This window comes from Marinobacter azerbaijanicus (assembly GCF_030250645.1).
GTDB lineage: Bacteria > Pseudomonadota > Gammaproteobacteria > Pseudomonadales > Oleiphilaceae > Marinobacter > Marinobacter azerbaijanicus.
The window spans coordinates 113,171-168,324 of sequence record NZ_JASSVS010000010.1 but is presented as its reverse complement, the minus strand read 5'-3'; the positions used below and the strand labels follow the sequence as shown (position 1 = coordinate 168,324).

Sequence of the window (55,154 nt, the reverse complement as noted above, 5' to 3'; positions counted from 1 at the left end):
TGGTTGTGGGGTGGGTTGGGGGGGGTTGGTTGGGATGGCGTTGCGTGGGTTGGCGGCCCCCCCCCCCCACCCCCCCCCCCCCCCCCCCCCCCCCCCCCCCCCCCCCCCCACTCCTGCACCGACACCATCAGTCCTGGATCAGGACCGCGAAGCCCGAGGATGGTTGGCGCGGGTCCACTCGTAGATCTCGCGGTAGGCCTCCACCAGCTCTTCCGGATTATGAGGTGGCTGTAGCACAGCGGTCATTTCGCCTTCCGGGTTTATCAGGGCAAAGTGGCCACTGTGGTTTACCATCAACTCACCCTCCACTTCCTGGTGACTGAAGGCAGCATTGAGGCTTTTTGCCAGCTGTCTCAGGGTTTCCAGATCACCCGTGTAGCCATGGAAGTTTTCGCCAAAGAAGCCCACATAATCCCGCAGCCGCTCGGGCGTATCGTGCTCGGGGTCAGCGGTAATAAGCAGGAATTCGGGCTGGGGCAGGTCTTCCGACAGCAGGTTGTCAGTCCGGCGCAGGTTCGCCATGGCGGCAGGGCAGATATCCGGGCAGTTGGTGTAGCCCACAAAGGCGAAGGTCCATTTTCCCTTCAGACTTTCCCGGGTAACGGTTTCGCCCTCTTCGTTGACCAGTTCGAACTCGGCAAGCTCACGGCCCTGGTCATACACGTAGACATTGATTTCACTGAGCTCCGGGGCCGGAGAGGGTTCTTCGTTTCCCACCAGCAAAACCTGTCGTCCGACCACCAGACCGAAGATCAGCACTACCACCAGCAGCAGGATGATCAGCGTCAGGCGAATCGAACGGTCCATGAAGTCTCCGGTTAATCAGCAATCAGAAAAAGACAAAATGATCGACAAGCAACACCACAAAGAGCGCCATCAGGTACGTGATGGAATATTTGAAGGTATTCAGTGCTACCCGGCGATCGTCACCCCTGAGGAGGCGCACGGCATATTGCAGGAAGCGCAGGCCAAGCACCAGTGCACCCACCAGATAGATCAGCCCGGACATCCCGGTAACGAATGGCAGCAGGCTGACCGCCAGCAACATCAGGGTATACAGCAGGATATGCAGTTCGGTGTACTTGTTGCCGTGGGTGACCGGCAGCATTGGTATCCCCGCCTTGGCGTATTCTTCCTTGCGGTGAATGGCCAGGGCCCAGAAATGCGGTGGTGTCCAGGCGAAAATGATCAGCACCAGCAGGAGGCCGTGTCCTTCAACCTGCCCGGTAACCGCTGTCCAGCCAAGTAGCGGGGGCATGGCGCCAGCCAGGCCGCCAATGACGATATTCTGGGGCGTCATGCGCTTGAGAAACAGAGTGTAGACGCCGGCATAGCCGACCAGTGACGCCAACGTTAGCCAGGCTGTAAGAGCATTTACCTGCCATACCAGAACGACCATGCCCGACGTCGCCAGCACAGTCGCAAACATCAACGCATCAAGGGGAGAAATTTTACCGGTGGCAACAGGCCGCTTGCGGGTACGGGCCATGACGGTATCAATCTTCTGGTCAACCACATGATTGACCACGGCAGCAGCACCCGCCAGCAGGGCAATACCGACGTTGCCATAGAGAAGAACCTCCCAGCCCGGCACGCCGGGGGTGGCCAGCAACATGCCGATGACCGAGGTGAGGATCATCATCGCCACTACCTTGGGCTTGGTCAGCTCCAGGAAGTCCTGCCAGGAAATACTTGCGGACTCGGGTCCGCTGGTCGTGCCCTGCGCCGGCAGTGCCTCAACACGCTCGCTCATGCCGTCACCTCTCGTTCAATTGTTGTTGTATGTGTTGCGTCCGCTGGCTGCGGTAAGTCCTGCTGGTGGAAGCGCCAGAGCAGGTTAATCACGGTCAGCAGTAACCCGGCACCCATGGCATTGTGCGCCACTGCCACCGACAGCGGAATATGAAAAATCACGTTCGCCAGACCCAGCGCAATCTGTGCCGCCAGGACTATCGCAACAAGCTGCACGTGCCGCGCCATGGGCGAGTGCTTTGTTCTGCGCCACAGTAATGCCAGAAATACCGTGAAATACGCAAGTAATATCATGGCGCCCAGGCGATGGGTAACGTGGATGGCAACCCGACCATCCGCGGTCAGCTGTCCCCCCAGGTAATTAGGGCCCACGTGCTGGGTTACGTCAAAACCGTGTGCAAAATCCATATCGGCGGGCCACCATTCGCCCTGACAGGTGGGCAGGTCAGTGCAGGCAACCGCCGCGTAATTGGCTGCCGTCCAGGCACCCAGCGCTATCTGCATCACAACCAGCACGAGCCCCCCGTATAGCCAGGGCCGGAAACGGTTCTTTCCCTCAGGCGCTGCCTGTGGACGCCCAGCTGCATCCCGTTGTTGCTTACCCCGTAATCGCAGTGTCAGCAGGGCCAGCAGACTCAGTGTTGTAAAACCTCCCAACAGGTGCAGCGCAACCACCTGTGGCCAGAGCTTCAGGGTCACCGTCCACATACCGAACGCACCCTGCAGCATAATGAAGACTGCGATGAAAAGAGACAACCGAAAAGGCAGTCCTTCCCTGCGATGGCGGAAGGCGAACGCCGCCAGGCCAAAGACAACCAGGCCCAGTATCCCGGCAGCGTAACGATGAATCATCTCCGGCCAGCCCTTCTCGACATCCACGGGAGTCTCAGGAAACCGGGCATTGGCAATGGCCATCCGGGCCTCGTCCTGGGGTACGGTCAGAAACCCATAACAGCCGGGCCAGTCGGGGCAACCCAGGCCAGCATCCACCAGCCGGGTCCACGCGCCCAGCATAATAACCACGACTGCCAACAGGCTTGCCAACAGAGACCAGCGCGCCATAGTGCGGGCGTGCCGGGATGAATTGGTATGGACGTCATTCAACGCGGGATCTCCCGGCAAAAACGATTAACCGATCTGCGACAGTTTCAGCAGGTGTTTGAGGTCTTTCAGCATATCCTTGCCACTATGCTCGATGCCATAGTGCAGGATGACGTTGCCAAAAGGGTCTACCAGCAGAATTCGGGGCTCCTGGTCGGGATTGATGCCCGCTGGCCATTGTGGGGATTCACCACCGGAAATACTCAGACGCTCCATAGAGCGGTATTCGTCATTCCAGCGCGCAGACAGATCCTCTGAAACAGAGCCCAGCCACGCCGACCGATTGACCCGGTTGGCATTCTTGCCAAGGGCGATATTGACCTGGCGGGCGCGGTACAGGAGCTCTTCACAACTGGCCCCACAGTCGCCGGACACCACCATCATCATCCATTCCGGATCGGTGGCCTCGGGGCCAAAACGATCAGCAAGGGGTTTGCCGTTGGCCCCTTCCAGCTGCATCTGGCCCAGGGGTGCCGGCGGCTGTATCAGTTCGCCATTATTGCTGTGGCCGCTCGGGTTCAGCCAACCGGTGTAGTACATGATCGTGGCAAATATCATCGGGCCAAAGCCGATGGCAAAGAGCAACACTGCCGTTCGCCTGCCGCGACGGACCTGCTCGGGAGAAACTGCATCTTCTTCCTGGTTGTTCTGGTCCATTTTCTCAGCCGTTGTCATTGTCATCGTTGGCTCCTGTCTTGCGATAGCTCGCTACCACCGTCAATATAACCAGTGCTGCGGCCAGTGAAAACCATTGCAGGGCATATCCGTAATGGGTTTGTGGACCCATCCTGTCCGGAGCCCAGTCAGCACGGTAGGCGCCGGGTTGCTCGGGACCCGAAAGCCTGATTACCAAGCCGGCTACGTTTTCCTGAACCTTCTGCGCCTGCGAGTGCGACAGGGACTGCATCCGTTTGGGCCACCCTCCCTTCTCAGGCGCCACGCTCTTGAGTACCGGAGGTTCGGGGAACTCATTCAGTCGGCCTTCAATACGGAGCCTGCCGTCAGGCCTGCTGATATCAGGCAATTCGTCCCGCCGCCGGGGGGCCTGAAGCCAGCCACGGTTCACAACCACGGGGCTGCCCCGCTCGGGAAGAAATACGGTGAGCACCTCGTAGCCAGGCACGCCGTCACGTGTACGGTTGTCGAGAAGCCACGAAACATCGGTGTACCGGCCTGTCACTGTTACCGGCTGGCCCGCCGCGAGCCCTGCAACCTGCTGCTCTGCCCAGCTCAGATCATTCGCCTGCTGTTGCCACTGCTCAAGCTGTGCCTGCTTCTCCCCGGCGCGCTCCAGCTGCCATAGCCCCAGCCCAATGAGAACGGGCAGGAAGAAGCCGGCAAAGACTGCCAGGCGCCAGTCGAGGTGCCAGTGGCGGCGTGAATGACCAGCCGGATCAGACATGCTCTGCTATAGTGGGCCCTGAACAAACATTCCCGTTTACAGGATTTCTCATGCTGAAGATTCTCATCGTTGTACTCATGCTGGCGGTTCTGGTAAGCCTGTTCAGCGGACTGTTCTTCCTGATCCGGGATGGCGGGAAAACGAACCGAGCCCTGAATTCCCTGGCACTGCGGGTTGCGCTGAGCGTTTTGCTTCTGGCTGTCATCCTGATTTCGCTGTGGCAAGGGGGCCTGACACTGAACCCGACCCCCTGACAGGTTTCGTCAGATTACATAGACGAAGACGAACAGCCCGAGCCAGACCACATCCACAAAGTGCCAATACCACGCCGAGGCTTCAAACCCGAAGTGGTTGTCCCCCGTGAAGTGCCCCTTATGTATGCGAATCAGCATGATCGTAAGCATCAGGGTACCCAATATCACGTGGGCACCGTGGAAGCCCGTCAGCATAAAGAAAGTACTGCCGTAGATGCCTGACTCAAGGGTCAGATTCAGATCCTGGTAGGCATGAACGTATTCGTACCCCTGAACGCAGACGAAAATCAGCGCCAGTGCAATGGTGGCAGTAAGCCAGGTCTTGACCTTTTTGCGGTTATCTTCCTTCAACGCATGATGGGCAACGGTGACGGTGAACGATGAGGTAACCAGCAGAATGGTGTTGATCAGCGGCAGGCCCCAGGGGCCGATAGTTCCTTCCGGTGGCGGGTAGGCCTCAGGGTTGGGCGTATTAATTAGCGGCCAGGTGGCCTGAAAGCCTTCCCACAACATATTGGAACTGCCACGATCGCCCTCACCCCCAAGCCAGGGCAGTGCAAAGACCCGGGTATAGAACAGGGCACCGAAAAAGGCGGCGAAAAACATCACTTCCGAAAAGATGAACCAGCTCATCCCCCAGCGAAAAGAGCGATCCATCTGTGGGCTGTAGAGTCCCGACCGACTCTCCTTGATAACAGCACCGAACCAACCGAACAGCATATAGGTCATTATCACGGCGCCAATGATGAACATCACCCAGGAGGCGGTGGTGCTTTCACCCTGATTGCTGTTCACCATGATAGAGGCAGTACCGTATAGGGTGACCCCCAGGCCGACAGTGGCCACAATCGGCCACTTGCTCTGTTCTGGAACGTAATACGTCTGGTTTTCCGCCATGACAGTCTCCGATGGCTTATCCGTTATCGTTTGTTGTTGTGGTTGCCATTCAGCCCCGGTTTACTTCACCTCCGGTGGCGTGGCGAAAGTGTGATAGGGCGCTGGAGAAGGCACTGTCCACTCAAGGCCCTCGGCACCGTCCCATGGCTTGGCAGACGCCTTTTCACCGCCCCTCACGCACTTGACCACAATCACCAGGAACAGGATCTGGGTGGCGCCGAACATGAAGGCACCAATGCTGGACACCATGTTGAAGTCTGCAAACTGCAGTGCGTAGTCCGGAATACGTCTCGGCATACCCGCCAGCCCAAGGAAGTGCATCGGGAAAAATGCCAGGTTCATACCGACAAACGACAGCCAGAAATGGGTCTTGGCCAGGGTTTCGTCATACATGTGGCCAGTCCACTTGGGCAACCAGAAGTAGGCCGAAGCAAAGATGCCGAAGATGGCTCCCGGTACCAGTACATAGTGGAAGTGGGCAACCACGAAGTAGGTGTCATGGTACTGGAAGTCAGCCGGCGCAATAGCCAGCATCAGGCCGGAGAAGCCGCCGATGGTGAACAGGATGACGAAGGCCACCGCGAACAGCATCGGCGCCTCGAACGTCAGTGAGCCACGGAACATGGTGGCTACCCAGTTGAACACCTTCACCCCGGTGGGGACCGCAATCAGCATGGTGGCATACATGAAGAACAGCTGGCCGGCGATGGGAATACCAACGGTAAACATGTGGTGGGCCCAGACCACGAACGACAGCAGGGCAATGGCGCCCACCGCGTAAACCATGGAGGCATAGCCAAACAGCCGCTTGCGGGAGAACGCCGGAATGATATGGGAGACCGCGCCAAAGGCCGGCAGGATCATGATGTACACCTCGGGGTGTCCGAAGAACCAGAACACATGCTGGAACAGTACCGGGTCACCGCCGCCGGAGGCATCGAAGAAGCTGGTGCCGAAGTTGATGTCCATCAGCATCATGGTGACCACGCCCGCGAGAACCGGCATAACCGCAATCAGCAGGAAAGCGGTGATCAGCCAGGTCCAGACGAACAGGGGCATTTTCATCAGGGTCATACCCGGCGCCCGCATATTGAGGATGGTGGCAATGACGTTGATGGCACCCATGATCGACGACACACCCATGATGTGAACGGCAAAGATGAAGAAGGTGGTGCTTGGCGGGCCGTAAGTGGTCGACAGCGGCGCGTAGAAGGTCCAGCCGAAGTTTGGCGCACCGCCCTCCATGAACAGGGTGGACACCAGGATCAGGAAAGCGCAGGGCAGGAGCCAGAAACTCCAGTTATTCATCCGCGGCAACGCCATGTCCGGGGCGCCCACCATCAGCGGTATCATCCAGTTGGCGAGGCCGACAAACGCCGGCATAACCGCACCGAACACCATGATCAGACCATGCATGGTGGTCATCTGGTTAAAGAATTCCGGCTCTACAATCTGCAGGCCGGGCTGAAACAGCTCGGCCCGGATAACCATGGCCATGGCCCCGCCAAGCAGGAACATGGTGAAGCTGAATATCAGGTACATGGACCCGATATCCTTGTGATTGGTCGTCAACAACCACCGTGTAATGCCCTTGGCAGGGCCGTGGTGATGATCGTCCTGGGCGTGGGTACCTGCAACCGCACTCATGAAAAACCCCCGTTACCGCCTTGTTGTTCTGGCTGGTGATGTCATTAATCTGGCGAAAGTTGACGGGGCGGCATGAAAACATGCGTTCTTTGCCGCCCGGTTAATCATTCCTGGTTCTTGTACTCGAACACTTCCTTCGGCGTAATCATCTCACCGGTATTGTTACCCCAGGCGTTCCGCTCATAGGTAATAACAGCAGCCAGATCCACCTCACTGAGCTGGTCGCCGAAGGCCTGCATCGCGGTTCCGGAGACACCGTTCACAACCACGTCCAGGTGAGCGTCCATATCTTCCAGGGCAATCTGGCTTCCCTTGAGTGCCGGGAATGCTGGTGGCGCACCGCTACCATCTGCCTGGTGACAGGAAGCGCAAGCAGTGGCGTAGGCCTTCTCGCCACGCTCCATCAACTCTTCCATCGTCCAGTCTTTCTGGGTCAGTTCCCGCTCACGCTGGGCCGCTTCCTTCTGCTCGGCCACCCAGGCATCGTATTCGTCCTGCGGTACGGCCTTGACCACCACGGGCATGAAGCCATGGTCCTTGCCGCACAGCTCTGTGCACTGACCGCGGTAGATGCCCGGCTCATCGACACGGGTCCAGGTTTCGTTAATAAATCCGGGGATCGCATCTTTCTTGATGCCGAAGGCCGGCACCCACCAGGAGTGGATAACGTCATTGGCTGTCAGCAACAGGCGGACCTTGGCACCGACCGGAACAACCATCGGGTTGTCCACATCCAGCAGGTAGTTTTCACTCTTGCGGGTCCGGTTGTAGATCTCGTCCTTGCTGGTGGACATGGTGGAGAAATAGCCGAACTCTTCATCAATGTAGTCGTATTTCCAGCGCCACTGGTACCCGGTGACCTTGATATCGATATCGGCTTCGGTGGTGTCGTACATGTCAACAAGAGTGGCCGTGGCCGGAATGGCCATCACCACCAGGATAATCAGGGGAATGATGGTCCACAGAATCTCGACCAGCGTATTCTCGTGGAAATTAGCCGGTTTTCGGCCGGGAGATTTGCGGTGAGCAAATATTGACCAGAACATAACCCCAAAGACCACAATGCCGATGACGACACAGATCCAGAGAATGGTCATGTGAAGGCTGAAAATATCGTTACTGGTACCGGTGACCCCGGGACTCATGTTCAGCGTCCAGTCCGCCATGGACAGCGCTGGCGCCATAAGTCCGCCCAACAGGACACCTGCCCGCTTAGCGTGCACGCGCATAATACTGTGTCTCCACAGAGTGTTATTCTTGTCGGATTTTGCGTCCAATCCCTCTGTTCCGGACAGTGCTCGCACACACTATTCGAGTCAGAGTGGAAGTCTGCTATGGATATTTCACGAACAAGTATAGACACAGATCAAAAAAATGCGAAAGTCCGAGTAGGCATTAATCAAGGAAAAAGGGAACTTTTTAATCTCAGTGAAATCATCCCCGCAACTCGCCACCATCGATCGCCGGCTCTGGGCACTGGCATGGCCGCTGATGCTCACAAACCTCACCGTCCCGCTTCTTGGACTGGTGGACACCGCCGTGCTTGGTCATCTCGACACGCCGGAATACCTGGGCGCCGTCGCCATAGGCGCAAACCTGTTCAGCATCCTGTACTGGACCTTCGGATTCATGCGCATGGGTACCACCGGCCTCGCCGCCCAGGCCTGGGGAAAGCGGGATGAATTCGCGCAGATCGCGCTGTTGTTGCGCTCCGTCCTTCTGGCCTCCGGAATCGGCCTGTTACTGATCCTGTTCCACCAGCCCCTGATCAGGCTGGGGCTACACCTGATGAACCCCAGCGAACGTGTTGCCGCCCTGGCAGCGGAATATGCCAGCATCCGTATCTGGAGCGCTCCCGCCGTGCTCTGCCAGTATACCCTGGTGGGATGGCTGATCGGCACCCAGTTGCCCAAGGGACCGATGGTCATGCTGATCGTGGCGAACGGGCTCAATATCGTTCTGGACATATTTTTTGTCACCGGTCTTGGCTGGAACAGTCGTGGCGTAGCCATGGCCACCGTGCTGGCGGAATATTCCGCAGCAGCCATAGGTTTCCGCATGGTGCTGGCGCGTATGCCGGCCGGCCAGGGCTTCACCCGGGCATTATTCGGCCAGCTTGAGGACTACCTGAAAATACTGCGGGTAAACCGATACATCATGGTGCGCACCATTGCCCTGCTTCTGGTGCTGGCCTTCTTCACGGCCCAGGGAGCCCGACAGGGCGACACCATCCTGGCCGCCAACGCGGTTCTGATAACCTTCCTGCTGGTAATATCCAACGGGCTCGACGGCTTCGCCAATGCCGCTGAGGCGCTCATCGGCGAAGCGGTGGGAAAAAAAAGCCGGAGCCAGTTCCGCAATGTATTCCGGGTGGCCTTCCGATGGTCACTTTGGGGCTCCATGTTGTTCACGATCGCGTTCGTCCTCGGCGGGCGGTTCCTCATCAGCCTGCTGACGAGCATCGATGAAGTACGCACGACCGCCTGGATCTATCTGCCCTGGCTTTGGATGCTCCCGCTGGCTTCGGTGTGGGGTTTTCTGCTGGACGGGGTGTTTATTGGCGCCACCCGCACCCGGGACATGCAGAACACCATGCTGTTCTCGGCGCTGGCGGTATTTCTACCGGTCTGGTGGCTTACCACGGAATGGGGTAACCACGGGCTGTGGTTTTCGCTGATCTGTCTGATGCTGTCGCGGGCGGCCTCCATGGGCTGGCTGTTCATGAATCATTCGCGGCATGATCGCTGGTTTTCGGAACAATAACCCTTTGTTGGCCGCTGACCGCATCAAACTGCGTCAGCTTTTAATGTGGACACCATCGCAGCCCTCCAAATCTCGTCTACACTTGTGAAAAAGGCAGGCATGTTGCGGTAGCCAGCCGCTTCCCAATGCCTCTGATGACCCCATGCGTACAACGGGAGGCGCCTTGCGACCCCATTCCGTTCAGAAACCGGCAACTCCTGAAATGACACCAAAGGTAGTTCTCGACATCATTGACCAGGCACGCAGGCAGGAAGCCCGTTCCGGCACCTTTCTCGAGCAGATGCGGGAAAGGGCGTCGTGCTTGCCTGCGACCATCACAATTGATGGTTACCAGCCGGCAACCTGCCTGTTCCAGTTTGCCATTGAGTACATCGAAATGGCGCCCAGACTGATCGAGTGTGTCGAAGCCTGCGCCAGAGAAGCCGGCAAGGCCGAGCTGTTCGAACCCTTCGTGGCGGCGGCCATTGGCTATTTCACCCGGCCATCGATTCTTCTGGTCCGTTACGATGGCCTGGACGGTCTGCTTATCCGGGCCTACCTCTGCCATCGTCTGCTGGAGGAGATGTGTGAGAACAACCGCTCCACCCGGGCCAGCGAACTGGTGGATGTGGAGGCAACACGAGCCAACCTGCTGGCACACCAGCTGATCGGTGAACCTTTCGCCAATGAACTGGACCATTCCATTACCGTAACCATGTTGCAGATTGCGGGCACACCGGATTACTACGAACTGAATCTCGATCCGTTCGTGGAACAGACCAGGAACGCTGCCTGGGACTGGATGAAACACTATTGGGAAAATCTGCTGGTGCGCAATCACATACGCCTGTCCCTGGGCGCTGGCCTGTAACTTCCTGCCCGGCCAAAAAACGTTTAGGCTTGCCCGCTGATTCACAATCCTTACCAGACGGGAGATAGACGTTGCTCGAGAACGCGGACCTTGGAAAGCTGATTGTTCGACTGGCCCTTGGCGGCCTGCTGCTGTTTCACGGCATTGCCAAGCTGTTCCATGGCATTGGCTTTATCGAGGGCCAACTGGCCAGCCATGGTATTCCCGCGTTTTTTGCCTGGGGGGTGTTCATTGGCGAGTTACTGGCGCCGCTGATGGTGATCCTGGGCTACCAGACCCGTATTGGCGCCCTGCTGATTGCCTTCAACATGCTGGTGGCCATTGCCCTGGTGCATAGTCACGAGCTGATGGCCCTGGGTAACAATGGTGGATGGGCACTGGAACTGCAGGGCTTCTTCCTGTTTATTGCAATCGCCGTTATTTTTCTCGGGCCGGGCCGCTACAAGCTGAAGAACTGACATCAGGTACCGGTAATCCCCCGGCTTCCGCTGCCTCTGTACACCATCACCTGATTACGGCCGGCGTCTTTCGCCGCGTAGAGGGCCTCATCAGCCTGACCTATGAGTTCTGCAGGGCGGCTCCCGGGGGCCGGAATAATCGTCGCGACACCGACGCTGACGGACAGGGGCACCGGGCTGCTGGGGTCACCCACATGAACCGGCGTTGCAGCGACCGCCACACGCAGTCGTTCTGCCACACTGACGGCCCCATGCTCCGGCGTGGCCGGCAGCAGCACGCTGAACTCCTCGCCACCGTATCGCGCCAGCAAATCCCCTGATCGCTGTATTTCATCGGCGCAGACCCGAGCAATGCTGACCAGGCAATCGTCGCCTGCCAGGTGGCCAAGCTCATCGTTGACTCGCTTGAAATGATCAATATCCATCAGTATCAGACTGAGAGGGTGGCCCTGTCTCAGGGCACGGTTCCACTCGGTTTCCAGTTTCTCGTCGAACCGACGACGGTTGGCCACCTGGGTCAGTCCGTCAGTGATGGAGACAGCCTTTAGCTGTTCATTAACCTGTTCCAGCTCTTCCGTACGCTCCTGAACCCGCACCTCCAGGGTCTGGTTGGCCTGGCGCTGGACTTCCAGGGCATGCTCCTGGGCCTCAATCCGGCGTTGTCGCTCAAGATTCATGCGATAGGCGAGGGCGAAAGACAACAGGACAACTTCCAGTGCAACACCGATCTGGGGCGCCACCTCGGTCAGACTGTTGGTGGGAATCAGGCCCATTTTGCTGAGAGCCATTACCAGGTGGCCCAGCAGCAGTGGCGTCCATGCGACAACGTAGAAGCCGGCCAGCACCTGCCCCCGATACCAGACCACAAGGCCTATCAACCAGGTAAGCGGGGTAACGACGGCCGCGACCACACTGATGACCGCCGTGGCGCTCTGATAACTGCCAAACAGGCCATAGATAAAACAGCCAGCGCTGAGCACCACGACCAGCTGCAGCAGCCGGTGGGAGACCGGGCTGTATCGTCGTACCGCCAGAAAGCTCAGCGTGAACATGGCAGCGAAAAAGATATTGGCAGAGATGGCCGGTGCCGTGAAATAGCGGTTCAGGATCGGGATGTCCGGCCACAACCACTGGAACACCAGGCCGCTGAAATTGAGCAACACCAGCGCCGAGGCAACAACGGTGAGCACATACCACAGGTAGGCCGGATGGCGGACCATCACGAAAAGAAACAGGTTGTACAGGGCCATGGAGATCATGATCCCGAGGAACAGCGCCTGCCAGCCGTAATCAAGCTGTTCGCCCGCGAGGAAGTCCGCCGACGCAATGACCCGCACCGGTATCTGCACTGAACCCTCGCTGCGAACGCGGATATAGGCGGTGGCGGGCTCGGTATTGGAGGGCACCAGGAAGACAAAATTACGGTGGTGGATCGGGCGTGAACTGAACACACGGCGGTCACCGGTGGCGTAATCTTCTACCCGCTCTCCACCCACAAACCAGTAGAGCCGGACGTCGTCCAGCAGGGGATAGCCAATCTCCAGCACTCGGTTGAAAGGATCTGGAGGCACCTCTACCCGGAGCCAGAAACTGCTGTCGCTGAAGCCAAAGTTAAGGGTTTCATCGCTGGCCTTCCGCTGCCATTGCGATTCAGGCAATGCCCGGATATCCTCGATTCCCGCCTCCGATTCCGGGGCTTCGAGCCAGGCAACAGCAGTACTTTGCGCAAGTGTCTGGGCAGGCAGCAGTAGCAGCGCCAGCAGCAGTAACCGCACAAATTGGCAGGCAACAGTAGATCTCATAGTGGCCGTTTTACCCGGAACCGAAGAATTAAACTAAACTGACGAAGCCAGTAGTCAGACCTGGTGCTTCCGTGCGGTCAATCACTACAAGTCTAGTCCTTTGCACGGACGGCGTCCGCCCTGCAGCCCTGCACAAACACGTAGCCATGCACTACGTGCGGAGAAGCATACAATGACCGACAAGAAACCGGAAATCCGCCCCGGACGTTATCGCCACTACAAAGGCATGGATTACGACGTCCTCGGGGTGGCCCGCCACAGCGAAACCGAAGAGCAGATGGTGGTCTATCGCTGCCTCTATGGCGACTACAGCCTGTGGGTCAGACCCCTGGCCATGTTCCGCGAAACCGTGGAAGTAGCCGGCGAACAGGTACCCCGCTTTGTTTACGTGGGTAACGAATAACGGTAATCACGGTTTTGACTGCAGCGACTGTTTCCTGCACATTAGCGCGCTTTCCTGAACCGCACCCTGCCTCAGGGCGCTGAAAGCCATTGCTGACATCCCGGAGTTTGCCATGAATGCCGTTGTTGCTGCGGTAGGTATCATGCTCGTCCTGAGTTTATGCCGTATCCATGTTGTAGTTGCCCTTATCATCGGCGCCGTTGCCGGCGGCCTGATCAGCGGCCTGTCCCTGGACGCCACCATCGCCGCGTTTAACGAAGGCCTTGGGGGCGGCGCCACCGTCGCCCTGTCCTACGCCACGCTTGGCGCGTTCGCCGTTGCCATTGGCAAATCCGGCCTCGCCCATGCCCTGGCCGACAAGGCCCTGGGCCTGGTAGGCAGGCAGGATGAAGGCAAGGCGGCCGGCGGCATCCGCCTGCTGATTGTCGGCCTGCTGCTGGCCATCGCCATGTCGTCCCAGAACATCCTGCCGATCCACATCGCCTTCATCCCGCTGGTGGTGCCGCCGTTACTGTATGTGATGGCAAAACTGAATATGGACCGCCGTCTGGTGGCCTGTGTGCTGACCTTTGGTCTGATCACCCCCTATATGTTCCTGCCCGTGGGCTTTGGCGCCATCTACCTGAATGAAATCCTGCTGGCGAATGTAGGGGAGAACGGAATCGACGCCACCGGCCTCAACGTCATGTCCGCCATGGCGCTGCCAGCCCTGGGCATGCTCTGCGGCCTGCTGGTGGCGGTCTTCTTCAGCTATCGCGGCGAGCGCCACTACAAACTGGATGCCATTGCCCGCACCGAACGGGTGGATGTGAAATACAACGGCGGCACCTTATTCATGGCCCTGATCGCCATTGTGACGGCGTTTGTGGTCCAGCTGTGGCTGGGCTCGATGATTCTGGGCGCGCTGGCGGGGTTCGTATTGTTCAACCTGTCTGGCGTGGTGAAATGGAAAGAGGCCGATGACCTGTTCACCGAAGGCATGAAAATGCTGGCGATGATCGGCTTCATCATGATCGCCGCCTCCGGCTTTGCGGAAGTGATGCGCGAAACCGGCGAAATCGCCACCCTGGTGGAAAGCTCCGTCGGAACCATCGGCGACAACAAGGCCCTGGCAGCGTTACTGATGCTGGTCGTGGGCCTGCTGATCACCATGGGTATCGGCTCGTCGTTCTCCACCATCCCCATCATCGCTGCCCTGTACGTGCCCCTGGCCCTGGAGTTGGGCTTCAGCCCACTGGCCATCGTGGCCCTGGTGGGTACCGCCGGCGCCCTGGGCGACGCCGGCTCCCCGGCCTCCGACTCCACCCTCGGCCCCACCGCCGGCCTCAACGTCGATGGCCAGCACAATCACATCTGGGATACGGTGGTGCCTACGTTCCTGCACTACAACCTTCCCCTGTTGGGCTTTGGCTGGGTGGCGGCTATGGTTCTTTAAGCTTGGGAGTTGGCCTTCTTGTAGCCTGACTGTTGTGGGGCTGGGAGGTCGCAGGGGTACCCTTTCTTCTGGGAAAAAGAACTCGCTTCGCTCAAACACCTTTTTCCCGCCATAAAGGGTACCCCCACACCCTCCCGGCTGGACTGAACAGTTATCGCCCCGTGACAGGTTATCTGGCACGTGGCATTGCTATAGAGTTCTTTGTTTGCGAATCGCTCCAAAGCGATATTGCCCTGGTGCTGTCGTGAGGGGGTAGGGGGATTTTTCCCGCCAGAAATGGGTGTCTGAGCGAAGCGAGTTCCATTTCCAAGGGAAAAACTCCCCCTGCCCCCTCGCAGCCCTCAAACAATCAGGCTACGGACACAAAGCACAGGACCCTCAGTCCTCCTCGCCAGACTTGAAAAACACCACCTGTTTGACCGTATGGTCATCCTCGTTGCTGCGTTTATTGACGCGGGTTTCCAGCTCAGGGTTGGCCGGGGGCTCCGGGGTATCAGACATCGCGTCCGTGAAACCGCAGGCCACGCATTCGCGGACCTGTTCATCTTCATCAGTGGTGAACATCATAATTTTGTCCATCTCCGCACAGCGGGGGCAGACAGCACCGGCGATGAAGCGTTTTGGGGTTGGCATGAAATGCTCCGAATTCTGTTGCGGTTGTCGGATTACGGCTTCGCCTAATCCGACCTACGAAAGGCTCAAGTTCACAGTAGGTCGGATTAATTAGGCCGCAGGCCGTAATCCGACAAATCCTGTTCCGGTTCTAATCACGCAGCCTCATCCGTAATACCGCTCTGTTTCAACAACGCATTCACCTCTGGCTCACGACCACGGAATGCCTTGAAAAGTTCCATCGGTTCCTGGGAGCCGCCTTTTTCAAGGATGTTGTGCAGGAACGCCTTGCCGGTTTCCGGATCGAAAATGCCCCTTTCCTCAAACAGTGAGAAGGCATCCGCTGCCAGTACCTCCGCCCACTTGTAGCTGTAATAGCCTGCCGCATAGCCGCCCGAGAAGATGTGGGAAAAGCTGTTCGGGAAACGGTTGAATTCCGGTGCTTCCACCACGGCAATTTCGCTGCGTACCTTGCGATGCATGTCCAGCGGGTTCGTGGGCGCTTCCGGGGTAAATTCAGCGTGCAGGCGGAAGTCGAACAGGGAGAACTCCAGTTGCCTGACCATGGCCATGCCGGACTGGAAATTTTTGGCCGCCAACATTTTCTGCAGCAGATCCTCTGGCAACGGCTCGCCGGTTTCATAGTGAGAGGCGATCAGCGCCAATGACTCCGGGTTCCAGCACCAGTTTTCCAGGAACTGGGACGGCAGTTCCACGGCATCCCACGCGACACCATTGATTCCGGATACGTCCAGCACGTCTACCTGCGTCAGCATGTGATGCAGGCCATGACCGAACTCATGGAACAGGGTGGTGACTTCGTCGTGGGTCAGCAGTGACGGTTTGCCGTTTACCGGAGGCGTGAAGTTACAGGTCAGGAAGGCCACCGGCAGCTGTAGCTCGCCGCGCAGGTTGCGCCAGCGTACCCGGCAATCGGCCATCCAGGCGCCACCGCGTTTACCCTGACGCGCATACAGGTCGAAATAGAACCAGGCCAGGGGGTCGCCGTTACGGCTGATGCAATAGGCCGTGACATCCGGGTGCCAGGTTTCCACGTCGGGTTTGGCTTCAATCTGCACGTCGAACAGTTTCTCGGCAACGGCAAACAGGCCGGGCACCACCTTGTTGACGGGGAACCAGGGGCGCAGGGTTTCTGGTGAGATATCGTAGCGCTGCTGACGCAATTTTTCGCTGAAGTAACCGACGTCCCAGGCTTGCAGGTCTTCAACACCATGGATGTCTTTGGCGAACGCTTTCAGATCGGCAAATTCCCGCTCGGCCATGGGTTTGGACTTGGCCGCCAGCTGATTCAGAAAATCCAGAACCTCATCGACGCTGCGGGCCATCTTGGTGGCAAGGGAACGCTCGGCGTAATTGTTGAAACCGAGCAACTGCGCCATGGCATGGCGGCGTTTGAGAATTTCCGCCATTACCGGTGTATTGTCCCAGGTTCCTGCATCCGGGCCCATGTCCGAAGCCCGGGTGACAAACGCCTCGTAGACTTCCCGGCGCAGGTCACGGTTATCGCAGTAGGTCATCACCGGGTAGAAGCTGGGGAAATCCAGGGTGATCACGTAGCCATCAAGATCCTTCTGCTGCGCTGCCTGCTTCGCGCCCTCCAGGGCAGTTTCCGGAACACCCGCCAGCTCTTCCACGTTGGTGATGTGCTTGAACCAGTGCTGGGTGGCATCCAGAACATTATCACTGAAGCGGTTGGACAGCTCCGATAGCTCCATGGACAGATTGGCGTACTGCTCTTTTTTCTCCTGGGGCAGGTCGACACCCCCAAGGTGGAAATCACGCAGAGTATTGTCCACCGACTTGCGCTGGGCTTCGCTCAGCTCCTTGTATTCATCGCTTGCTGCCAGCTTCTTGTAGGCTTCGCAGAGCTCCGAATTCTGGCTCAGCTCGGTGCTGTATTCGGTGAGCTTTTCCAGGCAGCTCTTGTACACCTTGCGCAGCTCATCATTGTTCATCACACCGTTGAGATGGGAAATAACGGACCAGGCTCTTTCCAGGCGATCTTCGGTTGCCTGCATCGGTTGCGCAAGGGTTTCCCAGGTGGGCTCGTCCTGCTGCGCTATTTGCGAGATTTTCACGCGGTTTTCGCTGAGAATCTGGTCAATTGCCGGTTCCATGTGCTCGGTGCGAACATGGTCAAACTTGGGCAACAGGTCGTCGGTCAGTAACGGGTTGTTCATAAGTCCCCTTCTCAGCCATTAATTTGTCAGGTAGCTTCGAGTGCTACACTTCGGGGTTAGGCACCTGTGGGGAGGCCTTTCCAAAACACGCTCAAGCACATCCATGTGACGCTTGAGCTCCGCCATCCATGGCTCCGCACAGTTTTGGAAAGGCCTCCCCACAGGTGCCCCGAGCCTCCGGGTAAACGCTACACAGGTATATGTAATGTCGAATGTACGAACACACAAGGGTAACACGCCACAATTTGGAGAACGCGCCTGGATTGATCCTACGGCACTGGTGATCGGGGATGTCCGGACAGGTAACGACGTTTCTATCTGGCCAATGACCGTGGTGCGAGGGGACATGCACAAGATCCGCATCGGCGACCGCTGCAGTGTCCAGGACGGGTCTGTGTTGCACATCACCCACGCCAGCGATTTCAACCCCGGAGGCTGGCCACTGATTATTGGCGATGATGTCACCATTGGCCACAAGGCGCTGCTGCATGGCTGCACGGTAGGCAACCGTGTTCTGGTGGGCATGGGCTGCATCATCATGGATGGCGCTGTGGTGGAAGACGAAGTCATCGTCGCCGCCGGGTGCCTGGTACCGCCGGGCAAGACACTGGAATCCGGATACCTGTATGTTGGCTCTCCCTGCCGCCAGGCGAGGGCACTGACGGACGAGGAGAAGAGCTTCTTTCGTTATACGGCGTCCAACTACGTCAAGCTCAAGGACGAGTACCTGAAAGAACATTGACCCGAGTCAACATTTCTGGCAGAGCACCCATTGAAAACTGAACACTCGATACTACATTCTGGAATAGTAGAAGTTCACGGATAACCATCCGGGTGGCGCCACCGGTATGGAGCTGTTCCGCGAGCGAAGTTGACATCAATGTGTAATTTCAGATTCGTAGGAGGAGTTTCGTATGGCTAACATAACCCGCTGGAATCCAGTCAGTGAATTTGATGACCTGATGAACCGTTACAACCGGCTGTTCGGCCTGACCCGCGGCAATGGTGAACGGGAAGGAAAAGACCTGTTCAGCCGCAGCGACTGGGCCCCCGCAGTGGACATCAAGGAAACCCCGGAGGCCTACAACATCGAGGCAGAACTGCCGGGCATGTCAAAGGATGACGTGAAAGTCACTGTCCAGGATGGCGTGCTGAGCATTCAGGGTGAACGCAAGCACGAGGAAGAAACCGATGACAAGAAGCATCACCGCATTGAGCGGGTCTACGGTAGCTTCCTGCGCCGGTTTACCCTGCCAGAGAACGTGGACGAAAACAGCATCAAGGCCAACTTCAAGGATGGTGTTCTGTCCTTGACACTGACCAAGGCCGAACCGGCTGTGCCCAAGGCTATCGAGGTAGACGTTCAGTAATTCGGCAGTCCATAGAAGGTAGAAGCCGGGCCTCAGGTCCCGGCGTCTGCCGTTGTTTTTGCTCCCGCCTTTTTCAGAATATCCGCATAGGCCGTACTGCGCCGATGCCGGGACACCACATCCAGAATGGTGTCACCGTGTTCGTCCACGGCATTCAGATCCCGCCCGGCTTCCACGAAGAACCCAACGAAACGCTCGAAGTCTTCAGCAATCATTGCCTGGTACGCCTTGATCAGGGCATTGAAGTCGGCGTTGATGCGGCTATCGTAAGGCGTAATCGCCAGAAAACTCTTTACCCGCTCGTCACTCCATTCCTCGCCAATCACTTTTGGCTTGTCTGGTCCGCTCATAGTCTCTCTCTGACTTCGTTGTATCGGCAAATGTATTCACTTCGGGCCGCACAGTATAAAGATCTGAACGCGTTGGAGTTATATGAATTGACTATGAGCAGCTTCCTGACAAGCATAAGGCGCTGTTATGGCATGATTTCCACCGGCAGTTCGCCGGTGTCCACGCTGTCATCACACTCCGGATCCCGGATAGCAATCTCAACCCGCCGATTCCTGGCGCGGTTTTCCTCGCTGTCGTTGGGTGCCAGCGGATTCGTTTCCGCCCGACCTGCCGCCACAACCCTTTCTGCCGGCACCTGCCGATTCAGCACCAGTTCGTGGACCACTGAAACCGCGCGCGCGGCGGACAGGTCCCAGTTGGAGCGGTAGCGGCCACTGGATATGGGTCGGTCGTCGGTGTAACCAGACACCAGTACGTCACCGGTGCAGCCGGAAAGAACATCCACCACCCGCTCTATGATCGGGATCATCTCCGGCTTGATGGTGGCATCACCGGAACGGAATGTGGCTTCCTCGGAAAAGCGTATGACCACCTGATTTTCATCGTAGTTGACACTCAGCGCCTCCGAAGCCACCTCGGCCTCCAGCTCCTCGATCATCCGGCTGGCCAGTTCAATCACACCGGGAGGGATTCTGGTTGGCGCGCCCGCTTCAGCGCGCTCATCAATGAATTCGGGCTCGCTGGAAGATGTGTCCATGGGCTCGGGTAGCGACACGGTATCAGACTCAATCAGGGTCAGGGGAGAGCCGCCGATATCGTCCCCAAGCACCTGACTGCTGCCAAAGGCAACTGCCATGGAGTTCGCCATGGCGCGGTATTTTTCGATATCCATTTCCGCAAAGGACAGCAGCAGGATAAAGAACGTCAGCAGCAGGGTGGCCAGGTCGGCAAAAGTGACAATCCAGGCGGGGGAACCCCGCCCGTGTTTTTTCTTTCTGACTGGATGGCGCACGATCAAAATCTACGCCTCCCGCTCCGGCGCGAGGTCAGTGCGCTGTTCTGGCGTCACAAAGGAGGACAGCAGCTCGGTCATTACCCGCGGGTTTTCTCCGCGCATGATGTTGCGTATGGACGTGGTGATCAGCATCTGGTTGCGGGCCTCGTCTTCAGCCTTGAGCTGCAGCTTGTCCGCCAGGGGCAGGGCAATGAGCTGGGCGATGAAGGCGCCGTAAAGCGTGGTCAGCAGTGCAATTGCCATGGCCGGGCCGATGGAGGCAGGGTCATCAAGGGTGTTGAGCATCTGCACCAGTCCCACCAGTGTGCCCAGCATGCCGATGGCCGGGGCGGATTCACCGATACCACGGAAAACCCGCTCGGCCACTTCATAGCGTTCAGCCGTCTGCTGGGTTTCCTGGGCCAGCGCCTCTTCGACCAGCTCCGGCGGGTGTCCGTCGACACACAGGTTGATGGCTTTGCGCAGGAAGTCGTTATTGGTGGAGTGATTCTCCAGGCCCAGAATCCCCTCCTTGCGCACCACCAGTGCCAGTGTGCCCACCTCCCGGATCAGTTCCGCGGGTCGCTCCACCCTGTCGGTGAATGCAGCCGCAAAGGCCAGCCGGAACGCGCTCATAACCGAGGGCAGGCGGAACTTGATAAGGGTGACGGCGAAGGTGCCGCCCAGCACGATCGCCAGACCGGGCAGGTTGAAAAAGGTAAGAATCGACGCATTGGCCAGCATTGCGAGCAAAACAATCAGAACGCCTGCCACCAGCCCCACAAGGGTGAGAATATCCATCAGAGACCTTTAGTCAGAAACCTTTCGGGAATCTTGTACACCTTGCTGAGCATAGCCCATGCGCCCGGCCTGAGCTCAGTCGTTTCGTAATTCGTCGATCACAGGGCGCGTTTCCGGGCTGACGCCACGCCATATCCGAAACGACTCAGCCGCCTGCTCCACCAGCATGCCCAGACCATCAAATACCAATGTGGCTCCCTGGTCCAATGCCCACTGATTGAATGTCGTGGTCTGCAGAGAATACATCATGTCATAGACCACCGTGCCGGCACCGATCACATTTGCCGAAATCGGGGGTAGATCCCCCTTCAGGCTGGCACTGGTGCCATTAATGATGACGTCAAACGGCTCCGTGAGCTGCTCGAATCCACACGCCTCCAGTCGGGTCTGCTCTGCGACTGGTTCAAACAGGGCGAGCAGGGCCTCGGCTTTGGCAACCGTGCGATTGGCGATGACCACGGACAACGGCTTCTCCGCCAATAAGGGCCCCAGTACACCACGCACCGCACCGCCCGCACCCAATACCAGGATGTTTCTGCCTGCCAGCGTGACACAGTGGTTTTCAGTCAGGTCTGTCACCAGGCCCTTACCATCTGTGTTATCTGCGGTGAGCAGGCCCTCACTGCTCATGTAAAGGGTGTTGGCAGCGCCAGCCAGTTCTGCCCGCTCAGTGCGCTGGTCCGCCAGTTTCCAGGCCTGTTCCTTGAAGGGCACAGTGACGTTCAGTCCCTTGCCGCCACGCTGGAAAAAACCGGTTACGGCATCGGCAAAGCCGTCTTCGGGCGCCTGAATGGCCGTGTACTCCAACTGCTCGCCGGTCTGACTGGCAAACAGGCTATGGATTCGAGGGGACTTACTGTGACTGATGGGATTGCCCACCACGGCGTAAAGATCATTATTCATCGGAAGTCTCCAACCAGTCCCGCCCGGTAAGGAAATACTCGGTCAGCCGCGCCTCTTCCGTGCCCGGTTCCGGGACGTAGCTGTATTCCCAACGCACCAGCGGGGGTAATGACATCAGGATCGATTCGGTACGGCCTCCGGACTGCAGGCCAAAAAGAGTGCCACGGTCATATACCAGGTTGAACTCCACGTAGCGACCCCGGCGATAGAGCTGAAACTCCCGCTCGCGTTCACTCCAGACAATGCCCCTGCGGCGACGAACAATAGGCTCATAAGCCTCAATGAAGCTGTCGCCTACGGATTGCATCAAGGCAAAATCGCGGCCGAAATCCCCGGTGTTATGGTCATCAAAAAACAGCCCACCCACGCCCCGGGGTTCGTCCCGATGCTTGAGGTAGAAGTAGTTGTCACACCACCGTTTATACTCCGGATAGGTCTGTTCGCCAAAAGGATCGCAGGCGGACTTCGCTACCTTGTGCCAGTGCACGCAGTCCTCGTCAAACCCGTAATAGGGCGTAAGATCATAACCGCCGCCGAACCAGTACACAGGCTCGGCATTCTCTGGCGTTGCCACGAAAAACCGCACGTTGGCATGGGATGTCGGCACATAGGGATTAAGCGGATGCATCACCAGGGACACCCCCATGGCCTGCCAGGGCGCGCCCGCCAGGTGGGGCCTGTGCGCCGTGGCGGACGCTGGCATGGTATCGCCCATTACGTGGGAGAAGTTCACCCCGCCCTTCTCGAACACGGCGCCCTCGGTCATTACCCGGCTGATTCCGCCGCCGCCCTCGGGACGGTCCCAGGCGTCGGTTTCGAAGCTGCCTTTGCCATCAACCACCGCCAGCCGCTGGCAGATCTGTTCCTGTAGCCCCAGTAGGTATTGTTTAACGGCATTGCTGTCCGGTTGCTGAGGCATAGGATCTCCTAACGCAGTTGTTGTCCGCTGACGATATCGATGATGCGGCTGGGCTGACGATTACCGCCCAACTCTCCCGGCACCAGCCAGTCCAGTTGCCCCTCAAAATACCGGCGCACCTGCCACGAGGTACGGGCCGGCTGACGACCGGCAGGATTGCAGGAGGTGGACACCAGGGGGAAGCCGACGGCCTCGCATAGTGCCCGCACTACCGGGTGGTCACTGACACGGACTGCAATGGAACTGTGGCGACCCCTGACCTGATCCGGGATCTGCTTCAGGACATCCGGTAGCAGGCAGGTCACCGGGCCGGGCCAGCAGGCCGTCGCTTTCTCCTGAAGCTCTTTTGGCAACGGCTCCAGCAGGAACCGTACCTGATCAACAGAGGCTGCCACAAGAATCACCCCCTTCTCGACCGGGCGCTGCTTGAGCTCAAGAATCCGCTCAACGGCCTCCCCGTTCCAGGGGTCGCAGCCAAGGCCCCACACCGCTTCCGTGGGGTAGGCAATAACGCCTCCACCAAGAATGGTACGGCGGGCGCAATGAAGGTGCCAGTCAGACAGAGGTTGCTGTGGTTTTTTCATGGAATCGTCAGGCCACTGGAATCAGTTCAGGCAATCCGCTGAAACCCTCCGGGTGCAGCATCCACCAGCCCCTGGAGTTCCAGAAGCAGCAGTGACTGCATCAACTGGTCAGCGGGAAGACCGGTCACTGAACATAAATCATCGGTCGATTTCGGATCATACCCTAAAGCCTCCAGAACCGCGATTTCCCGGGAGTCCAGCCCTGCCATCACCCGATCAACCGGGTTCTTCCCCGGTTGCATGTCGTGTTCTCTGGCCTGATGCTGACTGCTCCACCAATCCCCCAGCTCCTCACAGATATCATCCACGGTTTCCACCAGCTTGGCCCCCTGGCGGATCAGGTCATGACAACCACGGGCCAGGGGATTGTGTACCGAGCCGGGAATAGCAAAAACCTCCCGCCCCTGTTCGAGAGCCAGGCGGGCGGTAATCAGTGAGCCGCTTTTCAAACCGGCTTCTACCACCAGAATGCCGCGGCTAAGGCCACTGATAATCCGGTTACGGCGAGGGAAATGACCCGCCCTGGCCGGGGTGCCAGGCGGATATTCAGAGACAATCACACCATCACAGGCAATTCGCTGGCTGAGTGTGCGGTGGCGATAGGGATAGGGCCGGTCGACGCCGTTACCAATGACTGCCACTGTTGGATAACCTGCATCCAGCGCCCCGGCGTGGGCAGCACCATCCACACCAAGGGCAAGACCGCTGGTTACCAGCAGACCGTTCCTGCCCAGTGCAGCCGCAAAAGCACGGGCATGTTCCAGCCCGGCCCGGGTGGCATTGCGGCTGCCAACGATGCCAATCTGTTCCCGGGCCAACAGGGCACGGTCACCACGCAGATACAACACCAGTGGTGGATCCTGGATATGCTTCAGGGGATCAGGGTAGTCCGCCTCCGCCATGGTCAGGATATCGGTGCCGGTATTGAGGCACTTCCTGTGGATGGTGATCGCAGTGTCAACAACCGGATGGGCGGTGTCCTGGCGGCGCCAGGCCTCCAGCGCATCAATGGTTTCCGTCGCCAGCCCCAGAGCTTTCAGGGTCGCGGCATTACTGGTCATTAACCCCTGAAAGTCAGGGAATTGCTCAATGATGGCCTGCTGATGGCGGGCACCGAATTTTGGCAGACAGGACAGCAATATCCAGAATCCGGTGTCCGACTGAAACAGGTCAGGGCCTGATAGGGCAACAATAGATGAGGGCATGACATCCTTCCGTGGATCAGGTGTTGACGACTGGCCCCGCCTTCCTGGCCGGACGCGCCTGAATTATGCCACAAAAAAGGGAGCCGGCGATGCGGCTCCCTTTTTTTTCAACGCTATCTCAAACTCGTATTACGTGACCTGCCTGCCCCTCAGGGGTTGGTCACCTTGTCACCCACCGACAGCGGGCGTGTGGCCTGAAGAATCAGGCCGTAGCTCATCTTCTCGTAGGTCTGGAATACCATCATCAGCCCGGCACGCTCGGAAGGCAGCTCGATGGTTTCGTTGGTGACCGGGTCCCGCACCAGGTTGCCGCTCTTGAGCACAGCCATGACGTTGCCAGCCTTGAGTCCTTCGCGCTCACCCCGGTTAATGGCAACCACGTCAAACTGGCCGATCTGGCTGACACCACCATCAACCGAAATCATCTGTGCTTCGATCTCGGTATCCGGCGAACTGGGCACGAAACTGGTGTTTATACGACGCTCTTCACCTACCAGCAGACGGTCACCGATGCGAACTTCCTCACTGGACTGTTTCAGGCGAAGAGTGAGTACGTCACCATTTTCAGCCGTGACTTCGCCACGGGCGATACTGCGAGCTTCCAGGCCCAGGAACTCACCGGTTTCGGGATCCCGGAACTCTTTGCTACGGCGGAAAACGCCAAGATTATTCGCCGGCTTTTCACCACGGGCATAGATACGGTCGCCCGCGCCGGTAATAATGCGACCATCTTCGCCTTCCAGCACGTAAGGTGCTCCGTTGAGCTCCTCAACACTGACAATGCGGGTATCGGTGAGGAAACTGCCGATCGCATCCAGCGGTATGGCGGGAATCGGTGTATCAATGGGCTCGGAACGTACCTTTGGCGACAGTTTCACCGTGCGATCACTGGAAACCTTGGTTACCCGGGGTTTGCCATCAATATACACAAGCGCCAGCTCGTCGCCCGGATAAATCAGGTGGGGGTTCTGAACCTGTGGGTTCACATGCCAGATTTCCGGCCAGTACCAGGGGTTATTCAGAAACCGTGCGGAAATATCCCACAGGGTGTCACCCTTCACGACAGTGTAACGCTCGGGATGATCGGACCTCAGGTCCGGGGCAGCCTGGGCCACGGAGGTTAGCAGCAGCATGCTTGCTGCCAGAGCGTACAGCAGTTTCCTCATTGTTTAAGTCCTTGATCGCGTGCCTTGAATCAATAGATTCTGTTCTTGGTATGCAGCCGGTAATCTGCCTTTTATACCACTACTATAGAAGATGTCTCGCAAATTGTGATGTTATCTTTTGTTCTTCCAGTAAATTCTACGTTACGGTCAAAAGTTTTTAACTATCAACTGATCAGTTTGTACTCAATGAGCGAGTTGAGGGATAATAGCACTGTAAACGGCGACAACCCGTTGAAACCCGCTCTTTCATCCCGATCATAATAGTCACGGGATGAAAAAATGCGCAGTACGCTGTCGCATTTAGGAGACAGTATTCACACCGTTACAAAAGATAACGGTGAAAGCCAGATTCAGAGACCAAAAGTACGAGCGCCATGATACTAGACATTCTCGAATACCCGGATCCCCGCTTGCGCACGGTTGCCAAGCCAGTGGATGAGGTGACCGACGAGACCCGCAAGCTGATCGACGACATGTTTGAGACCATGTACGATGCGCCCGGCATTGGCCTCGCGGCCACTCAGGTCAATGTGCACAAGCAGATCATCGTGATGGACCTGTCCGAGGACAGAAGCGAGCCGCGGGTGTTTATCAATCCGGAAGTGGAAGTGCTCGACGGTGAACTCGAAGAGATGCAGGAAGGCTGCCTCTCTGTGCCGGGTTTCTATGAAGACGTTTCGCGGATTGAGCATTGCATGATCAGGGCCATCGACCGGGACGGCAAACCGTTCGAACTGGAAGCCCGCGGCCTGCTGGCGGTATGTATCCAGCACGAGATGGACCATCTCAATGGCAAGCTGTTTGTGGACTACCTGAGTTCCCTCAAGCGCACCCGGATTCGCAAGAAGCTCGAAAAGCTTCACAAGAAAAGCGCCTGACACTGCCAGGAAAGAAAGCATGAACCAGGACCGGGTACAAACCCGGTCTTTTCGTATTCAACGAAACAGAGACCGATACCCGTGCGACTTGTTTTTGCCGGCACCCCCGATTTTGCAGCCACCGCACTCAAAGCCCTGCTTGCAACCCGTCACCAGGTGGTTGGTGTCTACTCCCAGCCTGACCGGCCCGCCGGTCGTGGCCGCAAACTGACACCCAGCCCGGTAAAGCAGGTGGCCATGGAGGCGGGGATTCCCGTGTTCCAGCCCCAGTCCCTGAAAACCGCCGAAGCCCAGGAACAATTGCGGGCACTGGATGCGGACGTCATGATCGTGGCCGCCTACGGGCTTATTCTGCCCCAGGCGGTTCTCGACATTCCGCGCCATGGCTGCCTGAACATCCACGCCTCCCTGTTACCACGATGGCGCGGCGCCGCTCCGATCCAGCGGGCTATTGCCGCCGGTGACCACGAAACCGGCATCACCATCATGCAGATGGATGCCGGCCTGGATACCGGCGAAATGTTGCTGAAAGTCATTACCCCAATCGAGGAAGACGACACCGGCGGCAGCCTTCATGATCGCCTGGCGGACCTGGGCGGTGATGCCATAGTCAAAGCCCTGGAACACCTGGAGAAAGGTGAGCTGCGTGGTGAAGTCCAGGATGAAAGCCGGGCCTGCTACGCCAGCAAACTCAGCAAGGAAGAAGGTCACATTGACTGGACCCTGGACGCTCCCGCCATCAGCCGGATGATTCGCGCCTTCAACCCATGGCCGGGCACCTACACCGACCTGGACGACCAGCGCATTCGCATTCACCAGGCCGAAATTCTGGAAGACACCAGTGACAGGCATCCAGGCACGGTGATCCGTCGCAGCCGGGAGGGAATCGACATTGCCTGTGGGCTGGAGTCCCTGAGAATCACCCGCTTACAGCTGGCAGGCTCGCGCCCGCAATCAGCCAATGACCTGATCAACGGCGGCAAGGACATACTGATGCCCGGCCAGGAGCTGCACTGAATGAATGACCGGGGCCAGCCAATGCGGGCCGTGGCCGCCCGGGTTCTGCAATCCGTCGAAAATGGCCAGTCGCTGTCACAATGCCTGCCACTCGCCCTGAACGACGTCGCAGACAACGAACGCCCCCAGCTCCAGGCCCTCTGCTACGGCACCTGCCGCTGGTTTCACCGCCTGGATGCGGAATTGCAGGCCCGCCTGAAAAAACCGCTGCGTAAACCGGACCGTATCGTGCACCACCTGATGCTGGTGGCCCTGTTCCAGCTGCGCTTCAGCCAGCAGGCTACCTACGCGGTGCTGAATGAGACCGTGGAAGCCTGCCGTGCCCTGGATAAACCCCACCTGACCGGGCTGGTTAACGGCGTCCTGCGGGCGGCGGAGCGGGAAGGGGAGCCGGAATGGCCTGACGACAGTGCCCGCTTCAGCCATCCCCACTGGATGCTGGAAAAGCTACGCCACAACTGGCCCGATGACTGGCAGGCCATCCTTGACGCCAACAACGCCCAGGCCCCCATGACCCTGCGGGTGAATGCACGCCGTTTTACCCGCGACGACTATCTTCAGCATCTGGCCGATGCGGACATCGAAGCCGCCGCCACGCACTACGCACCCTACGGTATCCAACTGGCGGCACCTGTGCCGGTAGACCGCCTGCCCTGGTTCGCGGATGGTGCGGTAAGCGTCCAGGATGAAGCGGCCCAGCTCTGCACCACCCTTATGGATCTTGCCCCGGGACAGCGCGTGCTGGATGCCTGCGCTGCACCAGGCGGCAAAACCTGCGCTATCCTTGAAAGCTGCGAAGCGCTGGCGGAAGTGGTCGCGATTGACGAATCCGCTGATCGCCTGCCACGGGTACAGGAAAACCTGGAGCGTCTGGATCTTGTGGCAACCCTGAAACAGGCAGATGCGGCAGCAATCGACCAGTGGTGGGACCGGCAACCGTTTGACCGCATCCTGCTGGATGTACCCTGCAGTGCTTCGGGTGTCATCCGACGGCACCCGGACATCAAGCTGCTACGGAGGGAATCGGACATTGTGCCGCTGGCCAGCATCCAGCTGGGCCTGCTGGATGCCATGTGGCAGGTGCTCGCGCCCGGAGGGCGGCTGGTCTACGCCACCTGTTCCGTGTTCCCCCAGGAAAATCACCGTATAATCCGTCGATTCCTGAAACAGCAGAACAGGGCGACCCTGATAACACCGGATGTACAGTGGGGGCGCGATATGGAAACAGGCCGCCAGTTGCTGCCTGCTCCTGAAAGCCATGATGGATTCTTTTACGCCGTGCTGGAGAAACCTGAACCATGAAAATCCTGATTCTCGGCGCCGGCCAGGTGGGCGGAACCCTGGCAGAAAACCTGGCCAACGAAGCCAATGACATCACCGTGATCGACAGCGACAGTACCCGCCTGCGGGAACTTCAGGATCGTCTGGATATTCGCACGGTCCAGGGCAAGGCTTCCTTTCCCACGGTGCTGAGACAGGCCGGAGCAGAAGACGGCGACATGCTGATCGCTGTCACCAACAGTGATGAGGTCAACATGGTGGCCTGCCAGGTTGCCAAACTGTTGTACAAGACTCCCACTACGATCTGCCGGGTCCGGGCCAATGCCTACCTGGCAAAGCCGGAACTGTTCTACCAGCGGGAGCAGAAGAAAGACCTGGACAGCCTGCGGGGCTTCCCCATCGACGTTCTGATCAGCCCCGAGCATCTGGTCACCAAGCACATCACCCGCCTGATCGAATACCCGGGTGCCTTGCAGGTACTGGAATTTTCCAAGGGGCTGGTCCAGTTGGTTGCCATTCGCGCAACACAGGGCGGGCCACTGGTAGGCCATGAATTATCCTACCTGCGCAGCCACATGCCCAAGATCGAGACCCGTGTGGCCGCCATCTTCAGGAAAGGCCGGGCGATCATGCCCCAGGGCAACACCGTTATTGAGGACGGTGATGAAGTATTCTTTATTGCCGCCTCCGACCATATCCGCTCGGTCATGAGCGAACTGCAACCCCTGGAAAAGTCCTACAAACGCATTTTCATCTGTGGCGGTGGCAACATTGGCCAGCGCCTGGCCCATACACTGGAATCCCGTTTTCAGGTGAAGCTGCTGGAGCGCGACCACGAGCGCTGCGTGATGTTGTCGGAAAGCCTTCGTAAAACCGTGGTACTGGAAGGGAATGCGGCCAACAAGGACATCCTGCTGGAAGAGAATATCGAGAATACCGATGTGTTCTGCGCCGTCACCAACGACGACGAAGCCAACATCATGGCCTCACTGCTGGCCAAGCGCCTGGGTGCGCGCAAGGTGCTGACACTGATCAACAATCCGGACTACGTCGACCTGATCCAGGGCGGTGACATCGATGTGGCCATTTCTCCCCAGCAAACCACCATTGGCAGCCTGCTCACACACGTGCGCCGCGGTGATGTAGTAAACGTTCACTCACTCCGCAGAGGCGCTGCTGAAGCCATTGAAGCCATCGCCCACGGCGACCATCGGTCCTCCAAGGTGGTGGGTAAGCGCCTGGATGAGATCAACCTGCCAGAAGGCACCACCATTGGCGCCATCGTCCGCCACAATGAGGTTCTCATCGCCCACGATCACCTGCGCATCCAGCCTGATGACCACGTTATCCTGTTCCTGGTGGATAAAACCCGGATACGGGATGTGGAGAAACTCTTCCAGGTAGGACTGACCTTCTTTTAGCGTAAAATCAGGGCTGTGAAGCTGACTTAGAAATACGCGATTGGCAGGCGTATAATGCCCCTTTTTTCCGGAGTGCCCCGGCCAGATGCCCGGGCGCCACACACAGACTGACCAGCAGGCAAACGTCGTGACAGACAAGGCAAATTCCGAAAACACCCCGGATATCAAAACCTTCCAGGGCCTGATTCTGGCCCTGCAGAATTTCTGGGCGCAGCACGGCTGCGTGGTACTCCAGCCACTGGACATGGAAGTAGGGGCCGGCACCTTCCATCCCGCCACCTTCCTCCGCTCCATCGGCCCGGAAACGTGGAACGCCGCCTATGTCCAGCCCAGCCGTCGTCCCACTGACGGCCGCTACGGGGAGAACCCCAACCGCCTGCAACACTATTACCAGTTCCAGGTGGTGCTGAAGCCCTCCCCGGACGATATCCAGGAGCTGTACCTGGATTCCCTGAAGGCCCTGGGCCTGGACCCGCTGGTGCACGATATCCGCTTTGTGGAGGACAACTGGGAATCGCCTACCCTCGGTGCCTGGGGCCTGGGCTGGGAAATCTGGCTCAACGGCATGGAAGTGACACAGTTCACCTACTTCCAGCAGGTGGGTGGCCTGGAATGCTTCCCGGTAACCGGCGAGCTCACTTACGGGCTTGAGCGCATCGCCATGTACCTGCAGGGCGTCGACAGCGTTTATGACCTGGTGTGGACCGAAGGCCCGGACGGCGTGGTGACCTACGGCGACGTGTTCCACCAGCAGGAAGTGGAAATGTCCACCTATAACTTCGAGCATGCCGACACCGAATTCCTGTTTCACAGCTTCGATGTGCACGAGCGCGAAAGCGCCCGGCTGATCGACGCCGGCCTGGCGCTGCCAGCTTACGAGCAGGTGCTCAAGGCCTCCCATACTTTCAACCTGCTGGACGCCCGGCACGCTATTTCCGTGACCGAGCGCCAACGTTTTATCCTGCGAGTTCGCACCCTGGCCAGGGCAGTTGCCCAGGCGTACTTCGACAGCCGCCGCAAGCTCGGCTTCCCGCTTGCGCCTGAGGCGTTGCGCAAGGAAGTACTGGCCGCGGCCGACGCCGCCGATGACAAAGGCAAGAAGGGCAAGAAAGCGAAAAAAGCTCCGCAGGCACAGGGGAACGCATAATCATGGCAACACAGGATTTTCTGGTCGAACTGGGCACTGAAGAACTGCCCCCCAAGGCCCTCAAGCCGCTGTCAGACGCTTTTACCCGCGGCATTGCCAGCGGTCTGGAAAACGCCGGTATCGGCTTCGGCAGGGTGGAAGCTTTTGCCGCACCACGTCGGCTTGCCGTGCGGGTTCGTGATCTGGAAGACGCCCAACCGGACAAACCCGTGGAAAAGCGCGGCCCGGCCGTGAAAGCCGCCTTTGACGATTCCGGCAACCCCACCCGGGCCCTGACCGGCTTTGCCACTTCCCTGGGTATTACACCGGACCAGCTCGACACCATGGAAACCGACAAGGGCGCCTGGGTGGTCTATCGCACCATTGAAAAAGGCCGCCCCACCGTCGAACTGATGCCGGAACTGGTGGACCAGTCCCTGGCAGCATTGCCCATTCCCAAGCGCATGCGCTGGGGTGCACACCGTACCGAATTCGTGCGGCCGGTACACTGGGCCATCATGCTCTTCGGCAACAAGGTTATCGAAACCCCCATCATGGGGTTGACCCCGGGCAACAAGACCCGTGGCCACCGCTTCCACTGTCCCAAGTCACTGATTGTTCCGAGTCCAGGTGACTACGAAGTTGTATTGCGCCAGGAAGGTTACGTGATCGCAGACTTCGCCGAGCGCCGGGAGCAGATCCGTGACGGCGTCATGGCCATCGCCAGGAAAGAGGCCGGCGGCCAGGCCGTCATTGATGAGGACCTGCTGGACGAAGTCACCGCCCTGAACGAATGGCCGGTGCCCCTGATGGGCCGCTTCGAGGAACGCTTCCTGGAAGTCCCCGCCGAGGCGCTGATTTCCTCCATGAAGGAACACCAGAAATATTTCCACGTGGTTTCTGGCGACGGCAAGATGCTCCCGCTGTTCATCACCGTCGCCAACCTGGAAAGCAAGGATCCGAGCCAGGTGATCTCCGGTAACGAGAAGGTTATCCGCCCGCGACTGGCCGATGCCGCCTTCTTCTACGACACCGATCGCAAGACCAGGCTGGAAGACCGTATCGACCAGCTCAAACCGATCGTGTTCCAGGACAAACTCGGCAGCATCTACGACAAATCCGTGCGGGTTGCCGCCCTGGCCAGCAAAATCGCCGCTGCCATCGGCAGCGATCCGGTTCTCGCCGAGCGCGCTGCCATGCTGGCCAAGACCGACCTGGTCACCGAAATGGTGCTGGAGTTCACCGACCTTCAGGGCATCATGGGCCAGTACTACGCCGCCAACGACGGTGAGAACGAAGAAGTGGCCAGTGCACTGAACGAGCAGTACATGCCGCGCTTTGCCGGCGACGACCTGCCCGCCACCCTGACCGGTTGCGCCGTGGCCATTGCCGACCGCATTGATTCCCTGGTGGGCCTGTTCGGCATCAACCAGCCGCCGTCCGGCACCCGCGACCCCTTCGGCCTGCGCCGCGCCTCACTGGGTGTGCTGCGGATCATCATCGAACGGGAACTGCCACTGGACCTGCAGACCCTGTGCGAATGGGCGGAAGCAGAACACAGCAGCATCAGCGAACCGAACGTGGCCAACACGGTGGTGGATTACATGCTGGAGCGCTTCCGTGCCCACTACGAAGAGCAGGGCATCAACGCCGAAGTCTACCTTGCCGTGCACGCCCGCCGTCCCACGCGCCCGCTGGACTTCGACCGCCGGGTGAAAGCCGTGGAAGCCTTCCGCCAGCTGCCGGAAGCCCTGGCCCTGGCCGGTGCCAACAAGCGGGTGTCCAACATCCTCACAAAGCAGGGCGGTGACAGCATTGGTGAAACCATCGATACCGACCTGCTGCAGGACAAAGCGGAAATTACCCTGGCAGAGCAGATCCGCCAGCAGGCGGAAAAGGTGCTACCACTGTTCGAGAAAGGTGACTACGCCACCGCGCTGAGCTCCCTGGCCAGCCTGCGGGAGCCCGTGGACAATTTCTTTGATGAGGTCATGGTCATGGCCGACGATGACGCCGTACGCGCCAACCGTCTGGCCATGCTCAACCTGCTGCGGAACCTGTTCCTGCGGGTGGCGGATATCTCCGTGCTGCCAACGGCCAGCTAACCGGGACATTCGGAGGGCCACTGAACCGGCCCTCCGATACCTGCCCAGGCATGGCAGGCTCAGCAATTTTACGGATGCCGTTATCTCATACGGGGGCTGGTAAATAACCCGCTAATCCGTATAATACCGGCCGTTGATCGGCGTGTGGCGCAGCTTGGTAGCGCACTTCGTTCGGGACGAAGGGGTCGCAGGTTCGAATCCTGCCACGCCGACCAGAATTCAACGACTTAGGGCGCATCTTCGGGTGGGCCCTTTTTCGTTTCTGGCTGGGTACAGGTTGGGTACATAAACCTGCTACCCCCTCTGATTCACATCACTTCATCGCAGATTGCTTCAGCGCGCCACGTCTGCACACGCTATCGTTCCCGTCAACAGTCACTTTACCACGTCATTTCCGAGTTATTGCAGTTCTACGGCAATTACACCAGACAAACACCTCTTGCATCCCCGTAGCATTGGATCGTGTTCACTACTAAACGGAGATGTCGATGAAAGATACGCAGAAGATGTACTTCTCAGATACGGAGGTGGGAAATTACTACTCAGTATCCCGGTTCACTATCCGGCGCTGGGTTCGGGAAGGGAAATTCCCCCAGGGAAAGAAGCTGAGCTCTGGGTCCAGGCGCTGGCTATTAACCGATCTGCAGAAGTTCGATCAGGAGGTGCTTCGCCGAAATGAGGAGGCGCCGATGGCAGAATCATAAACGGAAGATTCCCGTGCCCTGACCACCACCATCCGGCATCAGAAGCTCTGAGAGCTGGCGGGGCCGGTAAGGACTAAAAAGCCTCGCAAGGACGCGATCCTCGGCTTTTCCTCTGCAAAGACTGAAAGCCTGTCATCTCATCATCGCTGATCGCACGCCTACCGGAATTCACCTCCTTACTCTGCAGAAGGTCCGTTTTCGACGCGGCAACTTTGTCTCTCTGTCTGTTTAAGACTCCTGCCTCTCATCGCCGTCGAGATTCGACATAAAGCCTTTTTTATCAACATCTTGTAACATTTTTCGCTCTTGCACCTCCGCCGCTTTCGGATACCTTCAAGGTGTGCCCCGGACAAGGGGTTCTGGAAACCAACAAGAGATGATTCTATGAATTACACCATTGAAGAGATTATCAAACTGCTAAACGAAGCCCTGGCGCTTGCCCAGAGCGTTGACCACTTCAAAGAGGCGGAGGTGATCCTCACCTGCGAGAAGACGCGCGGCCAGGGTTTCGTGCTCCGTCAACAGCTTCACGAGTATGGAAACTCCGACATCATCACTGGCACTCATCAGGAAGTGGGCGATCAGTTGGCTTCAATCAAAAAGAACAGCTGGTTCAGGACAGCCTGAAGGGCATATCTGGCAGGGATGCCGGACTTAAAAACGTGAGGTGATGCAAATGGAAATTCAGAAGCAGGCAGAAATTCTCCAGACCATTCTGGCCGGAGATCCGGATATTAGTGAGATCCATCTCTTTTTTCACATTCGCTGGGAGGACTGCGTGGCGACAGTGGAACTCTTCTGGAGTACCTATGAGCCAGACCGGCGTTACCTGGCCATTGATTTTGATATGAGGCGGGACTGGACTTTCTCGGTATAGACATGGAGGGAGAGCGCTGGATACTCCCCGTTCTTTAACCGGGGAGTATCCTGCTGCCATGCTTCAGATTTTTCTCATATCGATCCGATGGCCATTTTTGGGATTCATTGCCGATTGAACATCGGATGGAAATTGCTGCAGATCCCGCAGCAGCTTCGTCCCGTTAAAGTTCTGAATGCCTCTCTGATCCGGATCCAGCTGCATCAGCAAATTGTGTGGCATATAGATCGCAAGAAAACCCCGGTAGAGATAGGAATTGCATCGATCGAACCCCCACTCATCCGGATCATTGAACAACCCCCATCCAAGTGTCGGAGTAAGAAGGCTGCCGGTACCACTCGCGATCAGGCGTTCTTTGGCTTTGAAGCTTTTGATCGAAACAGCGATATCGTAAGGGTGCCCCGGCAGAAGAACATCGCCCACCCATTGCCATGCCTTTCCAAACGGCCTGATCTGAATATTTGGGATGCCTGTCAGGCCCAGCCTGCAGAGGCGCTCAGATATAGTTCCTGTCGTCCCGGGTGGAATCGTTGCCTTCGAATTCAGCCCGTCAAGGTAAGCAACGATGTCTTCAATTTTTTTGTATTTTTCGCTGTCGCTAAGGCCTGAGATTTTGAGGTGGTCATAAGCTTGGCCCAGTAGTTTGTCGGCTTTCGTCATTGCTGCTCCGGATTGATTTGCATAGGAAAAGGTACCCCATCGATACCGGGGAATACCAGTATTTCCAATCAGGCGTACCGGACCGTACATCCCGGATAGCCTCCCCCACTGGTCGGGCTGCTGGCTTAAGTCGCTCCGGATTTCCAGCAGAAATTCACCAAAAAATTGCCTCTGCACTGGACACTGTACGTTTAAACAGTACTATCATGTAAAGGTCGGTCAGTATTTGAGAATTGCGTGAATAAATTTCGCGGGAAGACCTGGCCAGGCAGTGTGAAAGTTATTAAAATGGAACTGTTCGGTGACGGAACGTCACAGACTTGACCCAGAAAGGAGTGGGTAATGAAAGATGAAGAAGGCCTTGCCCTTATAAATCAATTACTTGAAATATATGACCAAGGGTTTATTGCCGAAACGCTGAATGAGCTCGGCTTTGATTCATGGTGCCGCGAAACTATCAATCGCTGGGTCAGGGGTAAGGTGGACAGGAAGCTCAGCCACGGCGAGTTTGAACATCTTCAGGCGCTGCTCCCCACGCCTTTTCAGAATTCCGGACATGAGTTCAGGTTTATAGACCTGTTTGCCGGCATTGGCGGAATCAGAAGAGGCTTTGAAGAAGCCGGCGGAAAGTGTGTATTCACCAGCGAGTGGAATAAATACGCCGTCCGCACCTATAAGGCGAACCATTACAACGACGATGAGCATGTCTTCAATGAAGATATCCGCGAAGTAACCCTCTCTGATCGCCCCGAGATTTCAGAGGAAGAAGCGTACGCCCATATAGACAAGCTCATCCCTGACCACGACGTTTTACTGGCCGGCTTTCCCTGTCAGCCGTTCTCTATCGCAGGTGTCTCCAAGAAGAACTCTCTAGGCAGAGTCCACGGCTTCGAGTGCAACACCCAGGGTACGCTTTTCTTTGACGTAGCCCGTATTATCGAGGCAAAACGCCCATCAGCCTTTCTTCTGGAAAACGTAAAAAACCTGAAGAGTCACGATAAGGGTAAGACCTTCAAGGTGATTCTGCAGACACTCGACGAACTTGGCTACGAGGTCGCCGATGTACATTACGATGGTTCCCAGGACCCGAAAATAATTGATGCGAGGCACTTCGTTCCACAGCACCGGGAGCGCATCGTGCTGGTGGGCTTCCGCCGTGATCTGGATGTCCACCATGGCTTTACGCTGAAGGATATCAGCAAGCATTTCCCGGAGCGGGTACCGTCATTTGGCGACATTCTCGATCCTGAAGACGAGGTCGACGATAAGTACATCCTTACTCCTAAACTGTGGAAGTACCTGTACGACTACGCAGCCAAGCACAAAGCAAAAGGGAATGGGTTCGGGTTTGGTCTTACCGGGGCTCACGACGTGGCGAGAACACTTTCTGCAAGGTACTACAAGGACGGATCAGAGATTCTTGTTGATCGTGGCTGGGATATGGATGCCGGCTTTGACGATATGATCAACCAAAGCAATCGCCCGCGGCGACTCACGCCTGCCGAATGTGCAAGGCTGATGGGATTTGACGGCCCCGGGGAATCTAATTTCAAGGTTCCGGTGTCTGACACGCAGGCTTATAAGCAGTTCGGCAATTCCGTCGCCGTTCCTGTATTCCGGGCTGTAGCTAAAATGATGAAACCGCGCGTACTGGAGGCCCGCATCAGAAATGAAGGGCGCAGAACAGAAGCAGCCTGACGATGGCTGACGTTCACGATCCCGCTACCCGCAGCCGCAACATGGCGGCTATCAAAGGGAAAAATACGAAGCCGGAAGTCTTGCTGAGAAAGAGTCTGTTCAGCAGAGGCTTCCGGTTTCGTATCCACCGCAAAGACCTTCCGGGCAAACCTGATATCGTCCTCCCCAAGTATCGTGCCGCCATATTTGTTCAGGGGTGTTTCTGGCACGGTCATACAGGGTGTCCGATGTTTCGCCTGCCAGCTACCCGCCGGGAGTTCTGGGAAGACAAGATAACCGCTAATAAAGACCGTGATCAGCGGAATATAGCCGCCCTCAGAGAGATGGGCTGGCGTGTGCTTGAAGTCTGGGAATGTGCTTTTAAGGGGCCGGGCCGGCTGAACCATGAGTCAATGTCGGATCTGGTAGCAGAATGGATCCTTAACGGTACTGACTTCGGACAGATAGAGGGGCACTCGTTCACTACTCCCGCCTGACCCGTGGTGGTCTGTTAATCCTTCCCCTTCAGCTGCTCCACCTACTCGCATCAGCCCCCCTTAGCCTGGACTGGCGGTAATATAAATGCGACATTAAATCCCTGAAAGATCCAACGCCGAGCATAAAGGGAGGCCATCGCATTATGGCATTGCTGTGGAAGTTTTTGCGGAATGAGGCGGGAGAAGATGAGGGACTTGCAGATGCAGGTATTGAGACTTTCAGAGATGCGCCCTTCGCCGGCCTCGCCCGCGAATGTGGCCAAAACAGTATCGATGCTGCCCGGCGCTCCGGACCGGATGGAAATGTCGAACGGGTAATTATCCGCTTCTGGAAAGAAACTGTACCGACTGAGACTGTGCCTGATATCGCTGGATTCAGAGCGACTATCGATGCCTGCCTGAGTCGTGCAAGAAACAGGCGAGACGATAAAGAAATTCAGTTCTTTGAGCGGGCCAGACGAATTGCCAGCGCCACGGAAATAGACCTGCTGCACGTGATCGATGAGGGGACCACGGGGCTCATTGGCCCATGCGAACCTGGTACACCTTATCACGCTCTCATCAAAGCCAAAGGCGTGAGTAAAAAAGGCGATGATACCTCAGGAGGCTCCTTCGGTATCGGGAAGAACGCTGCGTACGCAGTCTCAGCCCTGAGAAGCGTCTTCTATTCAACGGTCTACGAAGATTCATCTGGTAACAATCAGTTTCTGGCGCAGGCCAAAGCTATTCTCGTTTCCCACAGCAAAGGCCCCGGTCAGGAGCACAGCGCAACGGGATACTGGGGCGAAGCCGAAAATTATATGCCCGCCACAAACGTATCAGGGTTGCCTGAATGGCTGCAGAGAACCGAGCCAGGGACTACAGTGACAGCGCTTGGTTTTTTGTCAGAGGAACAGTGGGACTGGCGTATCGCTGAATCTCTGGTGCGTAATTTTTTCACTGCTGTCCACAACGGGAAAGTGATTTTTGAGGTTGGGGATGAGCTCGTTATTAACCGCGATACTCTGCCAGGACTGTTTGCAAACGAAACACTCCGTGAAGTCGCCTCCAGCCGCGGCTCTGACGAAGATCTGAAGTTCAGTCATAACCTCTATCGCTGCCTCACAAGTCCTGAGAGCGCTCGTTACGAGGAGACCATTCACGGACTGGGCAGAGTTAAGCTGTCTATCCTGATTGAAGACCGGCTTGAGAAGCAGGTTGGTCTGATCCGGAATGGCATGTTCATCACGTCCCGCTTCAGGCATTTCAGAGAGAAACTTGCCCGGTTTCCCCTGCAGAAAGACTTCATCGCAGTGATTGAGCCAATTGATGACAGCGCCTCCGCCAACATCAGGGCTCTTGAGAATCCAAGACATGATGAGCTTTCTCCCGAGCGGATTGAAGACCCCCAGCTGAGTCGCTCTCTGAGAGCAGCCGTCAACAAAATGAACTCCTGGATCCGGGAAAAGATAAAAAGTCACACCACGCTCCCGCCGGATGACGAAATTCAGCTGGATGATCTCAATGACTTTTTCTCAGCTCCGGAAGATAAAACCGACAGAATGCAGAACACGGGCAACAGCGAAAAAGACCCCGCATCGATTAAAGTGAAAATGCGGAAGAAACCGGAGAGCTCAGGTGCATCTGTGTCTGGTGGATCAGAAGGCGGAAGCGGCGGCGAGAAACCGGGAGGAAGCGGAGGAGCTACCAGCGGACCCGGAGCCGGTGGAGGAAAGGGTGGAGCATCTGGCCCCCGTGGAGGGCCGGTCCCTATAAAGGGATTGCGCAATACCGTCCAGGGAGGTGACACCCGGTCCAGAATGATCTTTTTTACGCCAGAGAAGTCGGGCCCGGCAAGACTAGAGGTCATTGCCGCTGGTATTGCCGATGAAGAAAACCTGCCTATAGTCGCAGCAACGGGACATAAGGTAACTAAGGGTGCATGTGAGATTGAGCTGAAAGAAGGGGAGCGGATAGCGATTTCGGTTGAACTGGCTGAACCGTATGAAGGGCCAATTGAAGTCTCGCTCAGACTGAAAGAGGAAAATGATCATGAAGCTCAAGGGTGATACCCGTTTCCCGTACCCGGTACTGGCCAGCTTTACGGATGATTATCCAGCAGCAAAGTTCAGTCTGGAAGTTGAGCCCGTCCGGGAAGTAACTGAAACCGGTGAAGTCGAGATTCGGGGAGAGCTCCGGCCAGGCGAACAGTTTCTCGATCATGCGCTTGCTGAGGGAATGCTTGAGTGCGGATTATACATCACCTGCGAACATACCTACTTTTCAGAGTTTCTTGCCATCTCCCCCGGCAACTGGAAGGTAACCGTTGCCGGCGGGAATCTCAGGGGCGTGGTTAAGCTGAGAGCCATTATCTATGTTGCTGCAGAAACCTTGTCGGTGCCCGCAGGTTCGATACATGAAGAGTTCGGAGAACAGGATTTTCTGCTAAGGAAATACTCTCTCGCCGGCGTGAGTGACGAGTTCGAATTTGAGGCTGGGCTGGATAAGCTGGTCCCGATGGAATCTGTATTCCGTCTTGAATCGACGAGCAGTGTTGAGAACGGCTTGTTCAGGGTAGGTACAGATACCCAGGCGATCGTTATTCAGGTTCATCCAACGCTATACAACTCACTTAATCAGGTCCGGAACAGCGGCCATGGACGTCAGATACTGCTGTCATCGTTGTACCTCCCGTGCCTTATTGAGGTGCTTGATGTCGCTTCCAGGGATAAGTGCGATCATCTCAGGTGGTACCGGGCAATCGAATCCCGTTGCCGTCAGGTAGGAGTAGAACTCGACGGAAAAGATCTCCTGAGAAAAGCGCAGTTATTACTCGACTGCCCGGTCGGCAAGGTACATGAAGCGGTGGAGGCGCTGAGTTAATGAGCCTGAACAAAGTACTTTATGTTGGTCAGGCGGTTGCCGATCAACTGATCGATTCAATAGATGAAAACGTGGATCGATATTGCTCGGAAGGATTTCAGGATCTGGCAGAGCAGGGAAACTGGGAAATTGCTACCAATCTCACCTACGATCCTGGCCCTCTGAAGGAGCTGGACCCGGCGAGGACCGCTGAAGCGGAGATTAATAACTCAATACTTGTATGGCGGTCACTCAGCAGCCTCACGCCTTCTCTGGCAACTGAAAACAGAATCTGGATCCGGTTTACTCACCTTGAATGCCTCGGATTCTCTCAAAAGCGCTGGCTTGAAGGGAAAACAGGAGAGGCTCTTACTAAGGCGATCCGTGCTCATTTTTTTGCTGATACCCGGACGAGATGGAGAGATGATAATGCTGTTTCGCGGCTCTGGTGGAACTACTGGATTGCGCAGAGACTGATGCCTGAGGATCCTGAGAAGGCACTGAGTATTATATTCCGATCAACCGACATGCGGCTCAACACCGTTGAGCGTCCCGGACTGTTTATCCGCCCTGCAATTTCCGCCGGTATACTCAGGACTTTCGCTTCGGATGAATGGGTTCTCGCGCGTGAGGAACGCTGGCGCAAATTCATGACTGAGCTCAATAAAGCCGGAGCTGGTAAGGTCTTCGAGGCGATGAAAGAAACAGAGATAGATCAGCTGATGAATAGATGTCTGGACCGTGCCAAATCAGCCTTAGCACCCTGATTCAGCTCCCGGAATCACGATTGTAACTTCCAGCGATTTCGGAATTTTCCGAGTGGAGATGTAGCATTGCTCGATTCAGTAAACGAGATCTTTGAAGGTGCGGCAGCCAAGTACCTGAGCGCTGTAGATGCCGATCCAGCCAGATCTAACCAACATGAAATCGGCGGGCTGCCCAGCGTTGGCTTTAAAAGCCTTCTTGGGATCCCCGGAAAATCTGATGGCTATCCCTTCCCAGCAATGATGGCCTACCTCACGGACGAGGAAGATGCTGAGCTCTGCCAGGATACAGTTACCTGGTACGACGCACGCTGGAAAAATCCGAAACGCTCTCCGGAGTACCGGCTTTATTACAAATCCAACCCCGTTACAGAACTGATCCAGCCGACGGACTTTTTCCTCGTAGCCAAGAAGCACGACGGAAGTCTTCTACTTCTTTTTACCCCGGCCGGCTCATCCGTAGAGTTTCAGCTGCGCCACCTGTTCGGCCTGTCGGATGTCGACCAGGACTTTACCTCCGCGTCCATGCCGTCACAGACCCTCATTCTCCCAATAAAAATGCTGCTGGAAGAGCTCGGTGTCAGAGCATTCGATGAGAGAGAGGTTCAGAACGACCTGGATATGCTTCTGGAAAGGTTCCCTGACAAGTTTCCAAAAACAGCAGAGTTCTCCGCTTTAGCCAGAGAATTAACTGACTTTGACTGCATTACGGACCCGGATGCCGCTCTGATAGGCTGGATGGAGCGGGAGGAGGCACTCTTTAGGGCGTACGAGCGGCATATTGTATCTGAACGGCTTCGGTCAGGTTTCGGTGCTGCAGGAGACGATGTGGACGAGTTCATAGCATTCTCTCTGAGCGTTCAGAACCGCCGAAAATCCCGGGTTGGTCACGCTTTTGAAAATCATTTGGGGTTTATTTTTCAGCAAAACAGGCTTCCGTTTGAGAAGGGCGGAGGCGCGCGAGTGACCGAAAACAAGGCCAAGCCCGACTTTCTGTTTCCTGAGTTTGGCGCCTACCACGATCCACAATACCCAAGGGAAAGGATTTTTCTTCTCGGCGCGAAAACAACATGTAAAGACAGGTGGAGACAGGTTCTATCGGAAGGCGACCTTCTGGAGCGAAAGTATCTAGCAACATTGGAGGCTGGTATCAGTTCGTCTCAGACGGACGAGATGGTTGCAAAAAATCTGCAGCTGGTCATACCGACCGCCATCCATGGGAGTTTCACTAAAGCACAACGGAACTGGCTATTTTCAATGGCAGATTTTATACACACGGTTAAACGAGCACTTTAATTGATAGTCACCCCGATCTTTGTCGCATCAGCTCGACCTTGTCAGAGCGACCAATATCCTGAATGGTTATCCATGCAACCACTTGATTAAACTGTCGTAGATCTTAGCTAAGTCAGCATTATCGAGGGGAATTTTATCGACCTTAACTCGCGCAAGTGCATCCAGTTCAGCGGAGGACAGGTCGAGCTCTGCTCCATCAGCAAGCAGTTCTCGAAAAGCCGTCTTTATCTCATGGGGACGCGACTCATTATCATAGCTACTTATCGCAAATTGATCCAAAACGATTTGCTCAGGCATTTTTTTTGGTAGATATTCTAAATGGGTACTGAGCCACCTCAAGTACTCTAACTGAGCTAATACCTTGGCTTCCTCATGTGCGGCTTGATCATCTCCACCAGGAATATGGAACTGAGGATCAACCCCGATCTGTTTCTTTAAGAGATCGGTAAGACATGAATAATCAGATGGAGGGATTTCATTTGGATCGGTGAGTTTGGAGACCTTCTTCTTATCACCGTCTAATAATAAGAAGACATTATCGCCCGAAACCATAGCAGCTGGGCCGAGATGTTTTAATATAGCGTCGGCACCGCCAGGTGCTACTTTGATCTCTAAAGCTTCTCGATCACCTTTATCGAGCAATTTTGCGGCCCGAAGCACAATCTGCTGAGCTAAGAAGTCCTCGACTAGTAACCGCCGCATATTAGCTGGAGGTCTCCCTAGCCGGTTCAGGGCAGCGTCCGGGGAGCTCTTCGGGATGACTCGGGCTTGAGATTTACCATTATCCTCAAAAACCTTAATGGCTTCGTGGGGTAATCCTGCGAGAAACTCCGGAGAATGGGTTGACATTACAACCTGATGTTTTTTTATTTTTATTTGTTCCAGTAAGAATCTGAGCAATGCTCGTTGAGCTCCAGGGTGAAGCGAGGTTTCGGGTTCATCCAACAGAATTAGGGAGTATGCGTCAGCATCAAGAACATCCACTACAGCACTGACTGCAGCAATTTCTCCACTACCAGCAAACGCTTCGGAATATTCTGAACCTCTCTTGAAAACAACACTGAGGTCTCTACCTCTGTTTCCTGGAAATAACGAGTGCCGGATTATCTGGGCTGAATCATACACTCTCCCTAAAATTTCTGATGCGGCAGATAATTCCTCGGGAGTCAGAAATCGATTCTCGAAAATACGTTCCTTACGGCCTAGCTTATAGGATTCTTTATTTTTTTCTTTTACAGTTTTCAGTCGGCGAGCGGCATTAAGCATAATATCGCGCTTATTGCCGTCACCAAAATCATCATCAAAATAAAAGTAGCGGTCAAAAGACCCAAATAGTGCTCTGAAATTTATATAAACAACTTTTCTACGAACAGGATTCCAGCGATCCTTTGCCTTTCCTTTATAGTTGCCATCAGGAATCGGCTGCATACCGTCCTTCGCACTTCTCCTGTAGGGTTCCCAATAATCCCTCTTTGTACCTAATCGAGCTTTTCGAGTCTCGACAACATCACCATATTCATCATGCCAGTGGCCATAAAAATAGCGTTGCGGATTCTTTTTATTATTTTCAATAGGATCAAGTTCAGTAGAGAACCAGAACTTAGAAGTAGAATAACCGTATGGCATCCCCCACAAAGCGTGGAGTAGAGAGCTTTTCCCAATCCCATTGGCCCCAACAAGCGCAGTTAATGGAAACTGAAAATCAACGCGGGTGAAGGGTTCTATGTTCTTAAATTTCGGGAAAACCGCGTGCGTAATGTAACCCTTGAGCGGACGCCCCGGCTTAAAGCCTCGGAGGATGCCGACAAGCTCTTCTATTTTTTTATCGTCTGAAGTCATCAATTACTGCCGGCTTTCTATTTTTGAGTAAGATGGTCGCGAATTACTTCCGCCTGAAGTCGAGAGAAAAGCGGGGGTAAGGCATTTCCAATCATTTCCGCAGCAGCATACTTACCCCGGCGCAAAGAAAAAGTGTACTCGGGTGGAAAGCTCTGCAACATCGCTGCCTCTCGCAAAGATATCGCTCGGTCTTCGGTAGGGTGTAGGAAGCGGCCTTTTGACGGATTGATACAGCCACCGGTAATAGTAGGGGACACATCATCCCAGCTCATTCGGCCATACACATCATAATAGCCGTCATGCTTTGTGTGGCATTTGAGTGCGAGCTCAGGCGAGAGTGAGCTCCTGCTACCTCCGTCTTTGGGAATGGCCCTAATAAGCTGCTGAACTCTCTCACTGCGCTTCTCAGGTAGGTTATGCAGCACATCCTTCTCCAGCACATGAACTGGGAGCTCTTCAATAACAGAGCGTACAGTAGTTCTCTGAGATACAGGTTGAGGATGATTTAAAGCCCCCTCTCTAGATGCGAGAAGAACGAGCCTTCTGCGACGCTGAGGTACGCCAAAATCCGCCACATCAAGCACTTCGTCGGTGACTTTGTATCCTAACTTTCTGAGTTCACTCTTGAACTTTAGAAAACGGCTGTAACGTGCAAGATTCGGAACGTTTTCAAGCATTATGGCTTTAGGAAAAACATCCCTGACCAAGCGAAGAACCTCATCTATCAAGCGGTTCCTCGGATCCGACATTCTCCTTTTTTTATTGTTCAGTCGCATGCGGGAAAACCCTTGGCAAGGAGGGCATCCTGCTAGCAAATCCAGCTCTCCTTTCTTGAGCCCACAGGCATTTAAAAGATCGATTGAGGAGAGACTGCGGATATCCTCATTAAATAGCCGGACAGCAGGGTGGTTCGCTGCATACGTTTCCGCAGCTAGTGGATCTAACTCAACGGCTGCTTCTACCGAGAAACCAGCGTCCCTCAGCCCTTGGGTTAAGCCACCACAGCCGGAAAACAGATCAACGGCTTTAAGATTGATCGGAGGTATCATGGGTTCGGTCTTGCATGCCGCATCAGAGAATCATCTACAACTGGTTTTTATGGAGCCTAAGAGAGGTAGAGCCGCTTATCCGCAGATGATGGTATTGCGAACCCGAAAGGAAGTAAACCAAACGTATGTGAAGCCAGCATGCTTCATGTTTTGCAGAGATTGTCCTCCCTCTCTCTGGAGTTCTATGCCTGGGTCCGGAACACTCCGATTAATACGCAAACCATACCACCTGAAGCAGGGCTTCGAGCTCCAAGTGTTCCCGAAGTGGCCTTTCGAATCAGCGACGGTGGTCTTTCATTTTCGTAAGTCCACTTCAAGTCCATTTGGGGTCTGGTTTCCCGGCCACTGACGAGGGTTCGCTTCACCATTCTTCCGAGCAGATTAGCGTCTAAACACACTAAAACTGCGTAAACTTTGCTGGACATAGCAGGTACCGTTTCCGAAAATAACCGTGTCCTGAGGCTCTGCCTCTACCGCGCCTAGCTGGGGCTCGATGAAATAAAACAGCACAGTGATCCGGTCCATTAATCGGATCCAGAAGGCCCTTTCAGGCCCCTTCCCAACGAGCACCTGAAGCTCTCCCCATAACGCCACCCTGGCATCATTAACATCGAACATATCTCGTTTTTCGTTCTGGGAGCCATTCGAAAACCTGATGGGTGCCCATCAGACAGCGCTCCCGGTTCTGGTTGTATGACCTTTAAAAAATTGAGATGCATTAGGCTTGGAAAGAACTCACCGCCCGAAATCAGGCACTGGGAGCTTTTTCCAACTACGCAGGTAACGAAACCCCGAACGAAACCTTTCGGGCCGGGTGGATCTCCCCTGATCAGCGGTGCGTCATCACCGTCATCGCTCAGTTTTCGTGCTTGCCCTCACTCACCGTGCAATACGGTGCCCGCTCCCCACGACTCATGGTGACGACATGAAGCCCGCCCCGGCCAGAAATGGTTTGCTGGTTCGTGAGGAAAATTCAATCGCGCTCGCAGCAGCGCCAACGTAGGACCGGAGCCATGATCTGGAAATGGTTAAAACTGACTCAGCTACGGGGACAGGGCCTGCGTGTGTGGAGAACCTAGAGGTCCTGACCCCATATGCTGAGGGTTTGCCACACGACAATGCTGCACATTTACAGGAGATGAACTGCTATCGAGGAAAGATGAAATGACGAAACAAAGAAAACTTAAACGGAATCACCAGAAAAGGAATTTCGGGCTGGGTCACCAGCCGGATTATGCTGCTAAGATGGCTCTCGCAGAGGCATATGGTGGAGATAGCCATTTCTACACACGGTTTACCCATCATGCCCGATTCCAGAACTGGCTCGCCTGGCTGTCGGAACTCGACCCGCCGATTCGGGATCTTCGGAAGATTACCAGGGATCATGCTGTGGCGTACGCAGAGTACCTGGCCAAGGCGGTTACGGCCGGAGCTGTGGAAGTGGCCTATGCACAAAATCTGATCTCGACAGTGAACACCGTCATGCGGGCAGTACGCCTTGACCGGGAGATCTGGCTGTCGCCGTCGGATTCGGTCGGAAAGCGTTCATATGTCCGCACAGTCTTGCCAATGGCACCCTGGGACAAAGTGATTGAGGCGGTAAGGCTGTCAGAGCATAAAGGAAACTACCGGGGAGCTGCTCTGATTCTTCTCTGGCGAGCGTTTGGTATGCGGTTTCGGGAAGGTGCGTTAGCTGATCTGCGTCGCATGAAAGCAGAAGCTGACCTGTATCAGATGGTCTGGATCAAGGAAGGTACGAAAGGTGGTTTCGTATCCGATGACCGGTGGATTCCCGTTGAAGCGTGCAATGGCAGGCTCTGGACTATGCCCTCCATACGATCTCTGAAACCGGATCTTGCCTGATCGATACCAATAGTTCCCTGAAGGAATTTCTCAACCGGCATGCCACTCCGGTTCGCAAAGTACTGAAGCAGGTCGGGATTGAGTGCCCGAAAGACCTCCGGGCAGAAAACTTTATCGAACTGTATGAAAGAGAAAGTGGTCAGCCGGCTCCGCTGAAGCAAGACGGGCCCTTTGACAGAGCTGCAGACCTAAATGCCAGACAGGCAGTCGGTCACAGGGGCGGTCACAAGCGTCTGACGATTTCATCATCCTACGTCGGAAAACGCCACCGTTCGGATCAGGCCGGGAGGAAGTCAGAGAATGAATCTCACCAGCATAATTAAGCGGATTAAAGCCGGTGAAGGCGGTGACCGGGCACGGCGCCGCCATATCAGCCGCATCGAAAAAATGGTGGCCGCAGTCGAAGTTCGATTTCCGGAAGTTAAAAGGCACCAACAGATTCAACAGAAGCACGTCCGCTGGCTACTGGAGCACTGGTGTAATCCGTCCACAAAAAAGGATTACCGTAGCTCACTTCGATTACTGCTGGAGGCCCAGGACCGGGACCCGAACTGGCTCAGGCAGCTGGGAATGCCTCCGGCTTCATCGGGCGGCCGGCCAAGGGACGTTACGATAATACGTTCCCGGTCAGCAAAAACCTGGCTGGAATACTGAAGACCAGGCATAAATTACGTGAGCGAGGTTGTCAGACCCAGCCGTAATCGTCTGCTGCACATTGCTGGCACTGGCTGGGCAGATTTACGTTATCCTTATCTTGTAAGCCTTAACTGGAGTGCTCCGATGCCGGCGGAAGATCTGAGGGAAACGGTTTGGCGTGAAATTGTAGATCTGTTCGAGGGCGACGAGGATTCCGCCCGTGACTGGATGTCACGACCACGAATTCCTTTGGGTCACGCTACTCCGGCAGAGATGCTGGGCTCTCCTGAGGACATTGCCCGTCTTAGACAATTTATCCAGCAAATCCAGCGGGGAATTGTTCCCTGAGTTTTCCGGGATGGCACATACCAAATAGATCGGGACCATTTTCTGCCGCGGCCCCGATCTTTTATACAAAGGGTTTAGGGCAGCAACGTCAGACTGTCTGATTATGGGCATCCGCTTTAGCAGCTAAGGAACGCCCTAGCAAATCCCACGCATTTCGCATCTGATCCATGCTCTCACCATGCTGATACCGACGACGGACACTGCCCAGGGGACGGTGATTTTGGCAGGCATCAATAATATCTGGTGTTACGTTGAGCATTTGCATCTGAGTTGCCCCTGTCCGCCTCAGGTCGTGAACCGTCCAGTGACCATCAGGCAGAATCAGGGTCGAGTGGTTTTTCGTGCGGCCTTTTTTCGGTGGTGCATCAGGATCACGCTGGCGCTCGCACACAGCCTTGCTCAGGACTTTAGGCAGCATGTAAGGACGGTCTTTTGATTTTACTGATGGCATCATCCAGCCGGTGTGGCCTGTGAGCTTATGTAGCTCGGCAAACCACTTCTTCGAGTAGTCTGACAAATGGATGATGATCGGATCGCCATTCTTTGAGTTTTCATCGGGAATGAGCCAGGTGCTGTTATCAAAATTGAGGTGATCCCACCTTCCTTTAAACAGCTCGATACCCCGGCACATTGTTCCAAGAAGGATATGGACAGAGCATTGCAGATTCCGGGATAAACCGGACTCTGGCAACAATTTGTACAGCTCTTCCAACTCATCTTCTTTTGTCCGGGTCGCACACAGGACCCGGGTTCTTATTTTGTCTTTCCCGCCAACATCCGCTTTTTCTACACAATCTAGTACTGAGTACTCAATAAATTCCCGTTTTACCGCTAATCGGAACATCGCCTTCGTGTACAAAAGTACCGAATTCGCCATGGAGTTATGGCCGGCAGCAAGAACAGGGTCGACAGCAGCAAAAAAGTGTTGGCGAGTAAATTCTTTGATTGGTATGGATCCAAAACGACCAAGCAAATGGTTCTGTAAGATTGTCATGGCATGTATTCCGCCATCATCGTGTCCGCTCGTCTTATTCGCCAGCTTGGTTGCATAAACAGCAGCCACATCGTTTAAAGTCCGTAACGCCTGACGCTCTGCAATTTCCCGCAGATGTTCAGCTTTCCGCATCTCCGCGAGCTTCTTTTTTTCTTCCTGGGGGTCCTCTCCCTGTCGAATACGGACCCGCCATTCCTCAGCCAGCTCCCGAGCTGAACGCGTTCTCAGTCCGTCGCAAAAAGCACCAAGGGAATGCTTTCGCCCAATCCACTGACCAGAACCGACCTGAACCGTATACCTCAGATGCCAGATCTTTTTTCCGCTGGGAGTTACACGCAACACCAGGCCGGTGACAGTTGAATCCTGAATGTAGGTATCTTTCTGACCGGGTGTCAGTTTCCGGATCAGTTTATCCGCTGAATCGGCGCTCCGTGGAAGGAGCTCCCTGTTTTTTACTGCCATTTTCTGACTCCGTTAATGCTAATTTTAGAGAACTTTGGGTACTGGCTGGGGACAGTTTCTGGCTTAGGTACACGCTGGGTACCGGTAAAACGTCTTGCCACAATCTGAACCCAATCAACACACAAAAATTCTATAAAAAACTATATAAATCATATAGTTGTTACGAATTAACGGAAACGAAATGAACCTGAATGAACCGAAATGAAACACTACACTATTTTATTCGGGACGAAGGGGTCGCAGGTTCGAATCCTGCCACGCCGACCACTTTCCCGCATTATCAATCAGTTATGAAATAACCGCTCGTCCTCTGTCACTTTCCAATTGCCTGGATACAAGGCATACCCAAAGAGTGCATAACCACCATAAACCAATTCCGTACCCTCCGGAATCCAGAGCATCTGGCCGGGTATTACATGGTGGGTCTCGTCCGCCGCTGTTACTAAAAGCTCGCCTTCGATCACAAAGATGACCTCATCGTAGAGCAATGTCCAAGCAATTTCGGCGCCTTCCCAGCGGGCAAAACCAGCCCCCATAGTGGTGCTCAGCGCCCCATCAACGGTGCGTCCGATGGCGGCATGCCCGGGTGGCCCGCCGCGGTGTTTAAAGGCAGTCTCTTGATGGTCGAATTTAACCGCACGAATCGGGGATTGGTTCATACCCACGTCCTTTTTAAAATCATAACTCGCTCCGGCTCGCCCAGGCGGCGTGAACCATACGGGTCTTTACACCCACACTGAGAAAAGGTTGCGGCGGATTCATGGCGGGCTTACCCGATACCGCGAGCATATCCGCCAGTTGACTGGAATCTTGACCTGTAGCCAGTTCTGCAATCAACTTGCCGGAGATGGTTCCCCTTGCGGCACCCACACTCTGATGAACTCCTGACATCCAGGCATGATCACCCACTTCGCCAAAGAAGGGAGTGTAGTTTCGGGATAGCCCACAGGCACCGCCCCAGGTGGAATCGAAAGGCACATGTTCCAGTGACGGATAGCGCGCCAGAAACGAGTCCCGATGGCCCTGGCGAATGGCGGTGCGGCCGGCCAGGTTGTCGTGGTACTTGGGAACAAACCGGTACTGGTTGCGGATGATCAATCGTCGATCCGGTGTAAGTCGCACGGTTGTACCGGCATGATCCGCGGGTGTCAGGCCAAAGTGGTGTGGCGCCTCACTGAATAAGTCCATTTCCTGATCGGTCAGCTCCCGGGTCATGCTGGCGAACGTCATTACCGGTAACATCCGTCCCTTGAGGAAGCCGAATTCCTGGGAATAGATATTGGAGCCCAACACCAGGTTTTTGGCCCGCACCTCGCCCTCCGGCGTCACTGCGTGCCAGTTGCCGTTACTGCGGGACAGGCCGACCACCGGCGAGTCCTCGTGGAGCTCTACATTGTCCGGCAGCGTATCTGCCAGTCCGCGCACCAGAGCCGCCGGTTGCATGAGCGCTGTATCCGCAGTGTAGATAGCGGCCGCGTAATGAGAAGTACCCAGAATTGGGCGCAGATCTTCCCGTTCGAGCCTTTTGTAAGGGTAATCAAATTCCCTGAGAAGCTTTTCGTAGTTATCCAGGTACTTGAGCCCGCGTTTGCCCACCGCGCCCTGGTATTTACCGGCAAGGGACCAACCACAATCGATATTATGGCTTTCAACCAGTACATCCAGATCCTTGATGGCATTGCGGTTGAGACCCAGAAGCTTCTGTTTACGGGCGAGGTCATCGCCTTCCAGGTCCCGTTTGTGGGGTAAATCGATAACGAATCCGGTATTGCGGCCGGAAGCGCCTTGCCCCACGCGCAAGGCATCCAGCAAGACCACTCTTTGGCCGGGTCGCAGTTCCGCAAGTCGTCGCGCAGCCGCCAGACCCGTGAAACCGGCACCGATAACCAGCCATTCGACGTCTTTACAGATGGTCAGCCGGCGCGCCTTGGCGGGCTCTGCGAGCAGATGATACCAGCCGTTGCATTTATCATCCCGGGGAATAATGGACTCCGTCATACCAGCTCCTCGGTGGCTTTGCCACAGGCTTTTATCCAGTCACTGCGACTGCTCATGGCCTCCTTGCCGACCAGGGCAAAGCCGAGCATGACCCCATCATCGTCATGACATTGAATACGCACGCCGTCCCCGATTCTGTCAACGCGCCATTGGACAGCGACTTCAGAGGGCGGAACCACCACACATACCGGCGCTGCCGGTGTCTTGACCATTACCGGCATCACAGGATAATCAACCGGGGTTGGTGTGCCATCAATTGTCAAAGCCAGCGCCTTGATGCCGGCATTAATAGGCGCCAGGTAAGGCAACAGCTGACCGTTGAGTTCGACGGCATCGCCAAGGGCGTAGATATTCGGTATGGATGTCGCCAGATAATCATTGACCTGAATGCCACGGCCGCATTTGACACCGGCCTCTTGCGCCAGACTGATGTTTGGTGAAAGTCCCACGGCACTGATGAGCAAATCAGAGTCGAGCGTTGTGCCATCAGTCAGCGTCAGGCGATACGAGCCATCGGGCGCGCTTTTTACATCAGCCAACGAGCGGGAGAGGTACCACTGCACGCCGATTTCACTAAGTCCCCGACGCAGTACTTCGCTGCCAGCTGCCGGCAACAGCCTGGGCAGAGGCCGGTCCGCGAGGCCTACCACATTTACTGCATGGCCGGCCTGGGCAAGGTCATTGGCAAACTCGCAACCAATGAGGCCATCGCCAATAATGGTGACCCGGGCGGGCTCATCCAGGCAATCAAGTTTGGCCCGCATCCGCTGATAGTCCTGACGGTCATTGACGGCAAGCAAGGCGCTCTGATCACCGGTAAATCCAATACGAATGGGACGCGCACCGGTTGCCAGGATCAATTGTCCATAGCTCATGTCACCAAGGCGGGTCACAAGTGTTTGCTGCCTGGTGTCAATAGACAATACTGGACAGAAGGCGTGGACCCTGATCTCAAGGCGCCGCTCTATGGCCAATGCAGACTCTTCAAGTAGGGAATGAGCGTCCTTTTTCATCGCCAGGGCATTGGATAGTGCCGGTTTTGAATAACGGCCGCCATCGTCCGCGGTAAAGACATGAATTTCGCGATCGGCATTGAGAGAACGCAAGGCCTTGGCAAGACCATAGCCCGCGTGACCACTTCCAATAATCACCACCGGGCCTTCCGGTACCATGCCCGAGGGCATGGAGGCGCTTTCAGCTTCCGCGGCCAAAAGCGCTACCGGCGTTTCAGGCATGTCGCAAGTAATCTCCAACATTTCGAAATCGGCCTTGCCGACACCGCAATCCGGGCATAGCCAGTCATCGGGTACATCTTCCCAGCGGGTGCCGGGAGCTATGCCGTCTTTAGGCCAGCCTTTCGCTTCGTCGTAAATGAGGCCGCAAACAACACAAAGCCAGGTTTTCATAGGAGATCCTTATTCGCCAGCGATGCGGATGGCGATATTTTTGGTCTGCACATATCCATAAAGCCCTTGCTGGCCTTTTTCCCGCCCATAGCCAGAGAGCCCTACGCCACCGAAGGGTGTTTCCACGCCACCAGCGAACCATTCATTGATGAACACCTGCCCGCCACGAAGGCGTCGAGCTGTTCGCAGGGCGCGATCGAGATGCTGGTCGAAAACACCAGCCACCAAGCCAAACGCTGTGCCATTGGCCAGGGCCACGGCTTCGTCTTCCGAATCAAAGGCATGAATCACTAACACGGGTCCGAAAACCTCCTGCTGGAAAATTTCACTGTCCACCGCTACATCGGTAAAGACGGTGGGCTGCATGAAGTATCCAGACGTGCCGGAAACCCGCTCTCCACCGGTGATGCAGGTCGCGCCCTCGACAATGGCTCGTCGACACATACCCTCCACCTGAGTCAATTGCGCCTCCGAAACCAGCGGCGTCAGGCCCGGATTAGTGATGCCTGCACCAATGGACAGACTTTCCGTCAATTCGGTGACCCGCTGGCAGACCTCTTCCATCCGTGACCGGTGCACAAGCAGACGGGACATGGCCGAGCACACCTGGCCCGCGTTGAAGAAGATGCCTGCCTCAACGCTTGCAATCACCTGATCAAGGTCAGCATCAGCGTGAACGATGGCCGCCGACTTGCCGCCCATTTCCATCACACAGGGTGTTGCGCGCTCGGCAGCTGCCCGCAGAATCCTTTGCCCGGTAGCGACCGAACCGGTGAACACGATCTGGTTGGTTTCGGCATGCTCGACCAAATGGGCACCCACAACCGCACCCGCACCACAGAGCAAATTAACGGCGCCACGAGGCAGCCCTGCGCGCTCGCACGCCGTCATCAAGAAGGTCATCGCCAGGGGCGATACTTCCGGGGACTTCACCACCACCGCATTGCCAGCGGCAAGTGCCGGCGCCAATGAGCGTGCGCAAATCGAGGGCGGGAAATTCCAGGGTACAATCTGTACCGAAACACCCATTGGCTCATAGCTGGTGAAATCGACATAGCCGTTACCCAGCGGGATAGACGTACCTTCAATTTTGTCAGCCATGCCCGCGTAATACTCGAAATAGCGGGCGGACTCCTCGAACTCCCCACGGGCAATATCAAGTGATTTGCCGTTTTCCCTGCTCAGCACCAGCGCGGCTTCCTCGGTCAGTGCCTTTATTTCACGGGCAATGGCCAATAACCAGGAAACCCTCTGGGCCGGACGTACAGATGTCAGAGCGCCGGAGTCGACACATCGACGGGCTGATGCCATGGCGGCGTCAGCGTCGCCGATACTGGCATCCGCAATTTCTGCATAGGGTTGGCCCGTAGCGGGATCATCGACCATGCGATAGGTTTCGCTGCCAGTCCATGCACCATCAATGTAATTGTAAAAACGTTCTAAGCTGCCCATGGAGCACTCCCAGGTTGCTGTCTGTATTTCATGCAGTCGGCTCATCGCGGCGAACACGCCGAGCTACCCACTGGTGGAAAAAGTGAGTCGGGTGGTCCAGTACCGGAGAGAAGACCCCCCCCTGGAATCCCGGTGACCGGCGACCACGCTGCA

General features: G+C 56.1%; 52 protein-coding genes, 1 tRNA gene and 1 pseudogene (1 of these 54 cut by a window edge). 26 read left to right on the top strand and 28 right to left on the bottom strand.

Going from position 1 to position 55,154, the window contains the following annotated elements:
* Window positions 1-138: 138 nt before the first annotated feature.
* The 5 genes from QPM17_RS17835 to QPM17_RS17815 all read right to left on the bottom strand — a co-directional run bounded on the left by QPM17_RS17835 (window position 139) and on the right by QPM17_RS17815 (window position 4,255).
* A complete protein-coding gene (locus tag QPM17_RS17835) occupies window positions 139-807 on the bottom strand; it encodes an SCO family protein (RefSeq protein WP_285392421.1) in 669 nt (222 codons plus the stop codon).
* 22 nt (window positions 808-829) lie between these two features.
* Window positions 830-1,753: a heme o synthase gene (cyoE, locus tag QPM17_RS17830; protein ID WP_285392419.1), complete on the bottom strand. Its 924-nt coding sequence runs from the start codon at window positions 1,751-1,753 to the stop codon at window positions 830-832.
* Window positions 1,750-2,814: a COX15/CtaA family protein gene (locus QPM17_RS17825; protein ID WP_285392433.1), complete on the bottom strand. Its 1,065-nt coding sequence runs from the start codon at window positions 2,812-2,814 to the stop codon at window positions 1,750-1,752. The genes cyoE and QPM17_RS17825 overlap by 4 nt, the downstream gene beginning before the upstream one ends.
* A 66-nt stretch (window positions 2,815-2,880) precedes the next feature.
* Entirely contained in the window at window positions 2,881-3,534 is a 654-nt protein-coding gene (locus QPM17_RS17820; RefSeq protein ID WP_285392418.1) for a hypothetical protein, read from the bottom strand.
* The gene (locus QPM17_RS17815) at window positions 3,515-4,255 is read right to left on the bottom strand and encodes an SURF1 family protein (protein ID WP_285392416.1); all 741 of its coding nucleotides are present in this window, start codon (window positions 4,253-4,255) and stop codon (window positions 3,515-3,517) included. The genes QPM17_RS17820 and QPM17_RS17815 overlap by 20 nt, the downstream gene beginning before the upstream one ends.
* Window positions 4,256-4,305: 50 nt before the next feature.
* Between QPM17_RS17815 and QPM17_RS17810 the strand changes: the two genes are divergently transcribed.
* Entirely contained in the window at window positions 4,306-4,509 is a 204-nt protein-coding gene (locus QPM17_RS17810) for a twin transmembrane helix small protein (protein ID WP_285392414.1), read from the top strand.
* A gap of 9 nt (window positions 4,510-4,518) precedes the next feature.
* Here QPM17_RS17810 and QPM17_RS17805 read toward each other — a convergent pair whose 3' ends face one another.
* The 3 genes from QPM17_RS17805 to coxB all read right to left on the bottom strand — a co-directional run bounded on the left by QPM17_RS17805 (window position 4,519) and on the right by coxB (window position 8,282).
* A complete protein-coding gene (locus QPM17_RS17805) occupies window positions 4,519-5,406 on the bottom strand; it encodes a cytochrome c oxidase subunit 3 (RefSeq protein ID WP_285392412.1) in 888 nt (295 codons plus the stop codon).
* Window positions 5,407-5,466: 60 nt separating this feature from the next.
* Window positions 5,467-7,053 (bottom strand): cytochrome c oxidase subunit I, encoded by a 1,587-nt coding sequence (gene ctaD, locus QPM17_RS17800; protein WP_285392410.1) that lies wholly within the window; start codon window positions 7,051-7,053, stop codon window positions 5,467-5,469.
* 104 nt (window positions 7,054-7,157) lie between these two features.
* Entirely contained in the window at window positions 7,158-8,282 is a 1,125-nt protein-coding gene (coxB, locus tag QPM17_RS17795; RefSeq protein ID WP_285392408.1) for a cytochrome c oxidase subunit II, read from the bottom strand.
* 262 nt (window positions 8,283-8,544) lie between these two features.
* Here coxB and QPM17_RS17790 point away from each other — a divergent pair, with 262 nt between their 5' ends.
* The 3 genes from QPM17_RS17790 (at window position 8,545) to QPM17_RS17780 (ending at window position 11,124) form a co-directional block, all read left to right on the top strand.
* Window positions 8,545-9,816 (top strand): MATE family efflux transporter, encoded by a 1,272-nt coding sequence (locus QPM17_RS17790; RefSeq protein ID WP_285392430.1) that lies wholly within the window; start codon window positions 8,545-8,547, stop codon window positions 9,814-9,816.
* Between the two features lie 202 nt (window positions 9,817-10,018).
* Complete coding sequence (locus QPM17_RS17785) at window positions 10,019-10,666, top strand: hypothetical protein (RefSeq protein WP_285392406.1); 648 nt, start codon at window positions 10,019-10,021, stop codon at window positions 10,664-10,666.
* A gap of 71 nt (window positions 10,667-10,737) precedes the next feature.
* Window positions 10,738-11,124 carry a DoxX family protein gene (locus tag QPM17_RS17780; RefSeq protein WP_285392404.1) on the top strand — a complete coding sequence of 129 codons (387 nt, stop codon included), beginning with the start codon at window positions 10,738-10,740 and terminating at the stop codon, window positions 11,122-11,124.
* 2 nt (window positions 11,125-11,126) lie between these two features.
* Here QPM17_RS17780 and QPM17_RS17775 read toward each other — a convergent pair whose 3' ends face one another.
* Complete coding sequence (locus QPM17_RS17775; RefSeq protein ID WP_285392402.1) at window positions 11,127-12,926, bottom strand: sensor domain-containing diguanylate cyclase; 1,800 nt, start codon at window positions 12,924-12,926, stop codon at window positions 11,127-11,129.
* Between the two features lie 172 nt (window positions 12,927-13,098).
* Here QPM17_RS17775 and QPM17_RS17770 point away from each other — a divergent pair, with 172 nt between their 5' ends.
* Entirely contained in the window at window positions 13,099-13,329 is a 231-nt protein-coding gene (locus QPM17_RS17770; RefSeq protein WP_285392400.1) for a DUF1653 domain-containing protein, read from the top strand.
* A 112-nt stretch (window positions 13,330-13,441) separates the two neighbouring features.
* Window positions 13,442-14,764 carry a Na+/H+ antiporter family protein gene (locus QPM17_RS17765; protein ID WP_285392398.1) on the top strand — a complete coding sequence of 441 codons (1,323 nt, stop codon included), beginning with the start codon at window positions 13,442-13,444 and terminating at the stop codon, window positions 14,762-14,764.
* 378 nt (window positions 14,765-15,142) lie between these two features.
* Here QPM17_RS17765 and QPM17_RS17760 read toward each other — a convergent pair whose 3' ends face one another.
* Window positions 15,143-15,397: a YheV family putative zinc ribbon protein gene (locus tag QPM17_RS17760; RefSeq protein WP_285392397.1), complete on the bottom strand. Its 255-nt coding sequence runs from the start codon at window positions 15,395-15,397 to the stop codon at window positions 15,143-15,145.
* 134 nt (window positions 15,398-15,531) lie between these two features.
* Window positions 15,532-17,577 (bottom strand): oligopeptidase A, encoded by a 2,046-nt coding sequence (gene prlC / locus QPM17_RS17755; RefSeq protein WP_285392395.1) that lies wholly within the window; start codon window positions 17,575-17,577, stop codon window positions 15,532-15,534.
* Window positions 17,578-17,782: 205 nt separating this feature from the next.
* On the opposite strand from prlC, the gene QPM17_RS17750 reads away from it, so the two are divergent.
* Entirely contained in the window at window positions 17,783-18,319 is a 537-nt protein-coding gene (locus QPM17_RS17750) for a gamma carbonic anhydrase family protein (RefSeq protein ID WP_285392393.1), read from the top strand.
* Between the two features lie 172 nt (window positions 18,320-18,491).
* Window positions 18,492-18,947, top strand: coding sequence for an Hsp20/alpha crystallin family protein (locus tag QPM17_RS17745; protein WP_285392391.1), 456 nt, complete (start codon window positions 18,492-18,494; stop codon window positions 18,945-18,947).
* Between the two features lie 32 nt (window positions 18,948-18,979).
* Here QPM17_RS17745 and QPM17_RS17740 read toward each other — a convergent pair whose 3' ends face one another.
* The 8 genes from QPM17_RS17740 to QPM17_RS17705 all read right to left on the bottom strand — a co-directional run bounded on the left by QPM17_RS17740 (window position 18,980) and on the right by QPM17_RS17705 (window position 25,810).
* Window positions 18,980-19,297 (bottom strand): PA4642 family protein, encoded by a 318-nt coding sequence (locus QPM17_RS17740; protein WP_285392390.1) that lies wholly within the window; start codon window positions 19,295-19,297, stop codon window positions 18,980-18,982.
* A 125-nt stretch (window positions 19,298-19,422) separates the two neighbouring features.
* Window positions 19,423-20,256, bottom strand: coding sequence for a flagellar motor protein MotB (locus QPM17_RS17735; protein WP_285392388.1), 834 nt, complete (start codon window positions 20,254-20,256; stop codon window positions 19,423-19,425).
* A gap of 3 nt (window positions 20,257-20,259) precedes the next feature.
* Window positions 20,260-21,033, bottom strand: coding sequence for a motility protein A (locus tag QPM17_RS17730; protein WP_285392387.1), 774 nt, complete (start codon window positions 21,031-21,033; stop codon window positions 20,260-20,262).
* 75 nt (window positions 21,034-21,108) lie between these two features.
* The gene (gene aroE, locus QPM17_RS17725; protein WP_285392385.1) at window positions 21,109-21,936 is read right to left on the bottom strand and encodes a shikimate dehydrogenase; all 828 of its coding nucleotides are present in this window, start codon (window positions 21,934-21,936) and stop codon (window positions 21,109-21,111) included.
* Complete coding sequence (gene hemF, locus QPM17_RS17720; protein WP_285392384.1) at window positions 21,929-22,855, bottom strand: oxygen-dependent coproporphyrinogen oxidase; 927 nt, start codon at window positions 22,853-22,855, stop codon at window positions 21,929-21,931. Before hemF ends, aroE begins: the two co-directional genes overlap by 8 nt.
* Window positions 22,856-22,863: 8 nt before the next feature.
* On the bottom strand, window positions 22,864-23,439 hold the full coding sequence (gene tsaC, locus QPM17_RS17715; protein ID WP_285392382.1) for an L-threonylcarbamoyladenylate synthase type 1 TsaC: 576 nt from the start codon (window positions 23,437-23,439) through the stop codon (window positions 22,864-22,866).
* A 26-nt stretch (window positions 23,440-23,465) separates the two neighbouring features.
* A complete protein-coding gene (gene dprA / locus QPM17_RS17710) occupies window positions 23,466-24,644 on the bottom strand; it encodes a DNA-processing protein DprA (protein ID WP_285392380.1) in 1,179 nt (392 codons plus the stop codon).
* Between the two features lie 149 nt (window positions 24,645-24,793).
* Window positions 24,794-25,810, bottom strand: a complete 1,017-nt coding sequence (locus tag QPM17_RS17705; RefSeq protein WP_285392378.1) for a LysM peptidoglycan-binding domain-containing protein — start codon at window positions 25,808-25,810, stop codon at window positions 24,794-24,796.
* 374 nt (window positions 25,811-26,184) lie between these two features.
* Between QPM17_RS17705 and def the strand changes: the two genes are divergently transcribed.
* The 9 genes from def (at window position 26,185) to QPM17_RS17660 (ending at window position 35,219) form a co-directional block, all read left to right on the top strand.
* Entirely contained in the window at window positions 26,185-26,688 is a 504-nt protein-coding gene (gene def, locus QPM17_RS17700; protein ID WP_285392376.1) for a peptide deformylase, read from the top strand.
* 81 nt (window positions 26,689-26,769) lie between these two features.
* Window positions 26,770-27,705 (top strand): methionyl-tRNA formyltransferase, encoded by a 936-nt coding sequence (gene fmt / locus QPM17_RS17695; RefSeq protein ID WP_285392374.1) that lies wholly within the window; start codon window positions 26,770-26,772, stop codon window positions 27,703-27,705.
* A complete protein-coding gene (gene rsmB, locus QPM17_RS17690) occupies window positions 27,706-29,007 on the top strand; it encodes a 16S rRNA (cytosine(967)-C(5))-methyltransferase RsmB (protein WP_285392373.1) in 1,302 nt (433 codons plus the stop codon).
* Window positions 29,004-30,407 carry a Trk system potassium transporter TrkA gene (gene trkA / locus QPM17_RS17685; protein ID WP_285392371.1) on the top strand — a complete coding sequence of 468 codons (1,404 nt, stop codon included), beginning with the start codon at window positions 29,004-29,006 and terminating at the stop codon, window positions 30,405-30,407. The genes rsmB and trkA overlap by 4 nt, the downstream gene beginning before the upstream one ends.
* Window positions 30,408-30,534: 127 nt before the next feature.
* Entirely contained in the window at window positions 30,535-31,554 is a 1,020-nt protein-coding gene (gene glyQ / locus QPM17_RS17680; protein ID WP_285392369.1) for a glycine--tRNA ligase subunit alpha, read from the top strand.
* 2 nt (window positions 31,555-31,556) lie between these two features.
* Window positions 31,557-33,638: a glycine--tRNA ligase subunit beta gene (gene glyS / locus QPM17_RS17675; protein WP_285392367.1), complete on the top strand. Its 2,082-nt coding sequence runs from the start codon at window positions 31,557-31,559 to the stop codon at window positions 33,636-33,638.
* A 138-nt stretch (window positions 33,639-33,776) separates the two neighbouring features.
* Window positions 33,777-33,853 (top strand) — tRNA-Pro (locus QPM17_RS17670).
* An 873-nt stretch (window positions 33,854-34,726) separates the two neighbouring features.
* Window positions 34,727-34,969, top strand: coding sequence for a hypothetical protein (locus tag QPM17_RS17665; RefSeq protein WP_228224517.1), 243 nt, complete (start codon window positions 34,727-34,729; stop codon window positions 34,967-34,969).
* 49 nt (window positions 34,970-35,018) lie between these two features.
* Window positions 35,019-35,219, top strand: a complete 201-nt coding sequence (locus tag QPM17_RS17660; protein ID WP_228224518.1) for a hypothetical protein — start codon at window positions 35,019-35,021, stop codon at window positions 35,217-35,219.
* 63 nt (window positions 35,220-35,282) lie between these two features.
* Here QPM17_RS17660 and QPM17_RS17655 read toward each other — a convergent pair whose 3' ends face one another.
* Window positions 35,283-35,879: a hypothetical protein gene (locus QPM17_RS17655; protein ID WP_285392365.1), complete on the bottom strand. Its 597-nt coding sequence runs from the start codon at window positions 35,877-35,879 to the stop codon at window positions 35,283-35,285.
* A gap of 342 nt (window positions 35,880-36,221) precedes the next feature.
* On the opposite strand from QPM17_RS17655, the gene dcm reads away from it, so the two are divergent.
* The 6 genes from dcm to QPM17_RS17625 all read left to right on the top strand — a co-directional run bounded on the left by dcm (window position 36,222) and on the right by QPM17_RS17625 (window position 42,954).
* Entirely contained in the window at window positions 36,222-37,577 is a 1,356-nt protein-coding gene (gene dcm / locus QPM17_RS17650; protein ID WP_228224519.1) for a DNA (cytosine-5-)-methyltransferase, read from the top strand.
* Between the two features lie 2 nt (window positions 37,578-37,579).
* Entirely contained in the window at window positions 37,580-38,053 is a 474-nt protein-coding gene (locus QPM17_RS17645) for a very short patch repair endonuclease (RefSeq protein ID WP_228224520.1), read from the top strand.
* 143 nt (window positions 38,054-38,196) lie between these two features.
* The gene (locus QPM17_RS17640) at window positions 38,197-40,101 is read left to right on the top strand and encodes a hypothetical protein (RefSeq protein ID WP_273064149.1); all 1,905 of its coding nucleotides are present in this window, start codon (window positions 38,197-38,199) and stop codon (window positions 40,099-40,101) included.
* Window positions 40,085-40,915 carry a hypothetical protein gene (locus QPM17_RS17635; RefSeq protein ID WP_285392360.1) on the top strand — a complete coding sequence of 277 codons (831 nt, stop codon included), beginning with the start codon at window positions 40,085-40,087 and terminating at the stop codon, window positions 40,913-40,915. Before QPM17_RS17640 ends, QPM17_RS17635 begins: the two co-directional genes overlap by 17 nt.
* The gene (locus QPM17_RS17630; protein WP_273064146.1) at window positions 40,915-41,661 is read left to right on the top strand and encodes a DUF6339 family protein; all 747 of its coding nucleotides are present in this window, start codon (window positions 40,915-40,917) and stop codon (window positions 41,659-41,661) included. The genes QPM17_RS17635 and QPM17_RS17630 overlap by 1 nt, the downstream gene beginning before the upstream one ends.
* 66 nt (window positions 41,662-41,727) lie before the next feature.
* Entirely contained in the window at window positions 41,728-42,954 is a 1,227-nt protein-coding gene (locus QPM17_RS17625) for a type II restriction endonuclease (RefSeq protein ID WP_285392358.1), read from the top strand.
* 66 nt (window positions 42,955-43,020) lie between these two features.
* Here QPM17_RS17625 and QPM17_RS17620 read toward each other — a convergent pair whose 3' ends face one another.
* Both QPM17_RS17620 and QPM17_RS17615 read right to left on the bottom strand, forming a co-directional pair.
* Window positions 43,021-44,793 (bottom strand): ATP-dependent nuclease, encoded by a 1,773-nt coding sequence (locus QPM17_RS17620; protein ID WP_273064142.1) that lies wholly within the window; start codon window positions 44,791-44,793, stop codon window positions 43,021-43,023.
* A 17-nt stretch (window positions 44,794-44,810) separates the two neighbouring features.
* Window positions 44,811-45,842, bottom strand: a complete 1,032-nt coding sequence (locus QPM17_RS17615; RefSeq protein WP_273064139.1) for a DNA cytosine methyltransferase — start codon at window positions 45,840-45,842, stop codon at window positions 44,811-44,813.
* A 1,164-nt stretch (window positions 45,843-47,006) separates the two neighbouring features.
* Here QPM17_RS17615 and QPM17_RS17610 point away from each other — a divergent pair.
* The 3 genes from QPM17_RS17610 to QPM17_RS17600 all read left to right on the top strand — a co-directional run bounded on the left by QPM17_RS17610 (window position 47,007) and on the right by QPM17_RS17600 (window position 48,689).
* Complete coding sequence (locus QPM17_RS17610) at window positions 47,007-47,705, top strand: hypothetical protein (RefSeq protein ID WP_285392355.1); 699 nt, start codon at window positions 47,007-47,009, stop codon at window positions 47,703-47,705.
* 300 nt (window positions 47,706-48,005) lie between these two features.
* The gene (locus QPM17_RS17605) at window positions 48,006-48,359 is read left to right on the top strand and encodes a hypothetical protein (protein WP_285392353.1); all 354 of its coding nucleotides are present in this window, start codon (window positions 48,006-48,008) and stop codon (window positions 48,357-48,359) included.
* An 18-nt stretch (window positions 48,360-48,377) separates the two neighbouring features.
* Window positions 48,378-48,689, top strand: a complete 312-nt coding sequence (locus QPM17_RS17600) for an MbcA/ParS/Xre antitoxin family protein (protein WP_273064136.1) — start codon at window positions 48,378-48,380, stop codon at window positions 48,687-48,689.
* Window positions 48,690-48,777: 88 nt separating this feature from the next.
* On the opposite strand, the gene QPM17_RS17595 is transcribed toward QPM17_RS17600, so the two are convergent.
* The 6 genes and pseudogenes from QPM17_RS17595 to QPM17_RS17570 all read right to left on the bottom strand — a co-directional run.
* Window positions 48,778-50,145: a tyrosine-type recombinase/integrase gene (locus QPM17_RS17595; RefSeq protein ID WP_285392351.1), complete on the bottom strand. Its 1,368-nt coding sequence runs from the start codon at window positions 50,143-50,145 to the stop codon at window positions 48,778-48,780.
* A gap of 284 nt (window positions 50,146-50,429) precedes the next feature.
* Window positions 50,430-50,813: pseudogene (locus tag QPM17_RS17590) on the bottom strand (hypothetical protein); the annotation flags it as partial.
* A gap of 10 nt (window positions 50,814-50,823) precedes the next feature.
* Entirely contained in the window at window positions 50,824-52,143 is a 1,320-nt protein-coding gene (locus QPM17_RS17585) for an NAD(P)/FAD-dependent oxidoreductase (protein ID WP_285392349.1), read from the bottom strand.
* Window positions 52,140-53,549 (bottom strand): FAD-dependent oxidoreductase, encoded by a 1,410-nt coding sequence (locus QPM17_RS17580; protein ID WP_285392347.1) that lies wholly within the window; start codon window positions 53,547-53,549, stop codon window positions 52,140-52,142. Before QPM17_RS17580 ends, QPM17_RS17585 begins: the two co-directional genes overlap by 4 nt.
* A gap of 9 nt (window positions 53,550-53,558) precedes the next feature.
* A complete protein-coding gene (locus QPM17_RS17575; RefSeq protein WP_285392345.1) occupies window positions 53,559-55,001 on the bottom strand; it encodes an aldehyde dehydrogenase family protein in 1,443 nt (480 codons plus the stop codon).
* A 28-nt stretch (window positions 55,002-55,029) separates the two neighbouring features.
* Window positions 55,030-55,154: the 3' end of an aromatic ring-hydroxylating oxygenase subunit alpha gene (locus QPM17_RS17570; RefSeq protein ID WP_285392343.1), read on the bottom strand. It continues 1,060 nt past the right edge of the window; the window shows 125 of its 1,185 coding nt (coding positions 1,061-1,185); the start codon falls outside the window, past its right edge; it ends in the stop codon at window positions 55,030-55,032.

Coding starts and splice junctions, on each gene's coding strand:
- QPM17_RS17665 (WP_228224517.1), top strand. CDS start 34,727: ATGAATTACACCATTGAAGAGATTATCAAACTGCTAAACGAAGCCCTG.
- QPM17_RS17610 (WP_285392355.1), top strand. CDS start 47,007: ATGACGAAACAAAGAAAACTTAAACGGAATCACCAGAAAAGGAATTTC.
- tsaC (WP_285392382.1), bottom strand. CDS start 23,439: ATGAAAAAACCACAGCAACCTCTGTCTGACTGGCACCTTCATTGCGCC.
- QPM17_RS17580 (WP_285392347.1), bottom strand. CDS start 53,549: ATGAAAACCTGGCTTTGTGTTGTTTGCGGCCTCATTTACGACGAAGCG.
- QPM17_RS17630 (WP_273064146.1), top strand. CDS start 40,915: ATGAGCCTGAACAAAGTACTTTATGTTGGTCAGGCGGTTGCCGATCAA.
- QPM17_RS17820 (WP_285392418.1), bottom strand. CDS start 3,534: ATGACAATGACAACGGCTGAGAAAATGGACCAGAACAACCAGGAAGAA.
- QPM17_RS17575 (WP_285392345.1), bottom strand. CDS start 55,001: ATGGGCAGCTTAGAACGTTTTTACAATTACATTGATGGTGCATGGACT.
- QPM17_RS17785 (WP_285392406.1), top strand. CDS start 10,019: ATGACACCAAAGGTAGTTCTCGACATCATTGACCAGGCACGCAGGCAG.
- QPM17_RS17790 (WP_285392430.1), top strand. CDS start 8,545: ATGCTCACAAACCTCACCGTCCCGCTTCTTGGACTGGTGGACACCGCC.
- rsmB (WP_285392373.1), top strand. CDS start 27,706: ATGAATGACCGGGGCCAGCCAATGCGGGCCGTGGCCGCCCGGGTTCTG.
- ctaD (WP_285392410.1), bottom strand. CDS start 7,053: ATGAGTGCGGTTGCAGGTACCCACGCCCAGGACGATCATCACCACGGC.
- QPM17_RS17770 (WP_285392400.1), top strand. CDS start 13,099: ATGACCGACAAGAAACCGGAAATCCGCCCCGGACGTTATCGCCACTAC.
- QPM17_RS17835 (WP_285392421.1), bottom strand. CDS start 807: ATGGACCGTTCGATTCGCCTGACGCTGATCATCCTGCTGCTGGTGGTA.
- def (WP_285392376.1), top strand. CDS start 26,185: ATGATACTAGACATTCTCGAATACCCGGATCCCCGCTTGCGCACGGTT.
- aroE (WP_285392385.1), bottom strand. CDS start 21,936: ATGAATAATGATCTTTACGCCGTGGTGGGCAATCCCATCAGTCACAGT.
- QPM17_RS17615 (WP_273064139.1), bottom strand. CDS start 45,842: ATGATACCTCCGATCAATCTTAAAGCCGTTGATCTGTTTTCCGGCTGT.
- glyS (WP_285392367.1), top strand. CDS start 31,557: ATGGCAACACAGGATTTTCTGGTCGAACTGGGCACTGAAGAACTGCCC.
- QPM17_RS17645 (WP_228224520.1), top strand. CDS start 37,580: ATGGCTGACGTTCACGATCCCGCTACCCGCAGCCGCAACATGGCGGCT.
- QPM17_RS17805 (WP_285392412.1), bottom strand. CDS start 5,406: ATGGCGGAAAACCAGACGTATTACGTTCCAGAACAGAGCAAGTGGCCG.
- dcm (WP_228224519.1), top strand. CDS start 36,222: ATGAAAGATGAAGAAGGCCTTGCCCTTATAAATCAATTACTTGAAATA.
- QPM17_RS17705 (WP_285392378.1), bottom strand. CDS start 25,810: ATGAGGAAACTGCTGTACGCTCTGGCAGCAAGCATGCTGCTGCTAACC.
- QPM17_RS17595 (WP_285392351.1), bottom strand. CDS start 50,145: ATGGCAGTAAAAAACAGGGAGCTCCTTCCACGGAGCGCCGATTCAGCG.
- QPM17_RS17605 (WP_285392353.1), top strand. CDS start 48,006: ATGAATCTCACCAGCATAATTAAGCGGATTAAAGCCGGTGAAGGCGGT.
- QPM17_RS17640 (WP_273064149.1), top strand. CDS start 38,197: ATGGCATTGCTGTGGAAGTTTTTGCGGAATGAGGCGGGAGAAGATGAG.
- QPM17_RS17750 (WP_285392393.1), top strand. CDS start 17,783: ATGTCGAATGTACGAACACACAAGGGTAACACGCCACAATTTGGAGAA.
- dprA (WP_285392380.1), bottom strand. CDS start 24,644: ATGCCCTCATCTATTGTTGCCCTATCAGGCCCTGACCTGTTTCAGTCG.
- QPM17_RS17760 (WP_285392397.1), bottom strand. CDS start 15,397: ATGCCAACCCCAAAACGCTTCATCGCCGGTGCTGTCTGCCCCCGCTGT.
- QPM17_RS17635 (WP_285392360.1), top strand. CDS start 40,085: ATGAAGCTCAAGGGTGATACCCGTTTCCCGTACCCGGTACTGGCCAGC.
- hemF (WP_285392384.1), bottom strand. CDS start 22,855: ATGCCTCAGCAACCGGACAGCAATGCCGTTAAACAATACCTACTGGGG.
- QPM17_RS17585 (WP_285392349.1), bottom strand. CDS start 52,143: ATGACGGAGTCCATTATTCCCCGGGATGATAAATGCAACGGCTGGTAT.
- trkA (WP_285392371.1), top strand. CDS start 29,004: ATGAAAATCCTGATTCTCGGCGCCGGCCAGGTGGGCGGAACCCTGGCA.
- QPM17_RS17620 (WP_273064142.1), bottom strand. CDS start 44,793: ATGACTTCAGACGATAAAAAAATAGAAGAGCTTGTCGGCATCCTCCGA.
- QPM17_RS17765 (WP_285392398.1), top strand. CDS start 13,442: ATGAATGCCGTTGTTGCTGCGGTAGGTATCATGCTCGTCCTGAGTTTA.
- QPM17_RS17745 (WP_285392391.1), top strand. CDS start 18,492: ATGGCTAACATAACCCGCTGGAATCCAGTCAGTGAATTTGATGACCTG.
- prlC (WP_285392395.1), bottom strand. CDS start 17,577: ATGAACAACCCGTTACTGACCGACGACCTGTTGCCCAAGTTTGACCAT.
- QPM17_RS17825 (WP_285392433.1), bottom strand. CDS start 2,814: ATGGCGCGCTGGTCTCTGTTGGCAAGCCTGTTGGCAGTCGTGGTTATT.
- QPM17_RS17815 (WP_285392416.1), bottom strand. CDS start 4,255: ATGTCTGATCCGGCTGGTCATTCACGCCGCCACTGGCACCTCGACTGG.
- coxB (WP_285392408.1), bottom strand. CDS start 8,282: ATGCGCGTGCACGCTAAGCGGGCAGGTGTCCTGTTGGGCGGACTTATG.
- QPM17_RS17660 (WP_228224518.1), top strand. CDS start 35,019: ATGGAAATTCAGAAGCAGGCAGAAATTCTCCAGACCATTCTGGCCGGA.
- QPM17_RS17740 (WP_285392390.1), bottom strand. CDS start 19,297: ATGAGCGGACCAGACAAGCCAAAAGTGATTGGCGAGGAATGGAGTGAC.
- QPM17_RS17655 (WP_285392365.1), bottom strand. CDS start 35,879: ATGACGAAAGCCGACAAACTACTGGGCCAAGCTTATGACCACCTCAAA.
- cyoE (WP_285392419.1), bottom strand. CDS start 1,753: ATGAGCGAGCGTGTTGAGGCACTGCCGGCGCAGGGCACGACCAGCGGA.
- QPM17_RS17775 (WP_285392402.1), bottom strand. CDS start 12,926: ATGAGATCTACTGTTGCCTGCCAATTTGTGCGGTTACTGCTGCTGGCG.
- QPM17_RS17810 (WP_285392414.1), top strand. CDS start 4,306: ATGCTGAAGATTCTCATCGTTGTACTCATGCTGGCGGTTCTGGTAAGC.
- QPM17_RS17730 (WP_285392387.1), bottom strand. CDS start 21,033: ATGGATATTCTCACCCTTGTGGGGCTGGTGGCAGGCGTTCTGATTGTT.